We start from the raw sequence: 57,671 nt of genomic DNA, 5'->3' as shown, positions 1-57,671 counted from the left end.
GGCGGCAAAGGTTTCGGCGCCGTAGCCGGGTTCCAAGAACGTTTCGACCTGTTCTTGGATCTGGGATCGGATCAGATCCAGAATCATCGTCCGCGAGCTGTGGCCATCGAGCAGGTTTTGGCGATAGCGATAGACGCGTTTTCGTTGCTCGTCCATGACCTCGTCATAGTCCAGCAAACTCTTTCGCATTTCAAAGTTGCGTTCTTCGACTTTCTTTTGGGCGGCTGCGATGCGGCGGGTGACGAGTTTGGACTCCAGCGGTTCGTCCTCCCTCATGCCGATCCGTTCCATCATGTTCTTGACCCACTCGCCGGCGAAGATCCGCATCAAGTCGTCTTCGAGCGACAAGAAGAAACGGCTCGAACCGGGGTCGCCTTGGCGTCCGCAACGTCCGCGAAGCTGCAGGTCGATGCGTCGCGATTCGTGACGTTCGGTTCCCAGGACGTACAACCCGCCGAGTTCGCGGACGTGTTCGCCCTGCTCGCTCATGCCTTCGGCTTTGTCGATCGATTCGACCAACTCGTTCCATTCCTCGTCGGGAACGTCCAGTCGCGTCGCGTACTTGTGCTGCAGTTGTGCCCAGGCTTTGGTCTCGGGGTTGCCGCCGAGGATGATGTCGGTACCACGACCGGCCATGTTGGTCGCGATCGTGACGGCGTATTTTCGTCCCGCTTGCGAAACGATGTCCGCTTCCCGTTCGTGCTGTTTGGCGTTCAGGACTTCGTGTTTGACGCCGCGGCGTTCGAGCAACAGGCTCAGTTTTTCGCTCTTCTCGATGCTGACGGTACCGACCAGGACGGGGCGTCCGGCATATTCGATCGAGGTGATCTTTGCCTTGGGGATCGTGTCAGGGGTCTTTTCACCCTTGCCGATGAATTTGACTTGATCGCTCTGTTCTTCCTCGATCTTGCCCCACAATTCGGTTCCGTCCTTCAGTCCCAACACATCCCACTTGTTGGTCCGTTCGATCTCTTCGGCGAGCGCTTTGTATTTGAATTCTTCGGTCAGATAGATGACGTCGGGATGTTCGATCCGTTGCAAGACGCGGTTGGTCGGGATCGCAATCACGTCGAGTTTGTAGATCTTCCAAAACTCGTTGGCCTCGGTCATCGCGGTCCCGGTCATGCCGGACAGCTTCTTGTACATCTTGAAGATGTTTTGCAGCGAGGCGGTGGCAAAGGTTTGGGTTTCGGGTTTGATCGGAACATTTTCTTTGGCTTCGACCGCTTGGTGCAACCCGTCGCTCCATTGTCGGCCGTCCATCAAGCGACCGGTGAACTCGTCGACGATCACGATCTGGCGATCTTTGACGACGTAATTGACGTCCAGCTTGTACAGGTAGTGGGCCTTGAGCGCGTTGTCGATCAGGTGCGGCCATTCCATGTTGCCGGCGGTGTAGAAACTTTCGACGCCGGCCAGCCGTTCGGCTTCACGCACACCCTCGTCGGTCAGCGTGACGTTGTGCTGTTTTTCGTCGACGGTGAAGTGTTCTTCTTTTCGCAGCGCCCGTGCGACGCGGTCGGCATCGGCGTATCGCCCCAGATCCATCTCGCTGGGGCCGCTGATGATCAACGGCGTTCTCGCCTCGTCGATCAGAATGTTGTCCACTTCGTCGATGATCGCGTAGTTCAGCGGGCCTTGGCATTGCTGGGCTTCGGGCGGAAAACGGTCGTCGCCTTGGGCGGCCGGCCGCATGTTGTCGCGCAAGTAATCGAAGCCGAATTCGTTGTTCGTTCCGTAGGTGATGTCACAGCGATAGGCGGCCTGTTTTTCGCCGGTCGACATCCCCGATTGGATCGCGTTGACCGTCAGACCCAGGTTCATGTACAGCGGCGCCATCCATTCCATGTCACGGCGGGCCAGGTAATCGTTGACCGTGATGACGTGAACGCCTTTGCCCTCGAGCGCGTTGAGATAGGCCGGCAGCGTCGCAACCAGCGTCTTTCCTTCACCGGTGACCATTTCGGCGATGTTGCCCTGGTGCAGCACCATGCCGCCGATCAGCTGGACGTCGTAGTGACGCATGCTGAGGAAGCGTTTCCCGCCCTCGCGACAGACGGCAAAGGCTTCGGGCAAGATGTCGTCCAAGCTTTCGCCGTCACGGATCCGTTGCCGGAACAGCTGCGTCTGTTCACGCAACTCCTCGTCGGTCATCGCCTCGTATTTCGGCTCAAGCGCGGTGATCTCCTCCGCTTTGGCCTGGAGTGCGGTGACTTGACGCGCGTTGGCCGATCCGAACACGGACGTGATCGCACGTTCAAAGGAGCTGAGGGCACCGCCGAAGACTGCGCCGGTGACATCTGCCAGGGTTTCAAAAAACGACATCGCTGAATCGCTTAGTAAGTTTCTATGTATGTTTCGCCGCGAGCATACAGATTCGCCCGCAAGAGAGTCAGATTGGCAGCGCGACGGCCCCCGCGTCTAGAGCAGCCAATTTGGGGCCAATCCGACGAAAGTCCGGTTTTACGCCCCGTTCTGACCACCGCTCGGATCGGAAAGGAGAAGCTAAATGCTTTGGGGGGCTTAGGTTAGGTTTTTTGGTGGATCAGGTCAACGGTGATCGTTGCGGCACCGCGGACAAATGGCCGGCGACGTGTTTTCGCGGCTAACGAATTTTCAACTTGCCAGCTAAACTGTCCGCCCTGACTAGCCTTTTGTTCCTCCCGCCCATTGATTCATGATCGATCAGAACCCATCCGACGACCGGTTACGCGTCGCCATCGGCGGCGACCACGCCGGTTACCCGCTCAAACAGGTGGTTGCTGAACAGCTTGCTGCCGTTTCATACGCGACATTGGTCGGCAACGTCATCGACTGTGGCACCGACAGCACGGCGCGGTGCGACTACCCCGATTTTGCGATCGCGGTTTCACGCGAGATCATTTTGGGCAACGCGGACCGTGGCATCGTGGTCTGTGGCAGCGGGGTGGGCGTGAGTGTCGCGGCGAACAAAATTCCCGGGATTCGGGCGGCGATCTGTCACGATACCTATTCGGCCCACCAGGGGGTCGAACACGATGACATGAACGTGTTGTGCATCGGCGGCCGGATCATCGGCAGCGAGTTGGCCCTGGAAATTGTCCGCGCGTTTCTGGGGGCCCGCTACACGCCGGGCGAGCGGCACCAGCGCCGTTTGGACAAAGTCATGGAAATCGAAGCCCAGGGGCGCGACGCGTTGGGGCTCTAGAGGAATGGTTGTGGGATAGGCTTCCAGGCGGTCAATCGACAGGCTGGAAGCCTATCCCACTTGATGCTCTTGACAGGCTGGAAGCCTATCCCACTTGATGCTCCCGATAGGAACAATCATGGAAATTCTTGGTGGACCTTACTTTGGTGTCGCGGGCGCGGGTGAATCCCACGGCCCGGCGGTGACGACCATCGTGTTCGGTTGTCCGGCCGGGCTGATGATCCGTCGCGAGCAGGTCCAAGCGTTTTTGGATCGGCGCCGACCCGGGGGCAACAAGTATGGCACGCCCCGCAACGAAAAAGACAAGGTCGTCTTTCTCTCCGGCCTGTACCAGACCGATCACGAGGCGCTGCTGGGAGACGCCGGCCGCGGTGAATCAAAACTCAGCGTCGAGGTCGAGGGGGCGCGGTTTGAATCCCAAGGCTATGAGGCGGGCTACACCACCGGCGAACCGATCGCGGCGATGGTCCTGTCGACCAGCAAGAAGTCGGGCGATTACACGCAATTCATCGGCCCCAAGGGTCAGGTCCGCCCGGGCCACACGGATCTGGTGAAGTATCACAAGTCGCGTGGGTTCGTCGATGTCCGCGGCGGCGGTCGCAGCAGTTACCGTGTCACGATCAGCGATGTCGTCGGCGGCAGTCTCGCGCGATTGTTTTTGCAACAAACCTTCGGTACCGTCTTGCTGTCCTCGATCGATCAAGTCGGACCGCTGCGGGCGAACGTTTCGTTGGCCGATCGGTGCCAGGCACTGTTGGCCGAGCAGGATTCGGTCACGATCGATGCCGACACGATCGCGGCGATGCAGCGCGACATCGACGCTTCGGTCATCCCTTCGATCGACAGCGGTTTTGCCTCCGAAGCCGCGGAACTGATCAAGGAGACGCGCAAGTCCGGCGACTCGCTCGGGGCCGGGGTCGAGGTGGTGGCGCTCAATGTGCCGCCGCTGCTGGGAGACCCGCTGTATCAGAGTTTAAAGGTGCGGATCATGGGTGCACTCGGCGGGCTCAACGCGGTCCAGTCCTGCGAGGTCGGCGCGGGGGCGGCGGTGATCGAGCGGGTCGGCAGCGAGAACAACGATCCGATCCGCAGCGGCGGGTACGTTTCCAACACCCACGGCGGCCTGATCGGCGGGATGACCACCGGCATGCCGCTGGTGTTTCGCGTCGGATTCAAACCCACTTCGACGATCAACAAACCACAACAGTCGGTCACCAAAGACCTCAGCGAGATCGATTTCCAGCTCGAAAAAGGGCGCCATGACCCCTGCGTCGGTGTGCGAGCCGGAGTGACGTTGGAGTCGCGGATCGCGATCGAGTTGATGAACGCGGCGCTCAGCCACAAGGCGCAGAGTGTCGGGGAAGGGCTGCCCGGATTGTTCCGGTAGGGCTCGGCGAGCACCCCGTGGCGTAAGCTTCCCGCTTGCGACTGAGGGCACTGGCAAACTGGAAGCTTACCAGCACGATCCGCCGCGAGTCGCAAGCTGGAAGCTTACGCCACTTCTCTGCGGCCGAGCGGCAAATTGTGACAGACAAATGGCGCGGAGTTGCTAAGATGGGCACCGCTGATCGCCACCGTTTCCCCTGCCAAGAACGTTTCGTCATCCATGAAGATCAAGTGCCCCGGCTGCGCGTCTCTGCTTCAAATCCCCGACACGGCGGCCGGCAAGGTGGTCAAATGCAAGTGTGGGAAACAGCTTCGGGCACCCGGGGGGCCTGCTGCGGCGCCGGCACAGGCGAAGCCACCAGCGCAAGCCAGTCCGGGGGCGTCTGCTGCCAGGCGGGCACCCGCCCAGTCTCGACCGCTCGCCGCGCCCTCTCCCGCGGCGGCAGCCGGGTTGTTTGACGAGTTGACCGAAACCGATTTGGCGCCGATCAAAGCGGTTCAGATTCCGGGAGCCAAGGTGGCGGTCAAGGCGCCCGGTGCCAGCGCAGCGAAAATGCTCAACGAGGCGATTTCGGGCAGCGATCGGCGCGGGGAAGCGTTGGTGATGAAAGGGGAGGCGATGCGGCCACCTTTCTTGATCTTTATCGGCATCATCAACGGACTCTCGGCGATCTTCTACGGCGGTTTGATGCTGTTGTTTCTCGGCTTTGTCGATGCCGAGATGTTGGAGGACATGGACGATGCCATGGCCGACGTGGTCGGGTTCGTCTATTACCTCATTGCCGGGATGCTCGGGCTGATGGCCCTCTTGTCGTTGGCGACCAGCATCTGCTGCTTCTTTCGCGGCAGAGTCTGCTGGTACGTCGTCTTGCTCAGCTATGGCTGGGCGCTGGCGTTTCGCATTTTCGAAGTGGCGCAAGAGGCGATGGCAGATGACGTGGAATTCAGCATCATCAAGGGTGTGGGAGGGATACTGATCGGCGCCGGCATTTGGGCGTGGCTGCACGGCGAAAGCGTTCGCGCGTATTACCAAACCGAAGGCGAACCGATTTGGCGGATCGCGGTGATCGACGCGACCGGATTCCTGGTCGCCGGAGGGCTCGGCGCGGCGGTACTGTTGATGGGGTAATCAAAAAGTGGGATAGGCTTCCAGCCTGTCATGGCGAAAACGACAGGCTGGAAGCCTATCCCACTACGTCACCAAACAATCTTGTCGGCGTCAAAGATCGGGCCTTCGACGCAGGTGCGTTTGTAATCCCACTCGCCGTCGTCTTGTTTGACTTTGGCGACGCAGGAAAAGCAGATGCCGATGCCGCACGCCATCGGAGTTTCCATCGAGACCTGACAGTCGACGCCACGCTTGCGACAAGCATCGGCGACCTTCTCCATCATGATCTCCGGTCCGCACGTGACGACGCGGACGGCGGAGGCGTCATCGAGTTCATCGAGCCGAGCGGCCAAGACATCCGGCACCAGTGCTTGGCGGCCGGTGGATCCGTCATCGGTGCACAGCTGGACGTCGAATCCGGCCTGACGAAAATCCGGGACGCCGGCGAGTAATGATTCGCGCCGCGCCCCGTAGATCAGTTCCACCTGATTCGCCCAGCCGTTTGGCCGACCAAACGATTGGCTGCCGATCGCTTCGCGCCCGAGCAGCAACATCGGTGTTTGCCCGATCCCGCCGACGGCCATGATCAAGCGGTCACACGGTCGTGCGGAGAAACCGTTGCCCAGCGGCCCCCACAAGCTGACTTTGGTTCCCAGTGGGCTTTCGGCACAGGCCGTCGTGAAGCTGCCTTTTTTCAGGTAGATCAGATCGATGTATTTCGGTTTGCCGTCCTCGCCCGGCAGCACGTCCCAGATCGCCAACGCGCGACCGATCAGCGGTGCATCGACACCCGCCAAGCGGATCATCACGAATTGGCCGGGTACGGCGATCGACGCGAGCGCCGGAGCCGAGACACGCAGCCGATACGTCGCTTCGGCAATGCACTCGTTCTGCTCCAGCACCGTTTCGTGCTGGACCAACTGGTCGGCGTAATAATCGGCATGCAGTGCGGACATGGTCGAAGGTCCAGGGGGACGGTGACAGGATTCGATTGTCTCGCCCCTAGCCTAGGAGATCTGTCACTTTTGGCCAATGTGTCGTGCGTGAAGGAAACGAGTCGCCGGAATCATGCGGCCACCCCATCGTTCTGCCATCCCATCATTCTGCCATCCCCGTCTCGCCAAGGCCGCCGGCGGGTTTGCTAATCTATAGCACCGCGTTCCCCCCTCTCCAGCCACGCACATTCCGAGTCCCACCGCCATGCCGCGTTTTATCGCTTGGACTTTCGTCATCGTTTCGTTCCTTTCCGCCGGGACGACGTCTCAGGCCCAGGCGGGAAAATTAAAAACACTCAACGACCACTTTCCGTTCACGGTGCCGGATTCCGTCGACCGCTGGAACGACCGCGCCGATGCGCTGCGTCGTCGCGTCTTGGTCGCCACGGGGCTTTGGCCGATGCCGGACCGCACGCCGTTGCAGCCGGTGCTACACGGCAAGATCCGGCGTGACGGGTTCACGGTGGAAAAGGTGTACTTTCAATCGCTGCCGGGGCACTTCGTCACCGGGATGCTGTTCCGTCCTGCGGCGGACAATTCGTTCGGGCTGGTCGATGGCAAACGTCCGGCCGTGCTTTCGCCGCACGGACACGGGGGCCGAACGATGCGGCTGAGCGACGGCGAGCTGGCCAAACAGATCCAATCCGGCGGCGAGGTGTTTGAGAATTCAGGTCGTTATCCCAAGCTGGCTCGTTGCGCGCACCTGGCGCGGATGGGCTGCGTCACGTTGATCTTTGACATGCTCGGTTACGCCGATTCTATGCAGATCGAATTCGAAACCGCGCACCGTCATGCCCAGGCCAGACCCGAAGAGTCCGATCGCGAGCAGCCCTGTCTATACAGCATCGACGCCGATTTGAATTTGCAATCGGTGATGGGCCTGCAGACTTGGAATGCCATCCGCGCGTTGGATTTTCTGGCCGAGTTGCCCGACGTGGATCCCGATCGATTGGGTGTGACCGGCGGCAGCGGTGGTGGCACGCAAACGATTCTGTTGGGGGCGATCGATCCGCGAATCAAAGTCGGGTTTCCCAACGGCATGGTGTCGACGTCGATGCAGGGCGGTTGCTATTGCGAAAACTGCAACTACCTGCGGATCGGGACCGGCAATGTCGAGCTGGCCGCGTTGTTTGCGCCGAAGCCGCAAGGCATGACGGCGGCCAACGACTGGACGAAAGCCATGCTCCGTGACGGCTATCCCGAGCTGCAAAAACTGTACGCCATGTTGGGAGCCGACGGAAACGTGATGTGTGGCGACGTGCTCCGGTTCCCGCACAATTACAACTACGTGACCCGTGCGATGATGTACCCGTGGATGGCCAAGCATCTGGGGCTGTCCGGCGACGTGCCGCTGGTGGAAGGCGATTTCGAGCCGTTATCCGAAGCGGACATGAAGGTCTGGGACGACGATCATCCGGCGCCGACCGAGGTGGGAATCCCGCACGAACGCAAGGTGCTGGCGTGGTGGAAACAGCAGAGTGATCGAAAGTTAAACGCCTTGATTCCCGATCCGACGGCAGGCATCGACGCAGCAGCCAAGCAGTTGGCCGAGTATCGCCGAGTCGTCGGCGGGGCCTGGCGCGTGATCTTTGATCGGTCGATGCCCGTGGCGCAAGACTTGGTCGTCACAAAGCGGAACGAAGGGGCAGCCGGCGACCGCGTTGTCCGTTATCGCCTGGAGCATCGCGACTGGAAAACGGTCGTGGAATTCGATGTCGTCGCGGGAGACAACACCGGCGCGGTGGGGCACGTCGTTGTGCCAAAGACGGTGGGCCGTGACGCGGCACAGCGGGATGCGATCGTGAAGTCGGTTGCCGCCCAGGGCGACGGCGCAAAAACTGTGGTCGCCTACCTTGCTCCTGCGATCGGGGCAGCAAGGGATGCGATGGAAAGTGAGCACCAGCAGCCCTTGATCGACGACAAGCGAAGTTATTCCGGGCTGACGTTCGGCTACAACCGGCCGCTCGCCGTCAAGCGGTTTGAGCAACTGTTGTGCGTGTTGGCGTACCTCGATCACTCGACGCCCGATGGACCGTTGACGTTGGTCGCGGATTCCTCCAGTTGCATCAGCAGCGCTGCTGCCGCGGTGGTCGCCGGCGATGTGGTCGACGAGTTTCGTCTCAACAGTGGAGGCTTTCGCTTGAGCAGTGTGACCGATTACAGCGACGAGCACTTTGTCCCGGGGGCGGCGAAATACTTTGATTTGCCGGGGCTATTGTCGCTGCGTGCGCCCAACGCGTTGTCGATCCAGGGCGAGGCCGAAGGGGCGATGGGATTGGTGCAAAAGGTTTACGCAGCTGCCGGAGCGGCGGACAATCTGACGGTGGAGTAGGGCATGCTGTGCATGCCGATTGTCTGATCGAACAAACGATCTCCGGTATCACCGCAACGGAGAACACCCACGGATGGCAAGGCGTACCCACGGATCCCTGGCTGCTTTTCATCCGTGGGTACGCTCTGCCATCCGTGGGGTCATTTTAATGGGGCACTGGAGGGCTTGGGCTGGCGCTTCCAGCGTCGCACCGCAACCCACCCGCTTGAGTCCGCGATCCAATCAGACGGATCAGCGGCGGATGACATTGATCGTTCGGCGGAGGAGTACCGATTGACCGTCATGCACTGCATGAGCTACCGCTCGGTCACCGTTCGCCCGGTGTGTTTGATGCGAGCGATTTGAATGTCGATCGACGGGCTGGCAAACTGTTCGGCCAAAGCGTTCGCGGCTGATTCGTCTTCGCACCAGGCGAACACTCCCGGACCCCAACTGCTTTGCCCCACGCCGATCGCGCCGGCGTTTCGAAGCGACGCGATCAGCTCGGTGACCCAGCGGCCGTTGTAGGGGCCGCCTTGGGCTTCGGCGAACAGCGTGCCGCTGGTGTGGTTGTACGTTTCGATCGCATGGGCGAAGTCGGTGAAGTGACCGGCCCGGGCGGCCGGCAGGATCTCATCGACGATGTGCCGCTGTAGCTCGTCGCCAATGCGGTTTACGGCCGATCGGTGAGGCTTGGATTGCAGTCTGGCAAAGTGATCGGATTCGTGTTGACCCGATACCGTTTCGGCAATCGTCGCGGGGCTGAGCGTCAACAAACGCCATCGGTCGGGCAATTCGAGTCGTTGTCGAATCGGGTTTAGCGTTTGGCGATCTTCATCGCCGGTTTCGAAGATCATGCCGCCGTTGAAAAAACCATGGACGCCGACCGCCGAACGTTTGCCCCGATCGGCGATTTCGGCGGCGAGCGTTTCATCGGAAATATCCTGCCCGGTGAACTGCCGCAACCCTTCGGCGATGGCGAGTGAGAGTTGTGTGCCGCTGCCGAACCCGCGGTGCGGAGGAGCGGCGCTGACGACGTCGATCGCCACGGCGGGCAACGACGTCTGGCCGATTGCTTGACACAAGCGTTTAGCGATCGGGCAGGCGCGTTTTTGAAACGCACTCGCCACGGTCCATTGATCGGCCGCGGAGAGTTCGACGATGGTTGCCGGCCGGTCGATCATCACGCCGAGACCACCGAATGGCGGCGATGTGTCGAGCAACCCGAAGTGCAACCGCGCGCCGGTTTCGATTCGAATCCGTTTCGCCGCACGCATCATCGGATTCCGGTCGGGGCGTGTGGCTCGATCCGCCGGGTGATCACCGCAACCAACGTCTCAAACGCGTCCCGTTCGGCGCTGCCGGCGGTCTTGTCGACCAAGGGTTTCAATGCATCCAATTGTGACCGGACGTCCGCGGCCGGGATCAGATGAGTCCGAGTTGCCAGGATGGCTGCTTCGATCACGGCATGCTTGGCTCGATTGAAACCGAAGAACGGCGCGATGATCCCGGAGTCGACCACGCGGCAGGGCATCTCGTAGCGCGGCGGCGTTTCGGCCACAGAGGTCACTTCGACGGCAAACCAACGATGGCAGTGGTTCAGGATCGCCCATCCTCCGCAATCCGAGCGCCGCAGCGATGCGGATTGATCGTCGAGCTGGCTGACCGCGGCGCGGGCGAAGAGGGCCGCGTTATCGGTCACGTGAATCGTCGCGCGTCGCGTCGCACCTAAATTGGCGAACGTGCGCGAGCCCTCGAACGGTCGCAGGATGAAGCCCGGATCGGCGGATCCGCTGGACGTCATCGCATCGGGATTGGACACCACCGGCCCCATCGGCGCAAGATTGACGCGGCCGTCTGCGCCGATCGTCGTCACGATTGATTCCAGGATCACGTTGCGTTTTGGGTCAGGGAGGCGAAGTTTTGGACGATGGTTTGGCCGCTGTCCGACAGAATGGATTCGGGATGAAACTGGACTCCAAAGACCGGGCGCGAGCGGTGGCGCAGTCCCATCACGCAGGCGTCGTCGGTGCTGGTGGCGGTCACCCGCAAGCAGCTGGGCAGGCGCTGTGGCGAGACGACCAGGGAATGATAACGCGCCACGTTCATCGGGCTGGGGCAGTTGCGAAACAGGTCGACTCCATCGTGGGTGATCGGGCTGGCCAGGCCATGGCGGGGCTCGCTGCGGATGATTTGTCCACCGAATGCAGCCCCGATCGCTTGGTGTCCCAGACACACGCCCAGGATCGGCAGGTGCTCGGGAGCCTGGCGGATCAGGTCGACACAGCAACCCGCATCGGCCGGTCCGTGGGGGCCCGGGGACAGTACGATCGCCTGGGGGGCCAGGTCAATGGCCTGACGGGCGGTGATCTGGTTGCTCCGGATCACCCGCGTCTCCGCCCCGGTAAGGCGAAAATAGCGCGCCAAGTTGTGAACAAAGGAGTCCTGATTGTCCAACAGCAGAATCATGATCCCCCGCCCTTGCGGTCAGGGGTCACGCAGCGATAATTCCCGGCAAAAGACTGACCTCCGACTCTCATTTTACCCCAAGGTAGCTGATCATGGCATTGGTTCCACTTCGCGTTGTGCTCGACCACGCCGCAGAAAACGATTACGGCGTTGCGGCATTCAACGTCAACAATATGGAACAGATCCAGGCGATCATGGAAGCCGCCGAAGAAACCGATTCGCCGGTGATTATCCAGGCATCACGCGGTGCACGGGCCTATTCGCAGGACGCTTACCTGCGACATCTGATGATCGCGGCGACCGAATTGTACCCGCACATTCCGATCGTCATGCACCAAGACCATGGCAACAGCCCCGAGACCTGTAAATCGGCGATCGAAAACGGCTTCACCAGCGTGATGATGGACGGTTCGCTGGAAGAAGACGGAAAAACGCCCGCCGACTACGAATACAACGCCAAGGTCACCAAGGCCGTCGTTGAAATGGCTCACGCCAAAAATGTCTCCGTCGAAGGTGAACTCGGCTGCCTGGGATCGCTCGAAAGCGGCGAAGGGGAGCAGGAAGACGGCCACGGTGCGGTCGGCGAATTGACCCACGACCAATTGCTGACCGATCCCGACGAAGCCCAGCGATTTGTCGAAGAAACCGGCGTCGACGCACTGGCCGTCGCCATCGGGACCAGCCACGGTGCGTACAAGTTCACCAAGAAACCGACCGGCGAAGTGTTGGCGATGACGCGGATCGAAGAAATCCACGCCAAGCTGCCCAACACCCACCTGGTGATGCACGGCAGCAGCAGTGTTCCGCAAGAACTGCAGGACATCATCAACCAGTACGGCGGCCAAATGAAGCAAACCTACGGCGTGCCGGTCGAAGAAATCCAACGCGGGATCAAGAGCGGCGTTCGCAAGATCAACGTCGATACCGATTGCCGCATGGCGATCACCGGCGCGATCCGCAAGGTGTTCGCCGAAGACCCCTCGGCGTTCGACCCGCGTGCTTATCTGAAGCCCGCCCGCACGGCGATGAAAGACGTTTGCGTCGCACGCATGACGTCGTTCGGACAAGCCGGCAACGGAGCCAAGCTCCGGGCGACGCTGTAACGCAAGCCTGCTGGTAACTCGTTCCAAGGCTCTGCCTTGGAACGTCGGTTCAATCGCCGCCGATGATCGAGCCGCCGCCGTCGGACTTCTTCGGTTTGAATGAAAACTTCGTCGTCGCCGGTTTTCGGCTCGTCCGCCGCGCGGTGACGTCGTTGCGGCTTTCGGCGTAACGTCGTTTCCCGGCCGATTTCTTTTTTGCGGACCGTTTCTTGGTCCCCTTGCCAGCCGGTCGGCGTCGCGGCGTTTCGTCGGCGACTTCGTCGCGGCTATGTTCGATCGCTTTTCTCAGCCGGCTGACTTCATCGCGCGACAGCACGCGGTGGGCACCGACCGGCATGTCGCCGATTCGCAGCGGTCCGATCGCAATCCGGCGCAAGGTCTGGACCTTGTGCCCCAGCCGCGCCAGGATTCGGCGGATCTCGCGATTCTTGCCTTCGCGGAGCGTGATCTCCATTTCGGTCGCGCGGGCCCGCGACTTGACGATCTTGGCCCCTTCGACGCGAACGAATCCGTCCGAAATATAGATGCCCTTGCGCATGCTCCGCATCGTTTCGCCATCGATCTTGCCGGCCACGGTGACGCGATAGACTTTTCGGACGCCGTATTTGGGGTGCGACAATTGCTGGGCCAAATCACCGTCGTTGGTCAACAGCATCAGCCCCTGGCTGCTCTGATCCAGTCGTCCGACGGGGAAAACGCGTTCGCTGTTGGGGACCAGATCGATGACGCGTTGGCGTCCGCGCGGGTCGGCGTTGGTGCTCAAAAAGCCGGTCGGTTTGTTGACGGCGTAATAAACGAGTTTCTGTTGTCTCAGCGGCACGCCGTCGACGAGCACCTTACTGCTCTTGGGGTCGACCACGGTCCCCAGTTCCGCGGCGATCTCGCCATCGACTTCGACGCGTCCTTCTTCGATCAGCGATTCGCATTGGCGTCGGCTTCCGAATCCCGCGGCCGCCAGCAGTCGTTGCAGCCGTTGCGGTTGATCCCGCGTGCTGGTCGTCGCGGCGGCGGGGGCTCGCCTGGTGCGTTTGCCGGCCGTGCGTTTGGTGGTGCGTTTGCCGGCCGTGTCTTTGCTGGCGGGGCGTTTCTTGGGTGCCGCCGACTGCGATTTCGGCTCGCTTTCGGAGGTTTTGGCCTTCGGCTTGCGTGCCCCACGTTTCGGCTTGCCCCCCGTCCGCTTGGCGGCGGAAGGCTTTTTGCCGGGTGAATTCTTATACGAGCGACGGGGCATGGATCAATCTGCGGTCGGGTGAATGGTTTTTGCGAACCCACCAGATTACCAGAGTCATGCGATTTCGATAGCCACGTTATCCAAGAAGGCTAGAGCAAATGCTTGGCCTTGATCTCCAGGTATTGGTTGACCAGCGGCGCGGTCAATTCGTCCGGAAACGTGTCGACCATCAGCACGCCGCGGTGCTCCAGGTCTTTGAGGACTTGGTCGCGCCAGACGAGGATGTCGGCGGCCGCGGCGGCGCGATACAGGTTCGATTCGTCGCCCTCGGGGTGGTCGGCCGCCTCGAACAGGGTGCGGTCCCTCAGGATCACTCCCATCGGCAGGTGCTGGCCGTTGATGTTGCCCAGGTAGTCCGTGACGGCCGCCGCGTTGACTTCATCGATGATGTTGGTCGCCAGGACGACCAGCGATCGGCGTTTGCAATGGTTGCGGAGGTACAGAAACGCCTGGTCGTATCGTGATTCGACCATCCGGGGGAACTGGTCAAAGCAGGCATGAATCAGGCGATTCATTTGGCTCTTTCCTCCGTGGGGCGGGATGTAGGCATGCACGGAATCGGAAAAGCACAGCATTCCCACCGCGTCGCCCTGGTGCAGCGCGACGTAGGCCATCATCAGCGCGGAATTCATGGCGTGATCGAGCAACGTGTAGCCGTCGCGGGTGTTGGTCATCATGCGGCCGCAGTCGAGCAGGAAGATCACCCGTTGGCTTTGGTCGCTTTGGAATTGCCGAACGGTCAGCTTGTTTCGGCGGGCGGTGCTGCGCCAATCGATGTGGCGAAAATTGTCGTCTCGGCTGTAGTCGCGCAGACGTTCAAAATCGCTGTCTTGGCCGATCCGTCGGGTGCGGCGGACGCCGATCAGGCTCAATCGATTCGTGCGGGCGAGCAACGCATAGTCGCTCAACTGTTTCATGTCCGGGTAAACGTTCAGCTCGCTTTCCAGCGGAATCTGGATGTAGCGATGCCACAGCCGAAGCGGGCTGAGGAAGCGGAGCGAAACGTGCTCGAGTCGGAACGCCCCGCGGCGGCCGGGCGTCAATTTGCGGCGAAAGCTGACGCGTCCACGGGGCGGCAATCGCAATCGGTGCTGGTCGGGGGAGGATTCGAAATCGTCCGGCAGGTCGTCCCGCGCGTGGCCGACCAGGGTGATGCCGGAAAGGTTTTCGACCGTCAGATGGCTTTCAACCGGAACACCCAGCGAGCAGGAGCGGGCGATTTCGCGACTGGCGTGGATCCCGTGATTGGTCGACAAGTAGATCGACAGAAAATCGACCGTCGCCACGATCAAGAGTAGCCAGTCGAGCGCCGCGACCCAGATGAAACTGTCGGGGGAAAAGACCGTGAAGACGCTTCCGGCCAGGGTGATCGTCAGGACGGCGATCCACAGCTTTGTCGGATAGGTGCGGAAACGCCACGCCCCCACGGCCAGCGGCACGGCGAACACCACCAACATCAGCCACGGCAGCTTGCTGTAGGTTTGGAATTGGCCTTCGGTGATTTGACGGAGCGCATCGTTCATGCGCCCCATCGTACCGGCAAACGCCTAGCGTCGGTCACCCATCAAACGGAAAATGAAGTAGGCGAGCGTCATGATCGCTTGCAGCGTTCCGGCCACGTAGGTCAACGCCGCGGCGTTGAGCACCTTGGCGACGAAGTGTTCCTCGTTGGCCGCGATCAAATTGGCGGACACCAAGTGGCGTCGCGCCCGGGCGCTGGCGTCAAACTCCACCGGCAGGTTGACGACTTGAAAGAACACCACGCCGGCGAACAAGACGATTCCCGCCAGCAGCAACAGGTTGCCCACCGAAGGGATTTGGTAACTGAGAAACAGCCCGATGGTGGCCAGGGTGACCCCGATGTTGCTGCCGAAATTCGCCGCCGGGACGGCCATGTTGCGAATGATCAGCGGTGCGTAGCCCTTGGCGTCTTGAAACGCGTGGCCCGCCTCGTGACAGGCAACCCCGAGCGCGGCCATCGATCGCCCGCCGTAAACTTCGGGACTCAACCGCAGCACCTTGGCGCGGGGGTCGTAGTGGTCGCTCAGGTGGCCGGGGACTTGTTCGACCCCGACCTGGTGCAGGCCTGCCGAATCGAGCATTTGTCGCGCCGCTTGGGCGCCGCTCATCCGTGCTTGGACCTGGGACATGGACGCGAACGTGCTTTTGACCCGCCACTGGGCGAACAGCCCTAGCAGCAGCGGGGGGGCGATGAAAAGCAGGTAGATCGGATCAAAAAGGAGCATCTAAGAACCCGTATTGGCTTATTTGGAACGCTGAAAAGCAGTTTTGGCAGGGGAACTGGCCAGACAAAACCTTGATGCAACCGCCGGGCCAATTGGCACGGCCGAGCTGCAACTTGTCGATGGAATGGACCGCGGGGAGTTTAGCGGCAAAGCAATCTTCGTTGGTTTGTTCATCCGTTCGTTCATCCGTGGGCGACCTTGTCGAATGAGATTGGGAGTTTTGAAGGTCACCCTCCCAGAGGGAGGGTGACTTCAAGCCTTGCGACTTGTGGGAATACACGCCTGCCAATTTGTCGTTTCTGGCCGGCCCGCGTGCGTTGGCCAAATGCCATCTACTTTGGCTCTCACGGTGTTAGCGGAACGGCGCGAGCCGGCTGTCGATGGAGTCGGGATCTGCTGAGTCAATGGTGAGCCGCTGGCCGTCAGGCCTCGGGCAGCGTCGCCGTGCCCGGCCGCTTACGCGTCGCGGCTCACAAAATCGACAGCCCGCTCGCGCCCTACTGCTAAGAGAAAGCACCGCGCGTGGCGTCAAAGTGGATGGCATTATTCGCCGGGCCGCGGGCTGTCGACGGGCCAATCGCCGTGCCGCTGATGGTTGCGACCCTCGATTCTGCGGTGTCGCTGGCGAAAAACCGGCCAGCTCTGGAAGATTCCGCTCGGGGCAGATGATTTGGCCCCTGTTGCAGAAACCGGAAATGCACCAAGATACGCGTCCGCGATCAGCGACCTTCAGGAAACTTTCTGCAACGACATTTTCAGGCTCTTTGGGGGCTTGGTGCGGTTGGAGGAGTGTGATGTCCCGGCCGCGGTCAGGATCTGGCACACCGTTTGCTGCTCGGCGTGCCAGTCAGAAAAACTGTCAACTTGGCGCGGCCGTCAGGCCCCCAAACGACAGTCGCTCGCCAGTGGACTCCGTATAGTCGACTTCGCGCGGTGGACTGCCAAGTGGTCGTTTCGGCCGCCGTCGTGTTGATCGCGACTGGCTGAATACGGCTGGCTGATTACGACTGAGCAGGCCAATTGCCGCTGGCGGCAGCCGACAAGACATTCTCCATTCAATTTCCCGCACTACAGAAAAGGTATCCGCAACTATGGCGACTGCCACCAAGAAAAAGGCTTCCGTTCGTCTGCAACCGATCGGCGAGCGAATCGTGGTCCAGCGTGAAGAAGTCGAAGAAACGACCGCTGGCGGGATCGTTCTTCCCGATTCGGCACGAGAAAAACCGGCCCGGGGCACCGTCGTGGCAATCGGCACGGGCAAGCTGCTCGATGACGGCACCCGTGGACAAAGCCAGCTTTCCGAAGGCGACCACGTGCTGTTCAGCAGTTACGCCGGCGAGTCGGTCGAGATCGATGGCGAAGAATATTTGCTGATGCGTGAAGACGACGTTCTGGCGGTGATCGGCTAGGCCGCTGCCTCTAGGCCGCTGCCTCTAGGCCGCTGCCGAGCAATTTCCGTTCGCATCCCACCCGATCAAAAACCTCTAACAACACACCTAAATAGAATTCCATGGCAAAGATCATTGCATTTGAGCAGGAAGCCCGTGAGGCGATTCGCCGAGGCGTTTCCAAACTGGCTCGCACCGTCAAGGTCACCCTCGGTCCCAAGGGCCGCAACGTGATCTTGCAGAAGAGTTTCGGCAGCCCGACCGTCACCAAAGACGGTGTCACCGTGGCGAAGGAAATCGAGCTGGAAGACGTCTATGAGAACATGGGCGCCCGGATGGTTCGCGAAGTCGCCAGCAAGACCAGCGACGTCGCCGGTGACGGAACCACGACCGCGACCGTGATGGCCGAAGCGATCTTCAACGAAGGCTTGAAGGCCGTCGTCGCCGGTGTCAACCCGATCAAGATGAAGCAGGGCATCGAAAAAGCCGTCGCCGATCTGACCGAAAAACTGCATTCGATGGCCACCAAGGTCAAGGATCAGTCGGCGATGGCAGACGTCGCGACGATCGCCAGCAACAACGACCGCGAAATCGGCGAACTGTTGGCCGACGCGATGAGCAAGGTCGGCAAGGACGGCGTCATCACCGTCGACGAAGGCAAGAGCCTGCAAACCGAGCAGGAGTGGGTCGAAGGGATGCAGTTTGATCGCGGCTACCTGTCGCCGTACTTCGTCACCGACAGCGCCAGCATGGAAGCCGTCCTCGAAGACGCCTACATCCTGGTCTTCGAAAAGAAAATCAGCAGCATCAAGGACATGGTCCCGATGTTGGAAAAGGTCGTCCAACAGGGCAAGCCGCTGTTGATCATCGCCGAAGACGTCGACGGCGAAGCACTGGCCACGTTGGTCATCAACCGTCTGCGAGGCACGTTCAACGTCTGTGCCGTCAAGGCTCCCGGTTACGGCGACCGACGCAAGGCCATGATGGAAGACATCGCCATCCTGACCGGTGGTCAAGCCATCTTCGAAGCACTGGGCATCAAGCTGGAAAGCGTCGACCTGCCGCAACTCGGTCGTGCCAAGAAGATCATCATCGACAAGGACAACACCACCATCATCGAAGGTGCCGGCAAGAGCAGCGACATCAAGGCTCGCATCGACCAAATCCGTCGTGAAATCGAAAACAGCACCAGCGATTACGATCGCGAAAAGCTGGAAGAGCGATTGGCCAAACTGGCCGGTGGTGTCGCCAAGGTCAACGTCGGTGCCGCAACCGAAAGCGAGATGAAGGAAAAGAAGGCTCGCGTCGAAGATGCACTGCACGCAACCCGTGCCGCCGTCGAAGAAGGAATCCTGCCCGGTGGTGGCGTCGCCCTGCTGCGTGCCAGCAGCACCGTCAAGCCCGGCGATGACCTGAGCGACGACGAGCGAGTCGGTTACAACATCGTCCTGCGTTCCTGCCGCGCCCCGCTGAACATGATCGCCCAAAACGCCGGCCAAGACGGCGGAATCGTTTGCGAGAAAGTTGCTGCGATGAAGGGCAACGGTGGCTACAACGCGCTGACCGATACCTACGAAGACCTGGTCAAGGCCGGCGTCATCGACCCCACCAAGGTCACGCGTACCGCACTCGGTAACGCCGCAAGCGTCGCAACCCTGTTGCTGACCAGCGACGCCCTGGTTGCCGAAAAACCCAAGGCCGGTGCCAAAGGCCACGGCGGCGACCACGACATGTATTGATCCGCTACCCCCGAATCAATCAACAATACGAAAACGCCCGAGCCATTTGGTTCGGGCGTTTTTTTGTGGGATAGGCTTCCAGGCTCGTCAAAAGCAGCGAGTGGGATAGGCTTCCAGGCTCGTCGATGCTGGAATGACAGGTTGGAAGCCTATCCCACTTGCCGGCCGATCAGGTTTTGATTCTGAACCGTCCGGCTTCGGCGCTGGTGAAAAACGCGACCGCGGCGCCGCCGATGAGACCGCAGAGATGGCCATCCCAGGAAACTTCCGCACCGCCGCCCGGCAGGATCCCCGACAGCAGCGTGCCGCCGAACAGGATGCCGACCACGATCGCGACGCCCACCGGGACCAGTCTGCGATTCAAGAAGCCGCTGACGATCATCAATCCGATCAGCCCGAACACCAGACCGCTGGCGCCGACATGATTCGCATCTCGGCCGACCAGCCAGAGCAGCGACGCGCCGGCGACGGAGGTCAGCGCGGCGAGCAACCAGGGGGCTTTCTGCGAGCCGACCAGCAAGCCCAACAGGATTCCCAATGACATCGTGTTGCTAAACAGATGGCCAAAGCTGCCATGCAGAAATGGCATGGTGATGATCCCCGGCAGCCCACTCCATTGACGTGGTTGCAGCCCGAGGTTCGTCAACGCATAGGGAATCGTCGCATCGACGATCCGCACCAGCCACAGGATCAGCAACAAAACGCCGATCCGGTAAAACTCCTTCTGCATGTCCGATCAGGCCGTTACGAAGTGGATGCGAATCGAAATTTTGAGAGGAGCAAATTCTTCCCTCGTTCCCAGGCTCCGGCCTGGGAACGCAATGTGTCGGAGGCTCCGCCTCTTTGCATTCTGGTGACCGGAAGGCCGGGGGGGCAATTGTCTAAGTGGCGGAGTTGATCGTAGCGGAAGTCGTCAACACATTCGCAAGCCGTCGGCCCTCTCTGGCGTTTGCTTGCTGCGCAAACGCCGTCTCTCCCAGAGGGAGAGAGTCTAAATCCGTTGCCAAATCCTGCAGTAATCCAATCGACGTCCCGAGCCTCCCGTACCGTGTGTCCCCAGACAGAGCCTGGGGACAAGGCGTTGCAAGACGTTGCCGCTAGGCGCGTGCTGTGATGCGGTCCCCAGCCGCTCTCAACATCTCGATCGCTTTGGCCATCGTCGCCGTGTCGATTTCATGCACATCGATGCTCTGGCCGACGCCCTCGAGCATCGTGATCGTCAAGCGACCGCCGAGGTGTTGACGGAACTCTTCCAGCCCGTCGAGCAAGCGATCCAGCGGCGACAACGCTTCGTGCCAGAGTGGCAAACCGAGCGCGTGCAAGCACTCGCACACGCGATGCACGTCTTCGATGCGGAAGCCGAGTTTGAGATGCGAGTAGAAACAGTCGATCGCGACTCCGATCGCGACGGCTTCACCGTGGCGAATTTCAAAGTCCGTGATCGGTTCCAGTTTGTGCGCCGACCAGTGCCCGAAATCCAGCGGCCGGGCTTCTAACATTTCAAACGGATCACCGCCTTCGGTGATATGCCGTAGGTGTAATTTGCAACTCGTCGCAATCGCCGCCGAAGCGACGGTCATGTCGCGTGCGCGTATCCGATCGGCGTGTTCACACAGCCAATCAAACTCCGTCCGGCTCTTCAGCAACGACACCTTCACCGACTCACTGAATCCGCTGAAAAAATCTCGGTCGGGCAACGATTCCAATAACGACGCATCGTTGATGACGGCCCATGGAACGCTGAACGTGCCGACCCAGTTCTTCTTGCCGAAGTAGTTGATCGCGTTCTTGACTCCCACACCGCTGTCGCCTTGGGCCAGCGTTGTCGTCGGCAGACGAATCAGGCGAATACCGCGGTGCGCGATCGCCGCGGCATACCCGACCGCGTCCAGCATCGCGCCGCCGCCGATCGCGATCACGTAGCTGCGGCGGTCCAGGTCATGGGCATTGATGGTCGCGAGGATTTGTTCGACGCAGACGGAATCATTTTTGACCGCCTCGCCGCCTTCCACCAAGACCACCTCGCTGACCAGATTGACGCCGGCGGATTCGGCCAACCGAGCGGCGAGTTTCGTGACGTGGCCGGCCGATTCGGCGACCGGGCGTTCGGCAACCAGCAGCACCTTGGCGTCGCCAAAGCTGTCTTGTTTCAAAAGCTCCAACAACGTCGGGAAGTCGGTGCCCGCGATCTGCTCGGTCGTCCGCAAGCGATGCACAAAGGGAACCGCAAATGGAACGTCCAAACAGGCATCGGCTGCGGTGCCACCATCGGTCGCCGTGGGGGGGGATGGAGATCTGGAAATGATCGAGTCCGCGACGGAGGCTGGGAGTGGGGGCGAATGACTCTTGGGGTTCGAAGGGCGAAGCATTACGGCGTCAACTCCTTCCATCCCCGCCACAACCAACGCAGCGAGTCGGGGAAAATCGCGCCGCCATGGTTACCGTTGTGGGCTCCGGTGCCAAACACAAACTTGTAATCGTAACCGGCGAATTCAAGGGACTTGGCCATCTGCTGGTTCGCCAGCGGCCAGTTGCCGTGCTGGTTGTCCAAATCGTTCGCACCGTCCTGGAGCAACACACGCAGCGGCTTGGTCTCCGTTTTACGAATCATCGCAGCGTAATGGTGGCCGCCGCGGATGTTGACAAAACTGCCGATGTGGCTGAGCACCTTGCGAAACTGGTCCGGCCGATGCCAGGCGACACCAAAGGCGCAAATGCCTCCGGAGCTGTTGCCGCAGATCGCTCGCAGTTCGGGATTGGAAGTGATCCGATAGTCCTGTTCGACGGCCGGCAGGATTTCCGTGAGCAAAAACTCCGCGTAGTCGCCGCTGACGGTGTCGTATTCGACGCTGCGGTTTTCCGGCCGCGGTCGCCAACCCCGTTTCTCCGGCAGTTCACTGGTGTAGCCCGGGTCGATCATCACCGCGAGGGTCACGGGCATGTCGCCTTTTGCAATCAAATTGTCAAAAACGACGGGCACTCGGTAGTCGCCCGTGGTGCCTTGGAAGGTATGCCCGTCTTGAAACACCATCAGTGCGGCGGGCGTTTGGGGATCGTACTGTGCCGGAAGGTAGATGCTGTAGCGGCGTTTGGTCCCCGGGAAAACTTTGCTGTCGAGCCAAACGTGTTGGGTGACCGTTCCGTGTGGAACCGCGTCGTTGGGTTGGGAGTCGGGACCGTGTTCGTATTTGGCGGGCTCTTGAGCGGTCGACTCCGTGACCGGGTGGACAGCGATCAAGCCGGCGAGGAAGACGGCGGCGGTGACGTTTCGGGTGGCGAAAATCGGCGGAGGGGTGGGTGCAGGCATCGAAGGTGGGGCGGGCGTCGGTGAGGTGGGAGGTCACCTCTATGATAACAGCCACGGCATTCTTTGCAGGCGTGTTTCTGGGGAACGACGCTACGTAGTGGATCACGGCAACGAAACAAACCCACGGATAGCAGCGCGTACCCACGGATTCCCCGGCTGATTGACATCCGTGGGTACGCGTTGCTATCGGTGGGCACAATCGAATCCGGTTCTGAAGGCTGTCCTCGCCTTCCATCGGCGTCTGTCGCCGCAGTCTCCCGTCGCATGCCGTTCCGCAGAAGCGGACTTTTCACGTCGGGGGCGAATTTGTTATGCCGTAGTTCCCACTGGAGGACCAGTCGGTTTTTTCACCAACGGATTGAGACCCATGAAAGCGTTTGGCGTAAGACTCGCCGCAGGTGCTGTGACGATTTTGTTGGGAGCCATCATGGCCGCCCAAGCACAAAAAGACCAAGAAGCCAGCACCGAATCGGCTTGGACCGAAGAGCAAATTCCACCCGGCAAGGCGGTTTCACCCATCGCCGCGGCGGCGGGGTTGCAATCGGCCGACCCCGACGATGTCGAATTGCTCAAACCGGTCGGTGAGCCCGGTTCCACGGAAGCATCGGCGTCGCCGTCGGTGCGTCTGGTCCAGCACACCGAGTCGAGCGATTCGATGGTGTTGCCGGAACTTCCGGCCGATTCCGGCAACGCGCCGCAGCCCGAAAACTCTGTCGGCGGACGTTCGGTGATGAAGATGCGGCTACCGAGTTTCGACGACGCGCCGCCGTTGGATGCCGATGCGGACGCCGCGATCGACGCGCCAGCCGGCGCCGGTGGGCCTTCGTTTTCAATGGGATTGCCGGTCGCCGATGCCCCCGCGGCATCGCTTCCCGACCATCCGCAAATGTCCGAGATCACGTTCGCCGAGACGCCCAGCGACAACGGTTCGCAAGACGTCCAAGTCGGCAATGGTCTGGCCGGCGGCGACTTGGCCGGCAACGAACTGGCCGGCCAACCGCCCGCCAACGATCTGCCCGCCAACGATCTGCGCGGCGGCACGTTTGCCGATTCCCAAACGCTCGATCCGAATGCCGGATTGTCTGCGGCCGCCGCACCCCGAGGATTCGATCGCGGAGCCTCATTGACCGATACGGTCGACCCGAACGCTGGGATGCCGTCGGCCATGTTGACGCCGGTCGTCGAGGATGCGGCCGGGCCGTCGCAACCGCGATTTGCCGATGCCCCGGGGTCGACGATGCGGATCCATCGCGAACCGGCGATGACGTTGGAGATCGGCGCCACCCAGTTTCCGATGCAAGACGAAACGGAGCAGCCCGCACCGGCTGCGTCTTCGCCGGCGATGTCCCCGGCCACCCTGGGCATCACCTCGCAGCCTCAAATCGTCGGCAACGGACAGGTCGCGGATTCGACACCGTCGCCGTCCCACCAGCCCGCAGCCGCGACGACGGGACAAGGCTACATGCAGCCGTCCGGCGGTTTCGCTGCCCCCGACAGCTACCCGATGGCCGCGGCGCCCCAGTTGCCCGCGCCATCACTCGGTGCCCCGATGCCCCGCGGCGGTAACATGCAGCCGCAAGGGATGCAGCCTCAGTCCGGCACAAATCCCGGAGCGGCCTATCCAGCCACAGCGCAAGCTTATCCAGCGGCAGCGCAAGCTTATCCAGCCGCAGCGCAAGCTTATCCAGCCGCAGCGCAAACGCCGGGCAACTCGGTTTATCAGGGTGTTGGTTACCAGCAAACCGCTGCCGAAGGTCAACAGCCCGCCGGACCAACCTTGGCGTCACCCGGTGAACGCTACTTGGACGGTCCGCAGTCGCCGTCGGTTGTGATTCACAAGCGGGCGCCTGCGGAAGTGACGGTGGGCAAGCCGGCTTCGTTTGTCATCACCGTCAAAAACGTTGGCGGTTCCAAGGCGTTGAATGTTCAAGTCCACGACCGCGTTCCCAACGGCATGACGCTGACCGATGCGACGCCGCGACCGAACCCGAAATACCAACCCCAGTTGTATTGGGAACTGGGTGATTTGGAACCCAATCAAGAGCGCACGATCACGTTGCAATTGACGCCCGAGCAAGAAGGTGAGTTGGGCAGTGTCGCCCGCGTCACGTTCCAAGCCGCTGCATCGGTCCGAACGATCAGCACGCGACCGGAACTGCGTGTCGTCCAACGGGCACCCGAAAAGGTGCTGATCGGTCAGCAGCTGGAGATCGAACTGGAAGTCAGCAACCCAGGCACCGGCGAAGCGACCGGCGTGATTCTGCAAGAAGACGTGCCGGTCGGACTGGAGCATCCCCAGGGAACGCAGCTGGACAACTTGATCGGCACGCTCGGTCCGGGGGAAATCCGGCGACAGGTCTTGCGGATGCGGGCGGTCCAAGCCGGTGTCGTGCAAAACCAGATTCGCGTCAAAGGCGATGATGGGTTGGAGACCACACACTCGATTGCCGTCGAGGTCGTCGCTCCGGAGTTGAAGGCGACCCTGACCGGACCCTCACGTCGATTCTTGGAACGCCAGGCCACGTACACGGTAGAAATTGCAAACGTGGGGACGGCCGAAGCACAAAATGTTGAGATGAGTGTCCAGCTGGATCGCGGATTCACGTTCGTGAAAACCGACTACGAAGGGCAATACGACGCGTCTCGACACGCCGTGTTCTGGTCCTTGGACGCGTTGCCGGTCGGACAATCCGGGAAAGTGCCGTTGACGCTGTTGCCGGTCGAAGAAGGCAACCGTGTGTTGCAAACGGTGGCGACGGCGGACTTGGGCATCAAAACCATGACGGAGAGTCAGGTCGAAGTGGCCTCGCTGGCCGAGTTGACGTTCTCGATCAACGACACCGCCGACCCGATCGAAATCGGTGGCGACACCATTTACGAGATCCGAATCAGCAACACCGGTTCGCGTGACGACACCAACGTCAAGGTTGCGTTGCAGCTTCCCCAGGGGTTGCAGTTGGTCGAACAAGGTGACTTCACGCCGCAGGGGCAAGGCATCATCGCCTTCTCGCCGCGAGCCTTGTTGAAGGCCAACGATGAAATGGTCTACCGGGTCAAAGCCAGGGGTGTCGCCGAGGGGCGGCATCTGGTCAAGGCGATCGTCACCAGCGACCAGTCCAACGTGCCGGTGACGAAGGAAGAGAGCATCATGGTGTACGCCGACCGTTAGCGCTGCAAGGAAATCGAGAACGGCGCCCGCCAACTCGGTGACAGGCTGGCGTCGTCGATGTTGACGCCCGCTTCGCTGGTCCCGCGGTGGTTGAAGAAGGGGTGGTCGGGCATCGAATCGAGCGAATCGGCGGGGATGAATCGAATGCTGCCGTCTTCGTACAGCACGTTGATTCCCTGGCCGCTGTGGCTGAATCGCATCTTCGCCGGCTGGTCCGCCGTCATCGCGTGCTCCAGTGGAGCATCGGCCATCACCGCGAACGACGCGCGGGCCTCGAAACGCGGCGATGAAAATCCTTGATCCCCGATCACACCCAGGGTGTAGGCGTAATGGCCGCCGGCATGTTGTTGGACTTGCTTCAGATCGTTGTACGGAATTTTGTGCAGGGATTCCACCGATGGCAGCGTCGAAAGCGAGACCAACGGGGAGGTCTCCGAGGGCTCTGAACCGACCGGATCATTCAACATCGGCAGGTCGGCCGAGGGGCACCAACGTTGATCGGCGTCGTCCAGCAATCCCGCGTCGGCCAGTCGGATGGCGAACATCCCGGCAAAGGCTTCCCGTCCCGACTCGGCCACCTCGGGCAGTCGCCCGTGCTCACTGCGATAAACGTATTGCATCAGCGCGGTCCAATTGCGGCGCAGACGGTCTTCGCAGGCCACTTTTCGGGCTTCGAACCGGCCGGCGGCAATCGTCGGCAACAGCAACGCCAGCAACGTGGCGACCGAAAGCAGGCCGCCGATCGAATCCATGATGTTCCAGCGGTTGCCGCCCGCCCCGGCTTCGCCCGACAGGTCGACATCGGTCAGCGTCACCGGCGGATCGGCCGGCGTGTCTTCCACCGGCGTGTCTTCTATCGGCGGGATGCCGTCGGGGATCGCGGCCAGGGTTCGGGCCAACAGATCATCGCTGGGCGCTTCCACCGCTTCGAAGCTGTCTTCCAGCGGTTTCAGGCTCCGCTCGATTTCTGCGAGCTGTTCCCGGCCCTCGGGATGGTCGCGTAGCCAGTCGGAAATGCGTTGCATTTCGTCTGGCTCAAGAGCTCCGAGAAGGTATCCAAGCAGATCTTCGTGCATCGGCAGGAACTGCGGCGGGCGAATGAAAGTCTGACTCTGCTGCGGTCGCAGCGATGGGCGAGTGTTGCTGAATCCTACGCACGGTCGACTCAACCGGTTCGTGTCGAGCGGATCGTGGCGACTGGACCGTGGGGGGGCGGGCAGCGCGTCCCGGTGGCGCCGACGCTCGCTGATTCTATCAGTCGTCCGAGGGGGCGTGGGAATCTTCCCACATCACGCCCAATCGCTGGACGGCGGCGTGCAGGCGGCTTTTGACGGTTCCCACGGGGATTCCCAGGATTTCCGCCGCCTCGCGGTACTTCAGTCCTTGGTAGTAGACCAGCTGAATCACCTGCTGCATCGGTTGGCCGAGGGATGAAATCGATTCTTTCATCCAGTCGCCGTTTTCTTGCGAGGCCGCGGCGGCCAGGGGGTCGGGGGTTCCACCGACGAGTTTTTCGGCCCAGCTGGCGTTGCGTTGTTCGGTATCGTTGGGCGTGCGGTCCAGACTGACCATCCGGTGCCGCTTGTTGCGGCGTTGGACGTCGATCGCCTGATTGGTCGCGATGGCGTACAACCAGGGGCGGAAACGCCGCGAGCTGTCAAACTGTTGGCACTTCAGATGGACCTGCAAAAAGGTGCCCTGAAACGCGTCTTCGGCCATCTCGGTGCTGCCGATGTAGCGGCGCAGGTAGCTGTAGATTTCACGCTGGTAGCGACCCATCAACTGATTGAACAGCGTTCGATCCCCGCTGTTTCGATAGGCGGCCAGCAATGCCTCGTCGCTCAATTCATCGCTTTCGGTGGCCGAAGCGGATTGGACAGAAGCGGTGGTGGAAGACATGGGCCGAGGTTCCGATGAGCGGATAAGTGTTTAAGGGAAACAAGCGGTCCACAGCACGCGTCAAAGGTGCGTCAAAACCGCCGCTGTGCACCGAGAATCCCCGTGCACCCTAGAGACTGATTATCTCGCCAATTGCCCCATTCGTCAAAGCGCTTTTTGGGTGAATTGTCGGCCGAGCGTGTGGAAACGGCTAGTTGCAGGCTGATTTCACCGATAAAACGCCTGGAGCGAGGCGGAGACCGCAGCAAAACGTTTTCTTACGGATTTCCATTGAACGCATCGAATCAAACGGGTCAACACGCCCATCGCTACCAGTGGTTGATGCCCGGTGATGTGAATGCATTCTTTGGGTTGATGCTGGATAATCTGACCGGTTTGTTTCTGGTCGTCATCCTGCTGAGCGGGTTCGGGTTCCCCACCGAGTTCGCGATTTCGGCCTTGGTACCCGGCACCGCCCTGGGGGTTCTGGTCGGCGATTTGGCCTTCGTCTATTTCGCCTTCCGGTTGGCGCGGAAAAAAAATTCCAGCGACGTGACGGCGATGCCGCTGGGTTTGGATACGCCCAGCGTGTTCGGCGTCTGTCTGTTGATCCTGGGGCCCTCGTTTCGCCAAGGGGTCGATTCGCTGGGGCTGTCGGAGATCGATGCCGCCTACCGCACTTGGCACATCGGGATTTGGTGCATCGTCATGAGTGGTGTCTTGAAACTCGTGATGGCGCCGGCGTCCAATTGGGTGCGGCGCGTGGTGCCCCGCGCCGGATTGCTGGGATCCCTGGCGGCGATCGCGCTGGCGTTGATCAGCTTTTTGCCGCTGTCGGAGATTCTCGCTCGGCCGCTTCCGGGGCTCGTCGCGTTGGCCATCGTGTTGACGACGTTGATCGCGCGGGTGCCGCTGCCCGGACGGGTTCCCGGCACCCTGGGGGCGCTGTTGGTCGCCGGGCTGATCTACTACCTGATGTGTGGGTTGGGCGTGGACGGCTATCACTTTCCCAGCTTGAGCACGATCGAGTGGTTCCCGACGCGGTGGATGGAATGTTGGAACGGCAGCTGGATTTCCGCGTGGCCCGATGCGGTGCCGTATCTTCCCATCGCCCTGCCCTTTGCGATCGCCACGGTCGTCGGGGGAATCGATTGCACCGAGAGTGCCGCGGCGGCGGGTGATGCCTATCACACCCCGACGGTGATCGGTGTGGAAGCGGTCGCGACGCTGCTGGCCGGGCTGTCCGGCGGAGTGATTCAGACGACGCCTTACATCGGTCACCCGGCCTACAAAGCGATGGGGGGCCGCGCGGGATACACGCTGGGGACCGCGCTGGTGATCGGATCGGCGGGGCTGATCGGGTACTTCACGTTCCTCAACGACATCATCCCCAAGCCCGCCGTGCTGCCGATCTTGGTGTTTATCGGTTTAGAAATCACCGCGCAAAGTTTTTCGGCGACGCCCAAGCGGCATTACGCGGCGGTGGCGATCGCGTGTTTGCCCGCGCTGGCCGCGTTGGTGTTGAATTTCAGCGGACAGATTTTGAGCGACCAGGCCTTGCGTGACGCTGGCGTCTCGGTGTCCGATCTGAGTCCCGTGTTTCAAGAAAGCTTTGCCACGATTTCGATGTTGGGCAGCGGGTTTATCTTGACCAGCTTGTTGTGGGCGTGGGGGTTGGCCGCGTCGATCGATCGCAATCTGCGGACGGCGGGCATCGTGTTTTTGGTCTGTGGCGTGTTCACGCTGTTCGGCCTGATGCATTCGCCACTGGAAGGCAATCGGCTGTTTTTGCCGCTGGGGCCGGAGCACTGGGATACGATCGTGCTGGGGCCGGAAAGTCGGTCCAAGGTGTTCGAGTTTGCCGCGGGCTACGCGGTCGTCGGCGCGCTGCTGTTGGCGTGGCGGCGTTGGCTTCCCGCCGGTGATGCTGCTCGGGCGCCGCTGGAATCAGAACCTGAACCGAAACTGGACACCGATGCCTCGTCGTGAAAGATCGTCCGAAACGAAGTCGCCGCCGAGTGACCGCCGCCTGATGGCGCTGGTGCTGGCGATCACGATGTTGATCGCGTCGCTGTTGGCGTGGTGGTTTGGGTCCGGCAGCACCGCGGAGTTTACGGCGGCGGCGTGCGGACGCATCGGGTTGGTGATGGGGGCGTTGTGGTTGGCCTGGCCTTCATTGAAGCGACCGGCCAAATGGTTGCCGGCAAGCGCACCGGTGATCGGCGTGATCGCGCTCGTGGTGCTCGCCGCCCAGCCCAAGTTGATCATTCCGGCGATTCCGATCGTCGGAGGGTTGATCACGGTTTCGGCGTTGGCCAGGGCGTTTCGCCGGAAGTAGACAGGCTCGGTCGGCTAATGCTTCACAGCGTTGCCGGCCCGGGGGAACGCCTCAAACCGGTTCGCCGCCTTCGATCAGGGCCAGGTCGGCTCCGTCGAGGAAGCTGGCCAACGATCGGGCGCGATAGGGTTGTTGCAGCTTGCGAACCGCCTTGCTTTCGATTTGGCGGACGCGTTCGCGGGTGACTTGAAAGATCCGTCCGACTTCTTCCAGCGTGTAGGTGTAACCGTCGGCCAGGCCGTATCGCAGTCGCAAGATTTCTCGTTCGCGGTAGTTGAGCGTTTCCATCGCCAGATCAATTTGAGCCTTCAGGGCTTGACGATTGGTTTCCAACAACGGGTCGTCGTCGCGATGATCTTGCAGGAACTCGCCGAAGACGCTGTCCTCGTGGTCGCCGACGGGTTGATCCAGCGACAACGGCTGGCGGCTCATTTTCAAGATCACTCGGGTGTCGTCCAAGCTCAGGCCGCTGCGGGCACAGACTTCTTCGGCCGTCGGTTCGCGGCCGTTTTCTTGCACCAGGTCCCGGGTGATTTGGCGGATCTTGTTCATCGTGTCGATCATGTGAACCGGCACGCGAATCGTTCGGCTTTGGTCGGCGATGGCACGGGTGATCGCTTGTCGAATCCACCACGTCGCGTAGGTGCTGAATTTGTAGCCGCGGGCGTGTTCGAATTTGTCGACCGCTCGCATCAGCCCGGTGTTGCCCTCCTGGATCAGATCCAAGAACGACAGTCCGCGGTTGCGATACTTTTTGGCGATCGACACGACCAGTCGCAAGTTGCCGGCCGACAGGACTCGCTTGGCCGCTTCGTAATCTTCGCGGAGGGATTCGCAAGACAACACGCGGCGATCGAGCGTTTTGGGCGACTCGTACGTCATCCGCATCAGATAGCTCAGTTCGCTGCGAAGCTCTTTTTCCGAGGGCATGCCGGGCAGGTCCGAGGAAGAACCTTCGCGAAGTTGTTTGCGGATCTCGTTCATCCGCCGCGAGGATTTTTCCAGCTTCTGGAAAATCGGCTGCAGTTTGCCGGTGCGAAGATTCATCTCTTCGACCAAGCGGACCGCCTTGTTTCGACGGACGACCAGGTTTTTCCAAGCCGCACGTCGTTGACGCATCGGCAATCGTTTGTTGATCGCGGTGAAATAGTCGACCTTGTTTTGGTTCAGCAGGTGTTCCAGCGTGCGGACGTTGGGCACGATCCGTTTCATGATCGCCTTCTTTTCGACAGCGTTGGTCACGCTGACTTCGATCGTCCGATCCAATCGCAATTGCTTGTCGCGGACTTGTTGCAACAGTTTCAGGGAGCCCTGCAGCATGAAGTCGGTCGCCAGCATGCAGTGGCGGTAGCGGTCGCGGGTTCGCTCGATTTGCTTGGCCGCGGAGACTTCCTGGTCGCGTGTCAGCAAGGGGATTTGACCCATCTGCATCAAGTACATTCGCACCGGGTCTTCGGTCGGGTCGGTCTCGCCGTCCATTTCTTCGGCGACGCCACGAGAATCCGCGGGGGCCTCTTCCAGGTGGTGGTCGGCGAAATCTTCTCCCATCACTCGGGAGCGGCGGTCCACCGATTCTTCTGCGGCGAAGGAATCGTCTTGCAAGCTACGTCCGCTAATCCTGGTTCCCATCAACTTCTCCTCTGATCCCGGCTTGGAATATTCGTTCTGGTCCGGGAGGGGTACAGCATCCAAGATGCCGGTCCCCGTCGATGAGATCGTGTGTAGCATTGCAAGTCGTTTGTGGGGTGGGGTTTACGTCAATGGCGCCGGCAGGGGGCGGGCGTGGGGTGTTGCGAAATGTCCACGATGGGGCGTCGCAAAAACTCAACCAGCGTGGCAACATTGGGCTTTCTGGCGCCAGCAGCGATGAAGCCAGGGTGCGGCGGGACCGAACGGTTGACGGAACCTGACGGTCGCATTTGCCCCCTGGCGGAGCCGGTGTCTGTCAAAGGTAGGTCATCGGACACGGACTTAACGGAAAACCCTCAGGAATTTAGACTAGGGCATGCCACGGAGAGTTCCCTCGCTTTTTTGTGACGCCGACGGGTTCTGTTGAATCGTTGTGCAGCTTGGTGTTGTGCAGCCTGGTGTCGTGCAATCGCGGGGGGGAACCGCCGTGGCGTGGCGGTAGGCGCTTCCTTCTTGATTCCGATTCCTCGCACAGGACGATTCCTCCGTGAAGCCGCCCACGCCGTCTTCGACCAACCGAGCTGCGGACCCCGCCGGCTCCGACGACTCCGCCTTCGACTGGATCGACACCGGTCGGGTGAACCATTGGGCAACGACGCGCCAACATTTGGTGTCGATCTGGAACTGTGGTGCACCGCCGGATCTTCTCGATACCTTGCGTGCTCGTCTGCAGCGTCACTTCGACGACCTGGACGATCTGGACGCGACGATCAAGAACTTGGATCGTTTCATCGCGGCCAGTCGATCGCCGACGTCCCTGTTGTCGTTGTTTGAACGCGACGAGGCGGCGTTGTCGGCATTGCTGCAGATCTTTGCCACCAGCCAAACGCTGGCCAATCGTTTGATTGCCGATCCGGAAAGTTTTGATTTGATGCGGGCCAGTGACGGCCAGCCGGCCGAGCGAAAGTTCCTGGTGGACGAATTGGTCGCGGAACTCGAAATGCTCGAAAGCCCCAATCGAGCTGCGTTGGCGATCCGTAAATTCACCAGCCGCGAAATCGTTCGCATCGCCTACGGCGAATTCGTCCGTGATCTGAGTCCGGATCACGTCGGCCAGCAATTGGCGTTTGTGGCCGATGCGGTTTTGGAGGCGGCGTTGAAATTCGTGCTGCGGCGTCAAGCCGAACGTGTCGGGTTGCCGCGGCGCATCGATGGCCAGACCGTCCGCTTGGCCGTGATCGGTTTGGGACACTTGGGCGGAACGGAGATGGGGTACGGCAGCCCCTTGGAGCTGCTGTTCTTGTACGACGCGATCGAAGAAAAGAATGAATCGCATCGCGAATTCGTTCGGCAGGTGGTCGCCGATGTGATTGCGTTGGTCAGTTCCGAAGACGCCGCGGCGCTAAACATCGCGATCGACACGTCATTCCGGCCGCTCGGGTCGGAGGTTGTCATCGGCGGCAGTTCCCTGACCGCGCGACGGTTGGAGTCCGAAGGGCGGACGTGGCAGCGGATCAAACTGACCAAGGCTCGGGTGGTCGCGGGGGATCATGCGTTGGGCAGCGGTTTCCTGGGCCGATTGGAACCCTGGATCTATCGGCGGTTTATGAGTCGACAAGACTTTGCCGAAGTGCGTTCGCTGCGCCGAAAACTGCAGCGTCGCTTTGATTCCCAGCAGACCGACGGCGACGACGTCTTGATGGCGCCCGGCGGTCGGCGCGACATCGAATTGATGATCCAGTTCCTGCAGCTGTTGCACGGCGGCGACATCAAGTCCGTCCGTGTCGGCAGCACGGCCGAAGCGATCAACGCGTTGGAGCGTGAAGGTTGTCTGACGCATCAAGAAGGCAGCCTGTTGTCCAAGGGCTACGCCAGACTCTGTCGACTGCAGCACCAGTTGTCGGTGATGTTCGGGCGTTCGACCAGCTGTTTGCCGAACGATGATTTGATGCGGCGACGCGTCGCCTGGCATCTCGGGATTCGCGACGAGCAAGGGAAATCCGGCGATCTGGAACGGTTCCAGTCCCAATTGCGCGAGACATTCCAGCTGAACCGGAAAGTGCTCAATCACCTGATGGTCGACGCACCGTCGGATGAGGATTCGGATTCGCCACAGGATTTCGCGATCGAAACCGAACTGGTGCTCGATCCGTCACCGGATCCCGAATCAGTTCGTCAAACCCTGTCGCGCTATGCGCTGCGTGATCCCGATCGCGCGATGTTGCATCTCGATTCACTGGCGACCGAATCCATCCAGTTTCTTTCGGGCCGACGGTGCCGTCATTTTTTTGCCTCGCTGGCGCCCCACTTGTTGGCGGAAATCGCGACCACGCCCGACCCCGACCGGACGTTGGTGACGCTGGCCGAAGTGGCCGAATCGATCGGCGGCAAATCCAGTCTTTGGGAATTGTTCGGAACCAATCGTGCAACGATGCAACTGATGATTCGGATGTGCGCCGCGACGCCATATCTGAGCAGCATCTTGATCGAGATGCCCGGCATGATCGACGAGTTGATCGATTCGTTGCTGATGAATCGTCTGCCATCGGCCCAGCGATTGGACGCGCGTTCGATCGATCTGTGTCGACGTGCCACCGACATCGACGTGGTCTTGCACGGTTTCAAAAACAGCGCGCACCTGATGATCGGCGTGCGAGACATCCTCGGCAAAGAGTCCGTTCAGGCGACCCACCGGTCGCTGGCCGACACCGCTGAAGCCTGCGTGCGGCGGGTCGCCGAGTACGAGCAGGAACAGCTGGCGATGCGTTTCGGCGATCCGATCGGTCCGGACGGTCAGCCGGCGGAGTTGATCGCCGTGGCACTCGGTAAATTCGGCGGACGCGAGCCGAATTACCACAGCGATCTAGACGTCGTTTTCTTGTACACCGGCGACGGCCAAACCCGGCGACGTGTCGGCGGGCCGCGAAGGACGATCACCAATGCCCAGTTCTTCAACCAGTTGACCTCGGCGATCATGGCGCGGGTCAACCGGCCCGGCGAATACGGTCGCTTGTACGAGCTGGATGGACGGCTACGACCGACCGGCGAAGAAGGCGTGTTGGCGGTTTCGCTGGACCAGTTCACGAACCGATTTCAACGTGGCATGGCTCCGTTGTGGCAGCGTTTGGCACTCTGCAAGGCGCGGGTGATCTCTGGATCGCGCCATGTCCGCAAGCATGCCGGCGACACCTTGCTGGGGATTCTGCGCGGCACCGAGTGGCGACCCGCCATGGCCCAGGAAATCCGCGAGTTGCGCTTGCGGATGCAGCAAACGGCAAGCGAAGAGAACTTGAAACGCGGCGTCGGCGGAACCGTTGACGTCGAGTTCGTCGCCCAAATGTTGACGCTTCAACACATCCGAATGCATCCCGACATCCACGCCACCGGTACCATCGATGCGCTCCAAAAGCTGGCCGATGCGGGACTGTTGCCCGCCGACACGTCGCTGCGGCTGATCAACAACTATCGCACGCTGCGCCGCGTCGAAGCCAATCTGCGGTTGATGAATGTTTCGGCACGACACGAATTGCCCGATCGGGTATCGAAGATGCGCGATCTGGCCTTCTTGATGAATGAATCCGATCCGAAGATGATCGAAGCGCTCGTCCAACAAGCCCGAACCAGCAACCGCGAACTGTTTGACGGTCTGTTTGAGGACTAGCCCCTGTTTGAGGACTAGCCCTGCTCTCCCCTTCCCCACCCTTCCCCAGCCAGTGTCTCGCGCCATGACCCAGCCTTCGTCCCAAGACCCGACGCAACTTCGTTCCTATCGCTGGTTCGGACCCGATGACATGCGTTCCTTCGGGCATCGCTCGCGAATCAAGGGCATGGGGGTCGACGACATTGATTATCAAAACCGTCCGGTCGTCGCGATTCTAAACACTTGGAGTGAACTCAATACCTGTCATTCGCACTTTCGTGATCGGGCCGACGAAGTCCGCCGGGGGATCTTGCAGTCGGGCGGCTTTCCCGTCGAAGTTCCCGTGATGTCACTCGGCGAGATGTTGATGAAGCCGACGACGATGCTGTATCGCAATTTGCTTGCGATGGAGGTTGAAGAGGTCTTGCGCTGTCATCCCATCGATGCGGCGGTGTTGATGGGCGGTTGCGACAAAACGGTTCCGGCGATGTTGATGGGCGCCATCAGTGCCGACATCCCGTCGATCTTTTTGCCCGCCGGCCCGATGCTCAAAGGCCGTTGGAAGAACGAAACGCTGGGCAGCGGCAGCGACGTTTGGAAGTACTGGGATGAACGCGTTGCCGGCAATTTGTGTGACCAGGATTGGAAGGGGATCGAAAATTGTATCGCCCGTTCCGCCGGTACCTGCATGACGATGGGCACGGCCAGCACCATGGCCGCGGTGACCGAGGCGATGGGCATGTCGCTCGGCGGGGCCGCCTGCGTGCCGGCGGTGTTTGCCGACCACCACCGACTGGCCACCCGCACCGGCCGTCGCGCCGTGGATTTGGCGTGGGAGAACCTGAAGCCGTCGGACATTCTCACCCGCGAGTCCATCGAAAACGGACTGATGGCGTCGCTGGCCATCGGCGGCAGCACCAACGCGATCGTCCATCTGATCGCGATCGCCGGCCGGCTGGGGATTGAGCTGACGCTGGAGCATTTCGACGAGCTGTCGCGGACCACCCCGGTGCTGGGCGACATCCGTCCCGGCGGCCGATTCTTGATGGAAGATTTTTATAACGCCGGCGGTCTGCCCGCGCTGCTGGCTCGCCTGAGTGATCTGCTGCACACCGAATGTCGTACCGTGGGCGGCGTCACGCTGGGAGAACAGATCGCGGGTGCCGAATCGATCGACGACGACGTCATCCGTACCCGCGACAATCCCGTCTCGCCGGCCGGAGGGACGTGTTTGTTAAAAGGGAATCTGGCGCCCAATGGCTGCGTGATCAAGTCGATCGCCGCGGACCCGAAACTGTTGACCCACCGCGGTCCGGCACTGGTCTTCGACAACTATCCGGAAATGAAAGCCCAGTTGCATGACCCCGATCTAGACGTGACCGCGGACAGCGTCTTGATTCTCCGCAATGCCGGCCCGCTCGGCGCCCCGGGATTCCCGGAATGGGGCATGTTGCCGATCCCCAAGAAACTGTTGCAGGCAGGTGTTCGCGACATGGTCCGGCTGAGCGACGCGCGGATGAGCGGGACCAGCTATGGCACCTGCGTGCTGCACATCGCCCCGGAGAGTGCCGCCGGCGGTCCGCTGGCGCTCGTCGAGACCGGAGACCCGATCGAAATCGATGTGCCCAACCGAAGGATTCACTGGGATGTCAGCGACGAAGAAATCGATCGTCGACGCCAGTCCAAACAGCTGGGCACGTTGCTTCCCGAACGCGGCTACGGACACCTGTATGCCAAGCATGTCACGCAAGCCGATCGGGGCTGTGATTTCGATTTTCTCGAAGGCCGGTCGCCGGGCCAAGAACCCGGCATTCACTGACGGCTCGTGGGATAGGCTTCCAGCCTGTCATTCCAGCCACTGATTGAGTGCCTTTGGCGGCTACGCTTTGGCGGTCGCGCGGCGTTTGTTCCAGCCGCCTTTGCCGAATCGTTTCTTGGGGCGGCGGTTTCCGTTGGCCGACGACGATCCGTTGTTTCGGGATCCGTTGCGGCCACCGAAGTTTGACGACTTGGCGGGTTTGCTGGCCGTGTCGTTCAGCTTCGCGCCCGGGTTTTGGATGCGCAAGGGTTGATCGATCAGCTTTTCGATTTCGCGAAGCTTGTCCCGTTCGTCGACGGTGCAAAATGAAATCGCAATGCCGTTGGCACCGGCGCGGCCGGTTCGGCCGACGCGGTGAACATAGCTTTCCGGTTCCATCGGCATGTCAAAGTTGACGACATGGGTGACGTCGTCGATGTCGATTCCCCGGGCGGCCACGTCGGTCGCGACGAGCACGGAGATGCGATTGTCTCGGAACGCGCTGAGCGCTCGCTGGCGGGCCGCTTGGCTCTTGTTGCCGTGAATCGCGGTGGCCGTGATGCCTTGTTTTTCCAGTTTTCGCGTCAACGCGTTGGCGCCATGCTTGGTGCGTGTGAAGACGATCGAGCGAAGCACGTCGTCGCCACGGAGCACCTTGACGAGTTGATCGACCTTTTCGCAGCGGTCCATCATGCGGACACTTTGATCGATCTGTTCGACGCTCTTGGTTTTCGGCGTCACGTTGACCTGGAACGGGTTGAACAGCAGCTGGTCGGCCAGTTCGCGAATCTTGGGAGGCAGCGTGGCGGAAAAGAACAGCGACTGCCGATCTTGGGGCAGCTTGGCGATGATCTTTTTGATCGCCGGCATGAATCCCATGTCCAGCATTCGATCGGCTTCATCGAGCACCAGGATTTCGATGTCCGACAATCGCACGTGGCCTTGCTCCATCAGGTCGATCAATCGGCCCGGTGTGGCGATCAGGACGTGCGCCCCCTTGTTCAGGGAACGGACTTGTTCGTTTTGGCCCACACCGCCGTAGACCAGCGTTTGGCGAAACCGAACGTGTTTCCCATAGGTGTGAAAGCTTTGGCCGATCTGAATGGCCAATTCACGCGTCGGTGCCAGGACCAGTGCCAGCGGGCGTCCCGAGGCGGCGCGGGGCGCTTCGTGCCCCAGGAAGTCGAGGATCGGCAGGGCAAACGCAGCGGTCTTGCCGGTGCCGGTTTGGGCGCAACCGAGAATGTCTTTGCCTTCAATGGCGGCGGGAATCGTTTGGGCTTGGATCGGGGTCGGGGTCGTGTACTCCAATTCGGCCAGTCGCTTTTCCAACGGCTCGAACAATTCCAATTCTTGAAATGATTTCAACGTACGTCTCTTCAATCGTTTGTGTGGGCGTCTCGCGGAAACGTGTTGCCGCAGGAATCCCGATGTGTTGGGGTGGCCGTGTCTCGATAGACCGACTCGCGTTTTCGAAACATGTCCGGCAGCTGATGTCGTGATGACACGACGCATCTTCAGCATGGAAAGAAATGCTCGATACTCCCGGACAAACAAGAAAGTCCCGGGGAGGGTTGCATCGATCGATGCAATCAGCTTTCAAAGAGCGGCCAACGTGGCCGAATGAAGGCAGCAAGGAGTCGCGACTTCGTTCATTTCGAAAATCGCTGTCGCAGGCCCGTTGAGCATCCAACTCAACGATTCGGCTCGCGTGGGCCAGCAAACGTCCATGACGTTTCTCGTTTTGATCTGGCCGATCTATCCGTCCAGCGAGCGCCTTGTCCGTCTCACTGATGTAGGGAGACTACACGCGCCGCAAGGATTGGCCAACACGAATCCGGCAGAATCCCACTGAATGTCGCGAATTGTCCCCTTGAGTCGCAAATAGCCCGAAAGCAACGTTGTTGGGGCGATCCAAGCGTCACACCGTGGCGGCCAGGGGGGCTTCTGGGCAGCTGCTTTCGTTGATGATCGACGCGATGCGTTCGCCACCGATCACCAGCGGACAGACCACCTCATCGGCCCCGACCTTGAGCATTCGGTTGGCCAATTCGGGGTTCTCGGCCACGCTGATGACTTTCAGTTCGGTGCCGAGTCCTTTGCCGCTAATCACGATCAACAGATTGTCGAAGTCGGATTCGGTGGCGGCGACCAGGTGGGCTGCCTCAAGGATATTGGCGTCGATCAATGCCATTTCGGATTTCGGATCCGCCTCGATCAACGGAATGTCCGGAAAAAAACGCTGTGTCATCGCCACTTCGCCAGGCTCTTTGACGATCGCGGCGATCTGATTGCCTTGCACCTTCAATTGGTGAATCAGGGTGCGGGCGGTTGCTCCACCGCCACAAACGACGACGTGGTTGTTCATTTGGTTGATCTTCTTTTTGGTCCTTAGACGGTAGAACTGTCCACTCAGCTGACCGTTCACCAAGAAACTGGTGATCCCGGCGGTCCAGCAAGCCATCAACACGATCGAGGCCAAGATCAACGACGAGGTGAAGACGCGACCGTGAGACGTCAGTTCGTTGGTTTCGCCAAAGCCAACCGTCGACATGGTGATGATCGTCATGTACAGCGAATCGGCAAACGTCCAGCCCTCGATCGCCACGAACCCGATCGATCCGGTGACGATCAGGCAACTCACCAAGACGGTCAGCGTTCTTTGAAGGCGGTACGTTTCCACAGCACTCTCTATGAAAGACAGATGTTGCGGATCGCTTCAAACTGCTCGCGACACTCGGCCGCCAAGTCAGGGTCTTGGAAATCACAAAGTTCACTCTCCAATTCAGAATCTTCGCTGAAAGCGTCCTCGCAAAATCCCAGTTGCCATTTTTTCGCCAGATAGGCGGCACAAATGAGTGTTCGGGAAAGCGGGTCAGCGGCTTCTTTGAGTGACAGATGGTGATTTGCGATGGTGATGCACATTTGGGTCGGCAAAGACCATGCGACGCCGCATTGACGACCGAGAGTCGCATGTGAGATCCCGTAGGATTCGATTTCAGGCGCCAACGATTTTTCGTGTGGAGACTCATCGAGCATGCCTGCGTATTCTTCACCGGCATGTTGAAAGAGGATCAGTTTGCCGATGTCATGGACGACGCCACACAAAAATGCTTCGTCAGGATTGGTGACCTTGGTCCGTTTAGCAATGAACCGGGCCGTCGTGGCGACGCCCAGCGACTGGATGTAGGTGTCCAGGCGATGTGCTTGGCAAGCTGCGTCTTTCGCCTTGAAAAGCGCCCCCGAGGCCGACGCGATCGCCTGTTGGGCGACGCAGCGAAAACCGAGCACCACGATCGCGTGTCCGATCGTGGTGATCGCACGACTTGCACCGTAAATCGGGCTGTTGGCGAGTCTCAGAACTTGAGAGCTAATCGTCGGCTCGCATTCAATCAGTTGAACGACCGCGGGAACATTCGCGTCGCTTTGGTTCAGTGTGTCGACGAGTTGGGATGCGGTTGCGGAAAATTGAGGGATTTCGAACTGAAAATTGGCAGTCTCGTTACGATCGATGGTCGGTTCGCACGGGGGGCAGCTTGTCATGGGTGCGAAACGTGGCGGAGGTTGGGGGCGGGAGAATGCGTTCAGACCGGGTGACTCGTCGATCGCCTAGAAAGTGTAGGTCGCTATGGTTTGATGCGATGCAATCTTGCCAAGGGATCACCGACATCCGATGCGATCGCTTGATCGCGTTTCACGAACACCGTGACAGACCGGAGGGCTTGCGGGCTGCCGCTAACCATGCTTGACAGCGTTTCGCGGTGGGGCGACCGTGTAGAGGCGTTCCAGTTTTTCGGGATGTTCAATCCGCTGATTGAGCATCTGCTGACACAGTGAATCGGCATCCGCTTCGGGTTTGACGCAGTTCAGCAAGCCGTCTTCGGCCGCCAGCTGGTAGGGAAACATCCCGTGTCGGCTGGCCAATTCTGCCGCTCGCTGGAATGCCTCGATCGCCTGTTCCCGTTCGTCGCTCTGGCGTTGATGGATTCCGCTGATCAGTGCGGCCAGCATCCGTCCGTAGTCGGAGGTTTGGTTGTCCAGTCGATCGATGCAGCCTTCAACGACCGCGGGGTCGGTCAGCGGGTCAGCAGATGACCGGCCGCGCAGGTGTAGCGAAACCAACGCCGTGAAGTAATCCAAGGAAACTTGGACCAGCAAGATCCGTCGGATCAACGACTTGTCGATGGACCGTCGCATCTCGATCACCTGGCGCGACGCGACGTCGAAATCGCCGAGGTAGAGCGACTGCTGGACGGATTGCATCCACTGGAAAAAATCGATCAGCTCGACGGTTCCGGTGTCCGTCATGATGCGAAGGTTGTCTCGGCAAAGCTGTTGACACTCGGCGACGCTGTCGGACATGAGAAACGCATTTCCACCGTAGCCGATCGTGGCGACCAGCTGTTGGTAGGAATCGTTGCGGCGTTTGGCATCGTCGACCATTTCATGGGCCATCGACCGCATTTCACTCCAGCGTCCGAGGTGCCAGTCGGCCCACAGACGTAACCATCGCGTGTGTGCGATTTCGAATCGCAAGGGGATGGACTCGGCGGTGAAGTCGAGCACGCAGGAGTCGACGGCATCGGGGACGACGCTCCATCGCATCGCCAGGGACTCGGTGAATGCGATCCCGGAACGGATCTCCGCGGTGATCTTGCTCGCCGGTTGATCGCTCAGACTCGCCAGCAGAGAGTCAAGCGACGCACGGCTTTGAACTTGAACGTGGCTCTGGTCGGCGGAAACCAGCGAGGTCCAGATATGTGCCATCGCGGCGAAATGAATTCGCTCGGTTGTTGTTCCATGTTCCAGGGCCCGGTTGGCACCGTGGAGCACCAATTGCAAGGTGCCTCGAAAGTCCAGCATCGCCATCGAACGACTGATTTCGCTACAGAAATGTAGTTCGCACGCTGCGACGCAATCGTGATGCGGTGGGACGTCACCGGGGGCTTCTCGTTCGTCCGAAGACGGCGTTTTCGGAGGGTTCAAATCGAGGTCACTGACGTCGCTCAGTTGGCCGGCCAATCGGGCAAGTTGCGAGCGGACCTCGGCGAGCGAGTACTCCCCGACGTCCGGGGCGAACCCGATGGAAAACTTCCCCGCCAAGTCGGCCAACAGGGGTCGGGCGCGATCCATCTGTCCACTTCGCAGCAGCAGTTGCAGCGCCAGGGTTTGAAACCGCAGGCGTTCGAGCGTGTCGGTCGCCCCTTCGGAGAGCTCGAGATAGTAGTGGGCCGCCCGCTCCGGCAAATCGGCTTCGTGGAAACACCGGGCGGCATCACGCAAGTGTTTCTCGCGGGCATCCCCGGTGACCTGGTGGAGCACTTTTTCGTGCCATTCGCCCGCCTCCGACTTGGCAAAGGCGCGGTCGGCGTTCTCGGCGGCCATGATCGCAAATGGCAACGCCCGGCCGTCCTGGTCGGCGGCATAATAATGCCCGGCAATGCGGGCGGCAAAATCACGCGGTCGATTGAGTTTGGATAACAGGTCCGCCCAGGCGAGGTGGGCTTGATGCAGTTCCGTGGTGTCCAGGTTTTCGATCAGACCATCGGCGATTTTGTCATGCACCACGGTGATGCATTCTTTGCCCGTGGCGTCGTCATTGACCAGGCGTTGGTTGACCAATTCAAACACGGACACATCGACCTGTTCGCCTTGTCCGCTCAATTCGGCCAACTGGCTGATCGAAACCGGGGCCGCCGCGGTCACGATGAACGCCAGGATCTTTTTGGCATCGTCGCTCAAGCGGTCAAACCGGGCACGCCAAAATCGATCGACATCACCCAGGTTTGAGATCGAGGCGTCATTGGATTCTTCAACCTGATGCAGCATCCCTTCGGGACGAAACTCTTCGGCGAGTTCTTGCAACCGAAAGGCGTTGCAGCGTGAGATGTCGACCAGTTCCTGCAGGCCTGCGGGGTTGATGTTGGCTTCCCATCGCGTCGCCGCGGTTTGCAAGAACGACAACGCCGCATCGGGCGGCAGTGGGCCGATGTGAACGCACTGGTCGGCCGCCTGGCGTTGATTGGTTTCCGGTTTTCGCGAGGACGTGATGATTCCCAGTGAGCCATCGGTGTCCTTTTGCAACTCGTCCCAGACGGTGTCGCTGTCGTGGTCGGACCACTGGGCGTCATCGATGATGATAATCAACGGGCCGACTTTGCGCAGTTCACGGCTCAGCCGCGCCGCCGCCGAGAGTGCATCCAGTCGTTCCGGGGCCGCCGAGAACAAGCCGGGCGTTTCGGCCAGGTCTGTGAAAATGACGTGACGCAACTGGGGAAAGGAATGGATCAGAAGCGAAGCGCTGACCGGATCGAGTCTCAAGGCGTCGCGATCGGAACGGGAGTAACGCTGGGCGATTTGATCGGCGATTTGGTCCAACACCTGCAGCGTCTGATTTTCACGTGACCGGCATTTGACCCGGAACACCTGCCCCCAATTGTTCTGTCGAAGTTGACGCTCGATTTCATCCAGCAAACGGGTCTTGCCCGCACCCGCTTCGCCGTGGATGTGCAGCCGCCCGGTGCGGCCACGATAGATCTCGCGGATCCATTGTTCACACTGTTCCAGCTCCCGTTCGCGGCCGAACAGATGGTGCGTGGTCACCAGACGGATCGGGTTGTCGTCGGTTTTCGTCATCGTGACGATTTCAAGTGACGACGGGCGTTTGGTGCGGTCCGCAGTCAGCATGCCGGCGACGGCCATGCGAAGCAGCGGTGGGACGTCTTCGTCCATGCCCGAGACGGCATCGGCAATCGTCTGCTCGTCTTCGTCACGCACCCAGTCCGCGAAATCACCCTGACGCAACCAGCGGTCGCTTCCGGAAATCTCGTTCAGGCAATCCAGCATCACCAAGCCCAGGCTGAACACATCGCCCGCCGGCGTGTAACTTTGTTCCCACAATGCTTCGGGGGAAAAATAACGCGGCGTGCCCGCGATGTAGGGACGCAGCCCATACGGGTCCGTTTCCGGATCGCAATTGGCCACCAAGCCGTAGTCGACGATCACGCCGTGCCCATTGTTGCGGACCATCAGGTTCGTCGGTTTTAAATCGCGATGCACCAAGCCGCCGAAGTGCATGATCGCCAATCCGACGGCATAGTCATGCAGCAGCGAATGAAGGCGTCGATAGGCCTCCGGCGGAGGCAGTTCTTTCAACCGCAGCGCGGCCGAATACAAGGTCTCGCCCTCGATCTCTTCCATCGACAAGACGGTGTACTTCTCGATGATCTCGATCCGGTCCGTGCGGAGCAGGCAGGGGTGCCGAAACGGAGACATCCGACGGAAGCCCAGCTTGTTGCGATACAGATCGTGGGACGACATGCGGCACAACAACTTCAGTGCACAACGCCGCTTGGCCAATAAGTCGTCGGCCGAATAGACAAATCCGGCCTTGCCGCGACCGATCAGCTCGCGAATGCGGAAATCGCCAAAGCGTTGGCCCGCCGTCAGCGGCGAACTCATACTCGATTCAAGCGAGTTGGATAAACGCGTTTCGTCGTTGCGCGACGGGCGGCCGTGTGTTTCGTCAGACGGATTTGCGGGAGGGTTCTCTGGAGGTGCATCCATCGCGATGACGCTAGCAGTATGCTCGGATATTTGCTCGGCAAAAATCGCTCATTCGCCTCTCGGCAGCCCTCTTGGCCCAGATTTTCTGCCTCGGTTCTCATTGGTGGCAAAGCCCCGCCAAATTTCAGCCGCAGTATAAACGACTCGGTCGAAACACTGGAGGCAAAATCCAGTTGTGCGCCAGAAGAAGTTGAGTCGTGGCGTTTGCGCACATCGCGTCCCCGCAATGCGTCGTCCTGGGCGTGCTGACTTCCCTTTGCCGCCTCGGCGTGTGGGCAAGTCGCTTTTGGCCCCAAGGGCATGCAGCTCCATCGCCCGGGGCAAGCAAACCGAGCCTTTGCGATGGTTGCGCCGCCCCAGGAACCTCTGACATGCAAGAGACGTGCAGGTTCCGATGCCCAGGGGGAGCGCTGTGAAGCATCTCTTTTCTGTGTTTTACGTGGAGTTAGCGGCAGGGCGCCAGCCCTCCGGTTCCTCATCGCTGCCAACCTACCGGAGGGCTCGCGGGCTGTCGTTTTTGTGAGCCGCGCGCCGCGTCAGCGGCCGGGCACTGCGACGCTGCCCGAGGCCTTACGGCCAGCGGCTCACCATTGACTCAGCAGATCCCGACTCAATCGACAGCCCGCTCGCGTCCTACCGCTAAAACATGCTTCGCACCGATGCCCAGGGGAGAGCGCGACGAAACCCCTTGGTCGTCGCTCAGGTCCGTCGCCCGCCGCGATCGCCCGCCTGCGATCAGATCGCAAAGACCACATAGAGCGAAACGGCCAGCAGGATCAGCCCGCCGCCGACGTAGGGAGCGGCTTTCCAGGGAGTCAGGTCGACCGCCCCCACGTCTTGTTGGACGTAGGGTGTGCTGCGACGGAACCCCACCGCGCCGAGGACCAACTGCAACACGACCAGCCCCAAGAAGACGACGCCCATGAAGTGATACCCCGAGCCAAACGTTCCGATCACCCAGCCCGTTTCCGTTTCGCTCTGGCCACTCAAGAACGTGCCGATCGACATCGCCGTCAAGCCGACGATCAGCGTGATCATCGCGGACATCCCGTCGACGGTGCGGTTGGTCAGGCCGACCAACATGATCGCCAGGATCGGGATGAAGTAGATTCCGTTGAGTTTTTGAAAGAACCCAAACACCCCTTCACGGCCGTGGAAAAACGTGGGGGCGGCGATCACGGCAAACACGGCGACGACAAAGCTGCAGAGCTGGCCGGAGAGCACGACCCGGTGTGTCGAGGCCTGGGGACGAATGAATTTTTTGTAAATGTCCAGCGAAAACAAGGTCGCGCTGCTGTTGAGCACGGAATTGAACGTCGACAAGATCGAACCGACGACCACGGCGGCAAAAAATCCCACCAACGACTCGGGCAAGACCGAGACCACCAACGTGCCGTAGGCCCGATTGGCCGCCCCGTCGCTCGTCGCGTCAACGCGTTCGGCGAACTCGGGATTCGTCGCGACCAAGTACGCCGCCGCGATCCCCGGCAACACCAAGATCAGCGGTGCCAGGATTTTGAAGAACGCCGCCAACAGGACGCCCTTTTGGCCCTCGGCCAGGTTTTTGGCGCCGAACGTCCGCTGGATGATCTGTTGGTTGGTCGACCAATAGAAAAAGTTCAGCAGCAAGACGCCCGTAAAAAGTGTCGGCCAGGAAACGTCTTCGTCGGCCGTTCCCAGCGATCGGAAGGCGTCCGGGTCACGGTCGGCGATCAGCGAAAACGCCGACAGCAAACTGCCGTCCTCCCCGGCGATTCTGGCGAGTGTGAAATAGGTGATCATCAATCCGCCGATCAGCAACCCCGCCCCGTTGAACGTGTCCGAGACCGCGACCGCTTTCAAGCCGCCCCAAATCGCATAGGCACCGCCGACCGCCGCGATGAAGATGATCACCATCCAAATCGTTTGGAGCTGCGTCAGGTTCAAACGCGATTCCAATTCCAACATCCCCGACAATCCGTTCGCGCCCAGGTAGAGCACGAAGGGCAACAGGATCAGCATGTAGGCGATGACGAACAGGAAGGTCGTCAACGTTCGCACGCCACCGCCGTAGCGCGCTTCGAAGAACTGTGGGATCGTTGCGATTCCGGATTTCAAATAGCGGGGCAGAAACACGAGCGCCAGGGCGACCAGTGAGATCCCCGCCACCACCTCCCAGGCCATCACGGAGAGTCCCTCGGTGAAGGCGGCCGCGTTGAGCCCGATCAGCTGTTCGGTCGATAGATTCGTCAGCAACAGCGAACCGGCGATGAAAACACCGGTCAGCGATCGGCCAGCCAAAAAGTAACTTTCGTCGGTCGATTCGCCACCGCCGCGGGTGACCCACCAGGTCGCCACCGCGACCAGTGCGGTAAAAAACAGAAAGGTTGCAATCGTCATGGAGAGGGCGTCTTGCGGGTCAGCTGGGCTCGCGGAGCGGGATCCGTTGTCCGCCCATCGAATCGCTCCGCCGACACGCGTCGAGAATCCGTTGGGTTTGCACCGCGCGGTCAGCCAGGCCGCGATCGAGCGTGCCGGAAATGGCGATCTGATTGAACGTCCGCATCATCTCGACTTCTTGCGCGTTGGATTCACCGCTGTGGTATTCATCGCACTGAAACGTTTCGCTGCGGCGACGGAAATTCCATTGGCAGTTGTCGATCTGCAATTCGTGTCGATGGATCTGGTACTCGGTCTTGGAGTCGTAGAGCGGCAACACGAAGTCGTCGATCGTCAGGTATCCGGAATCACCCGAGAGGGTCGCGAGTTGCTGGTTGGCGGTGCAGAACGAGCAAAAGAAACCCGCCGTCAGTCCGCCGTCGAAAACCAGTTCGCCGGCAAATTCGCCCGGCACCCAATCGTCGGATCCGTCGCGTGAGAGCGGGGTCAGGGTGCGTCCGGAGACTTCCAGGGGATCGCGAAAGCCGCTCGCCCAGAGGATGAACCGAATGCAGTACCAGCCCAGGTCTCCCAGACACCCGTGAGGTTCCAGGACGCTGTCGGTGCGAATGTTGGCGGATTGGAATTCCGAATCGCCGGTGAAGGAAAAGTGGGTTTGAATGCGTCGGAGTTGGCCCAACGCCGCCGATCGAACTCGTTCGCTGACGGCGTGGATCCGTTTGCCGTGGTCGAACATCACCCCGTCCATCAATTGAACGCCGTTGGCGTCACAGGCGTCGCGCATCGCTTCAGCGTCGGCGGCGTTGACGGCGACCGGTTTTTCGATCAGCACGTGTTTCTTGGCTTCCGCGGCCGCGATCACCCATTCCTTTCGGCTGCCGGTCGGCATGGGGACGTAGACGGCGTCGATGTCGGCACAGGCCAACAAAGCCTCGTGGCCATCAAACGCCTCGGGGACGACCTCGAAGGGGGCTTCACGCTGACAATCGTCGATGAATTGACGGGCCCTGTCGGCCGATCGGCTGGAAACGCCGCGGACGATTCCGTTGCCGCTCAATCCGATCGCTTTCCAGTTCTTCCTCGCGATATTCGCCGAGCTGAGGATTCCCCAACGACACTGCGCACTTGTCATCGCTGCTGATGTTCTCTAAACGTGTCCACTGCTGTGATTCCATCCGCTGTGATTCTACGCGGGCGAGAATGCAACAGCTTGGAACGAAGTCCAAGAGAATAACATGGAACACGACGGGCGCGCCGCCGACACGCCTGAATTGGGAACAGATCTCACGGAATCGATAACCGATCTCACGGGGCCGTCCCGCTTCAGGCAACGCCTTGCGCGCAGACAATGCCGCTTCCGGACCGTCATCCGGAGAACCCTTCTTTCCCGGGTACGACGGCCCTTCCGGGCCGTCGTCGGTAGGGCTCGCCTTTCCCGGGTACGATGGCCCTTCCGGGCCGTCTTCGGTAGGGTTCACCTTTCCCGGGTACGATGGCCCTTCCGGGCCGTCTTCGGTAGGGTTCACCTTTCCCGGGTACGACGGCCCTTCCGGGCCGTCGTCGGTAGGGCTCGCCCCGACGACCTGGAAAGGACGTCGTCCAACGACCGCTGACCGCATCACACCCAATCGACGCGATCGTTGGTCGTTCGTCGCGTTTGGTGTCGTTTCTATGCGGGACGGTCCCTCAGGCGGAGTGCCGCACCTGCGGTCAGGCGTAGTCGGCGAATTCGACCTGGATGCGAACGATATCGGCCGCGCCGGCGAAAAACGCGTCCAGCACGTCGGAATCGAAGTGGGTTCCGCGGCCTTCCTCAAGAATCGAGAAGCATTTTTCACGCGGCATCGCTTTCTTGTAGGGCCGTTCGGAAGACAGGGCGTCAAAGACGTCTGCCACCGCGGTGATCCGGCCTTCGATCGGGATGTCATCACCGGCCAGTCCGATCGGGTAACCCGTTCCGTCCACCTTCTCGTGATGGGTTTGTGCGATGCTGGCCGCCAAACGCATCAGCGAGGTCCCATCGGAGAGGATTTCGGAGCCGGTTTGCACGTGGCTGCGCATCGTCGCGGCGTCGTGGGCGGCGAAGGGCTTGATGATCTGACGCCCGTGTTTGACGTGCCCTTTGATGATTTCGTACTCCTCCGGTTCCAGTTTGCCGGGCTTGAGCAAGATGGCGTCGGGGATCGCGATTTTGCCGACGTCATGAAGTTGGGCGGCCAGTTCGAGGTCGTCGACGAAGCGTTCCGGCAGACCCAGGTTTCGGGCGATCACGCCGGCGTAGCGACCCACGCGGATGACGTGGTTGCCGGTGTCGTTGTCGCGCAGTTCCGCGGCACGGGCCAGAGAGTAGATCACTTCACGACGCGATTTTTCCAGTTCCTTCGTGCGTCGCAACACGATCTTTTCCAGTTCTGCGGCGTGGTAAAACAGCTGGTCATGGTACATCTTGCTTTGCAGCGCGTTGCGAACCCGCGGTGCAAGTTCCATCGGGTCGATCGGCTTGATCAAAAAGTCCGTCGCGCCGAGTTCCAGGCAGCGCAATTTGACTTCACTGTGAGTGTTCGCGGTCAAGATCAACACGGGCAGGCGTTTGAATTTTTCGACACTGCGGATCTGCGACAAGATCGAAATCCCGTCGACGTGCGGCATGTTGATGTCCAGCAAGACGACATCGGGCTCGCGCGTGTGAATCAAATTCATCGCGACCGTCGAGTCGGTGGTGGTTTCGAAATCGCTGTGCCCGGCCTGGGACAGGATTTTCTTGGCGATCATCACGTTGGCGATCTCGTCATCCACGATCATGATCTTGCCCGGAGGGACATCCTGGCGGCGTTCGACGCGAACTTGCGAGTCGAGGACCAAGGGGGCGTTGACCGCCGGGATCGGGATCCCCGGGCGGGACGATGGATGATTGATCGAGGAAACGTTGGAACTCATGGCACTCCGCCTGACGAAAGAATGAATCTGCGGAACTCTTGGTTTGCTAGCCGTGGCCAGCGAATCCTATCAATCGCTTCGTCGGGGTTTGGCCGTTTTCATCAATCCGATCGCAAGGGCTGCGACGGTTCTGACCCATTGATGGCATTTGCCGGCGCGGTCGACGCGAAGGCCGATCATCCACAATCGGTGTCCGAAACGTCCTGCCGCGTCCCGGGGCAGGCATCGACACCAAGTTGGCGGTGGTGTCCAGCGGTGCCTATTGTGTGGTAGGTTCATCGCTCACGCGAAAGCACCAAATAGGAGACCATCAGGATGCAAAAACGCCCACTTGGAAACACCGGATTGGAATTGTCCGTCCTGGGATTCGGAGCCTCGTCCATCGGAGCCGAGTTCCGCCCGATCGACGTGTCCGAGGCGCTGCGATGTGTGAACGTTGCGCTGGATCGTGGCATGAACTACATCGACACCGCGGCCTATTATGGACGCGGGATGAGCGAAATCATGCTCGGACGTGTGCTGCCGCAACTGCCCCGCGATTCGTTTTATCTCAGCACCAAACTGGGCCGCTTCGCTCCCAAACACTTTGACTTTTCGGCCCGCCGTGTCGCCGAAAGTATCGACATTTCGCTCGAGCGGATGCAGCTGGACCATCTCGACATGGTGTTCTGTCACGACATCGAATTCGTGGACCTGGACCAGATCGTCAACGAGACCATCCCTGCGCTGATCAAACAGAGAGAAAAGGGCAAGGTTCGATTCGTCGGCGTCAGCGGATACCCGATGAAGATTTTTCATGAGATGATCCGGCGTAGCGAGATGGACGTCATTTTGAGCTACAACCACTACACGCTGCAGAACGACATGGCACTCAGCTTGGTGGAGCCCTGTCGCGAGGCCGGCGTCGGGCTGATCAACGCGGCCCCGTTCTCGGCGCGGCTGCTGACCGACGCCCCCTTGCCGTCGTGGCACAAAGCGACCGACCAGGTCCGCGAGGTCGCCAAGGCTGCCGCCGCCCACTGCCGCGAGCGGGGATCGGACATCGCCAAGTTGGCGCTGCAGTATTCAGCGGCCAATGAATCGTTCGCCAGCTGCGTCGTCGGATCGGCCAATCCCGATCGCGTCGCCGGCTGGTGCGATTGGCTCGACGAACCCCTCGATGAAACCCTGGTCGCCGAAGTCAAAGAGATCCTCAAGCCGATTCACAATTGGGTCTACGTCGAGGGCCGCCCCGAAAACAACGACAAGTGAGGTTTCAAGTTTCAAGTTTCAAGTTCCAAGTTTCAAGTCCTGAGTCCGCTCTCAGTCTCCTTGTCTCCTTGTCTCCTTGTCTCTCCCAATTCCCCTACCCCCCCTATCACATGAAATCCTGCATCACCATCTCACTCGTCGAAGAAGCTCGCGGTGGTCCGTTCGTCCTCTGGGACGGCCTCGAAAAATCGATCGCGTTTGCCGGTGAACTCGGTTACGACGCGGTCGAGATCTTTGCCCCGTCGGTGGAATCGCTGAACTTGGATTCGCTCGGCAATCTGCTCGACGGTGCGGGCGTTCGACTGGCCGCACTCGGTACCGGTGCCGGTTGGGTCAAACATCGGCTGCAGCTTGCCGATGCCGATGCGAAAAAACGGTCCGACGCCCGCGCCTTCGTTCGCACGATCATCGATGCGGCCGGCGGATTCGGGGCGATGGCGATCATCGGTTCGATGCAGGGCCGCAGCGACGCCGAAGTCGATTCGAAAACCGCTCTGGGTTACCTGGCCGAGGCGCTCGAAGACGGCGGGCAGCATGCCAGCCAGTACAACGTGCCGCTGATCTATGAGCCGCTGAATCGTTACGAGACCAATCAGTGCTGCACCGTCGCCCAGGGCGTGGAACTGCTGCAATCGCTGTCGACGTCCAACGTGCGATTGCTGTGCGACCTGTTTCACATGGGCATCGAAGAAACCGACATCGCCGACGCCTTGACCCACGGCGGTGACCTGGTCGGCCACATTCATTTCGTCGACAGCAATCGCCGCCCGGTCGGTTGTGGTCACATGCAGTACGGACGCATCATCGAAGCGCTGCGGGCGATCGACTACCAAGGCTACTTGTGCGCCGAAGCGTTCCCGTGGCCGGATCCCCACGAAGCGGCCCGCCAGACGATGCGGGCGTTTCGTTATTGGACCCAAACGGATTGACGCTAGGCCGAGGCGAGTGTTGCCGTCGGATCGACATAGTCGTGGTGCGAACCGACGCATTCCGATTCGCTTTCATCGGTCGCCGGCGAAACCGTTCCGAAGTACAGCAGACAGGTCACTGCGATTCCCATGCTGATCAGCGTCCAAAACGGTTGATACGTTGGGCCCAGTTCGGTCTGCGTCAGAAAGACCGACGCGCCCGACCAGCCGCTGTCGGTGATCCGCCCAAGTGAAACCGACAACGCATTGTTGGTAAAGTGAATCAGGATGCAGGGCAGGATGCTTCCGGTTCGCAGCGTGATCCAGCCGAGCGCGACGCCCATCACGGATGCGGCGATCGATTGTTGCAGAACGCCGTGTGAGATTCCGAACATGACGGCGGTCAACACGACCGCGCGGAGTTTGCCTTTTTCGCGAACCAGTCCGCCGAAGATGAATCCTCGAAACGCGAGTTCTTCGCAAACCGCCGGCACCAACGCCATCAGCAGCACGACGGCCGCCCAGGGAGCCGATGCGATCTGTTCGGCGAAGGGTTTCATCGCCGCGGCCGCCTGTTCGCTGACCGGATAGACGTGGTTGATCATCTTGGACAGCATCACATAGCTCGGGTGCAATGTGACCCCGAACAAGACCGCCAGCGGCAGCGTGGTCCAGTGCGGCATGCGTAGTCGCAAACTCTGGCGGACCGAGGTCGTCAGCATCGTCGCCATGATCAACGCCGGGAACACGATCAGAACCTGTGGCATCATCACCAGTTTCGCGATGCCGGCAAAGTCCTGCGGCATTTCCGAAATCGTCAGCCGGGCAAAGAACAGGGTGACCAGCACGATCGCCCCACAGGCATAGGCTTGCGCGGGTGTGGCCGCGATTTGTCGATCTCGCCACAAGTGACGCACCCACATCCCGAGTTCCCATTGCTCGCCGCCGCCGAACAGCACCGCTTCGTCTTCGAATTGGCGTCGGGCCCAGCGGGCGGCCAGCCACAGACAGCTACCGGTGACCGTCGCCACCATCGGAACATAAAACAATGCGGTCCCATATTGGCCTTCGACCAAGGCGCGGACCAACAAGAACATTCCGGAAACGGGAATCAGACTGGTGCCGATATTCAGCGTCGTGCCGGGCAGCATCGGCAGCATCACCAACGGTAGCGTCACCATCATCAACGGCATCAAGTAGTACTGGCCTTCTTTGCTGCTCTGCGCCATCGCCGCGACCGCCAGCGCCAAGGCGCTGAACAGGCAGGACAGCGGCACCAGCGCGACGAACAACCAGAGCATCGGCACCAGGGGCGGCGCGCCCAACGCGGTGCCGGCACCGCCGATACCCATGTTTTGGAAGACCAGCGAGCTGGTCAACAGCATGCTGCCGGCGTTGAGCAGGGCCGTCAACATGCTGAACGAAGCGACCGCGCCCAGTTTCCCCCAGACGATCTCGCTCCGCAGCGCGGGGCTGCAGAGCAGCGTCTCGAGTGTTCCCCGTTCCTTCTCTCCGGCGACCAGGTCGACGGCGGGATAAAACGCTCCGGTCATCGCCCAGACGAGCATGATGAACGGCAGCAGCTTGCTCCAGAACGCCGCTTCACGCGTCCGTTCGGGCGCGATGTCGGTGTCGGACCACTCAAAGGGCAGTAACATTTCGGCATCGATGCCGACGCCCGACAAACGCTCTTTGATCCATTCGCCACGCCAGGCCGCCAGCACACCGGCGACGCGTTGTCTGGCGACGACGGACTGGTCGCTGCCCACGTTGAACAACAGTTCGATGTCCGATTCGTGCGTCTCCTCTTGCGAGGTCGACTTCGTTTCTGCCCCGACCAAGTCGCCCATCAGTTCGTTGTCTTTGAAGGCGGGCGGGATCAACACGACCAAATCAAATGCGCCGGTCTTGACCCACTCGTCGGCTTTTTCACGGACCGGCCGATCGGCCGAGAGTTCGTCCCAGCGATAGGTCAGCAGTTCCAGCGAATCGGGTTGCTCGATCAAGTTCGGGGCAAACGTTTCGCCCTCGAACAGGGGCGGTGCGCCTTCGATGTTCTCTGTGCCGACGACGCAGACCGAGGTCGGGTTTTGACGCGTGAATTGGGCGATCTGCAACAGCAGCATGCCGACCAGCGGGTACAGCATGATGGGCAGCACCGCGATGGTGAACAGCGTCCGGCGGTCACGCAATTGGTCCCGCATCTCGCGCATGTAGATCAGCCAGACCGCGGCCGCGCGCGGTTTGCCTGCCCGTTCCGCTTGTCGCCGAATCGCTCGAGACGAATCGCTCATACCAGTTGTTCTCCCACCGCTTGGTTGGCCGCCGACGCAGGATTGATTCGTCCGCCGACGCGCATCTCTTGTTCGTGTTGGCTGAGCAACCCAAAGAAAAGCTCTTCAAAGTCATCTTCGCGATGGCGGTCTCGAAGTTCTTCGAGGGTGCCGCTGTCGAGAATTTTGCCGCAATACATGATCGCAATCCGATCGCACAACCGCTCCACTTCGCTCATGATGTGGGTCGAGAAAATCAGGCACTTGCCGGCTTCTCGCAGCGACCGAATCACGCCGAGCAAATTGCGGGCGACCAGCACATCCAGGCCCAACGTCGCTTCGTCGAACACCAGGACGGGCGGATCGTGAATCATCGCGCGTGCGATCGAAACCTTTTGCTTCATCCCCGTGGACATCTTGCCGCCGGGGACGTCACGAAAGTCGTTCATTCGCAATTGATCAAACAGGTCGTCCAAACGCCCTTTTAATCGCGCGGCCTTCATCCCATGAAGTCGTCCAAAATACTCCACCATTTCCCAGGCGGTCATGCGGTCGTAAATGGCGGTGTTGTTGCTGACGAACCCGATGTGCCGACGGACTTCGGACGAGTCGCGAACCACGTCATAACCGGCCACGGTGGCGATGCCTTCGGTGGGTTCGAGCACCGTGCTCAGGATCCGCAGCACCGTGGTTTTGCCCGCCCCGTTGGGGCCCAGCAATCCAAAAATCTCGCCCTTCTGTACCGAAAACGAGATGCCGTCGACGGCCACGAAGCGGCCACGCTGGAGATCCTCATACGTCTTGGTCAGATGTTGAACATGGATCATGCGAAAAAGCGGGCCCCAGGAGCGGTCTGTCGGAAATAGCTTCTCGAAGCTAGCTCATTGAACCGCCCGTGTGTTTCAAATCCTCCGGCACCGCCGTGGGATCGGCTCCTCCTCCGCGGCACAACCGACAGAAACGGCAACGCTTATGGGGGGGATCGCGAAACCGACACGCAATTTTCTCCTGACGCGCCGACGGATTACACTCGTCCTTGACGCGTTGCTATTTAATACTGGGGAACCTGAGCTTCTTTCTGTCGTCGCCGGCGGTGCCATTCCATGTCGAAATCACCGAAGATACGATCCAATCTCAAGGCCGCCGATCGCCGCCGTCGCCGCCGCAATCTGGCCGGTCGCGGCGGCGACCCGCAGACCGCCCCGGGCGATGCGTGTCGCGGTCAGTCGGACGGTGTCGATGTCCCCCAACTGCTGATCGAAGCCGTGCTCGGCGTCGCCGGCCGCGAGGCCGCACTCAACGACTCTGCCGTGATCGGGGCGTTGCGGGCAGTCCAAAACGGATCCACCTCGCGCTCCGCGTTCACGCAAACCGTTTGTGGGGAGATGATCCATCGGCTGGATGCCGCCGGAGTCAGCGAAACGCAGCGGCGGAAGGCGGCGGGCGAATTGTTGACGATCGCGCTGGACAACACGGATTCTCAATCACCGCACCAGTTGATTCGCTACCTGGCGTTGATCGCGTCGTGATCGCCGGTTCTTCACGCGTCCTTCATGCGATCTTCACGGTCGGGCGGGTGACTGAGAAGCTGCAACGATTCGCGGGAATGGGAGGGCGGATCGAGCCAAGGCGTATCGATGTTAACGGTCTTGCGATTTAATTGGCAAAGAACGATCGAACGCGTCGTCGGACGGGACGGGGCGCATCCGTGCCAAAACTTTGTACACCGACGAATCGTTTCATGCGGCGCACGACGATGGCTGGACTGGGAGCGGGGACCCGTTCCCATCAACTTGGGGCGAGTGGCTAATCACGTACTGATGGATCGGTACATCACACTCGTCGCTACTGTTCACGGATGACAACGAAGCGATGAAAAAAACTCATGGTGCGCGCCCGCGGCGGTTTTCGCTCGCGCTGGCGCTGGCGACGTGCTTCGGCACGGCGGCGGTCAACGCCGACGACACGTTCTTTGGCATGCCGACCGACAACACAGCGCCGGTCTATCAGACCGCTCGCTTGAACCCGGTTGATGATCCCGGCCTGATTGATTCGGGGGTCGAGTCCTCTGCGTCCGATGCGGTCGTTGCTGGCGAAACGGTTCCCTTGAAGGACTACGAGAAACTGCTCGGTCGCGTCGGCGATCTGGAGTCTTCATGGGAAAAGTACCAGGACAAGCTGAAGAGCGACGCCGACGCCAAAAAGAAGAAACCGGCCTACAAGCTCAACGGACGGGTTCACCTGGACAACTGGAACTTTCTCGACAGCGATGCGGGGATCAACCAGTTGGAAACGGGGGACCCGACGGACGATCCGGAAGACCGCTGGGACTTCCGCCGGATTCGTCTGACGTGGACCGGGGATGTGCCCGGCAACATGTTGTACCGAATCCAGATCGACTTCAACAATCCGAGCTCCGCGGAGATGAAGGATGTCTATCTCGGATTCAAGGAGCTTCCGCACAACCAAACGATGTTGATCGGGAATCAAAAGCGACCGATCGGTTTGGACCACCTCAACAGTAGCCGTCACAACGTCTTTGCCGAACGGCCCCTGGCGGTTGAAACCTTCAACGAAGATGCCCGCCGGTTGGGCGTGTGCATGTACGGCCTGACCGATGACGAATCGATCCACTGGCGATACGGTGCGTTTCTGCTCGAAAACATCAGCCAAGACGGACGCTATCGCGGTGACTTTGACGAATGCGGTTTGTATGGCCGTCTGTCGGGCAGTCCCTGGTACGACGAAATCAGTGGCGGGCGTGGTTATTGGCACTGGGGGATCGCCGGTTCGGTCAACCAAACCGACGGCGACGGCCAATTGGACAATGACCAAAACGCCAACGAAGGTCGTTTCCGAACGCGACCGTTGGCGCGAAGCGATTCACGATGGTGGGACACCGGCCGGATCCTCGGTGCCGAGGGCTACCAACAACTCGCGTTTGAGTCGATGTTGAACATCGGCGCGCTGCAGATCACCGGCGAGTACTTCACCACCTGGATGCAGCGTGATGCGTTGGGCGGGTTCAACGGCAGCGATCTGACATTCCATGGCGGCTACCTGTTCGCACACTACTTCCTGACCGGAGAGCACATTCCGCTCAAGCGAAGCTCGGGAACGATCGATCGCGTCAAACCCTTCGAAAACTTCTTCGTCGTCGACCGCTGCACCGGCGGCACCGGCAGGGGCTGGGGAGCGTTGGGTTTGGGGCTGCGTGCGGACTACTTGGATTTGTCCGATTCCGATATTCGCGGCGGACAAGGGTATGCGTTGACGGCCGGTCTGAACTGGTACTGGACCGCGTACTCCAAGATCCAAGCCAACATGGTGATGGGTGAAATCGAAAATGCCGGGCAGGGACGTTCCGCCGTGCCGCTTGCCGCCGGGATCGATGGCGACTTCAGCATCCTCGGTTTCCGCTACATGATCGACTTC

The 57,671-nt window shown here is 60.5% G+C and carries 39 protein-coding genes (2 of these 39 cut by a window edge); 16 read left to right on the top strand and 23 right to left on the bottom strand.

Annotated features, from left to right (window positions below; all coding sequences use genetic code 11):
- On the bottom strand, window positions 1–2,325 hold the 5' portion of the coding sequence (locus Enr13x_RS39580) for a preprotein translocase subunit SecA (RefSeq protein ID WP_145390632.1). Its footprint begins 1,392 nt before the window's first position; only the first 2,325 of its 3,717 coding nucleotides appear in the window; its start codon is at window positions 2,323–2,325; its stop codon lies beyond the left edge, outside the window.
- 352 nt (window positions 2,326–2,677) lie between these two features.
- Here Enr13x_RS39580 and rpiB point away from each other — a divergent pair, with 352 nt between their 5' ends.
- The 3 genes from rpiB to Enr13x_RS30315 all read left to right on the top strand — a co-directional run bounded on the left by rpiB (window position 2,678) and on the right by Enr13x_RS30315 (window position 5,702).
- Window positions 2,678–3,187 (top strand): ribose 5-phosphate isomerase B, encoded by a 510-nt coding sequence (rpiB, locus tag Enr13x_RS30330; RefSeq protein ID WP_145390630.1) that lies wholly within the window; start codon window positions 2,678–2,680, stop codon window positions 3,185–3,187.
- Between the two features lie 118 nt (window positions 3,188–3,305).
- A complete protein-coding gene (locus Enr13x_RS30325; RefSeq protein WP_145390628.1) occupies window positions 3,306–4,574 on the top strand; it encodes a chorismate synthase in 1,269 nt (422 codons plus the stop codon).
- Between the two features lie 219 nt (window positions 4,575–4,793).
- Window positions 4,794–5,702 carry a zinc ribbon domain-containing protein gene (locus Enr13x_RS30315; protein WP_197455459.1) on the top strand — a complete coding sequence of 303 codons (909 nt, stop codon included), beginning with the start codon at window positions 4,794–4,796 and terminating at the stop codon, window positions 5,700–5,702.
- 68 nt (window positions 5,703–5,770) lie between these two features.
- Here the strand turns inward: Enr13x_RS30315 and Enr13x_RS30310 are convergent, their stop codons facing one another.
- Complete coding sequence (locus Enr13x_RS30310; RefSeq protein ID WP_145390624.1) at window positions 5,771–6,637, bottom strand: dihydroorotate dehydrogenase electron transfer subunit; 867 nt, start codon at window positions 6,635–6,637, stop codon at window positions 5,771–5,773.
- Window positions 6,638–6,881: 244 nt separating this feature from the next.
- On the opposite strand from Enr13x_RS30310, the gene Enr13x_RS30305 reads away from it, so the two are divergent.
- A complete protein-coding gene (locus tag Enr13x_RS30305) occupies window positions 6,882–9,008 on the top strand; it encodes an alpha/beta hydrolase family protein (RefSeq protein WP_145390622.1) in 2,127 nt (708 codons plus the stop codon).
- Window positions 9,009–9,304: 296 nt separating this feature from the next.
- Here Enr13x_RS30305 and Enr13x_RS30300 read toward each other — a convergent pair whose 3' ends face one another.
- Genes Enr13x_RS30300 through Enr13x_RS30290 form a run of 3 tightly spaced genes read right to left on the bottom strand, consistent with a single transcriptional unit; the run spans window position 9,305 to window position 11,456 of the window.
- Complete coding sequence (locus Enr13x_RS30300; protein ID WP_145390621.1) at window positions 9,305–10,267, bottom strand: GHMP family kinase ATP-binding protein; 963 nt, start codon at window positions 10,265–10,267, stop codon at window positions 9,305–9,307.
- On the bottom strand, window positions 10,264–10,881 hold the full coding sequence (locus Enr13x_RS30295; protein WP_145390619.1) for a DUF447 domain-containing protein: 618 nt from the start codon (window positions 10,879–10,881) through the stop codon (window positions 10,264–10,266). The genes Enr13x_RS30300 and Enr13x_RS30295 overlap by 4 nt, the downstream gene beginning before the upstream one ends.
- On the bottom strand, window positions 10,878–11,456 hold the full coding sequence (locus tag Enr13x_RS30290) for an anthranilate synthase component II (RefSeq protein WP_145390617.1): 579 nt from the start codon (window positions 11,454–11,456) through the stop codon (window positions 10,878–10,880). Before Enr13x_RS30290 ends, Enr13x_RS30295 begins: the two co-directional genes overlap by 4 nt.
- A 92-nt stretch (window positions 11,457–11,548) precedes the next feature.
- Here Enr13x_RS30290 and fba point away from each other — a divergent pair, with 92 nt between their 5' ends.
- Window positions 11,549–12,559 carry a class II fructose-bisphosphate aldolase gene (gene fba / locus Enr13x_RS30285; protein WP_145390615.1) on the top strand — a complete coding sequence of 337 codons (1,011 nt, stop codon included), beginning with the start codon at window positions 11,549–11,551 and terminating at the stop codon, window positions 12,557–12,559.
- A gap of 49 nt (window positions 12,560–12,608) precedes the next feature.
- On the opposite strand, the gene Enr13x_RS30280 is transcribed toward fba, so the two are convergent.
- From Enr13x_RS30280 to Enr13x_RS30270, 3 genes are all read right to left on the bottom strand, one after another.
- Window positions 12,609–13,790 (bottom strand): pseudouridine synthase, encoded by a 1,182-nt coding sequence (locus tag Enr13x_RS30280; protein ID WP_197455458.1) that lies wholly within the window; start codon window positions 13,788–13,790, stop codon window positions 12,609–12,611.
- Between the two features lie 89 nt (window positions 13,791–13,879).
- A complete protein-coding gene (locus Enr13x_RS30275) occupies window positions 13,880–15,313 on the bottom strand; it encodes a DUF58 domain-containing protein (RefSeq protein ID WP_145390613.1) in 1,434 nt (477 codons plus the stop codon).
- Window positions 15,314–15,337: 24 nt separating this feature from the next.
- On the bottom strand, window positions 15,338–16,036 hold the full coding sequence (locus tag Enr13x_RS30270) for a zinc metallopeptidase (protein WP_145390611.1): 699 nt from the start codon (window positions 16,034–16,036) through the stop codon (window positions 15,338–15,340).
- Between the two features lie 1,091 nt (window positions 16,037–17,127).
- On the opposite strand from Enr13x_RS30270, the gene groES reads away from it, so the two are divergent.
- Together groES and groL are read left to right on the top strand one after the other, a co-directional pair.
- Window positions 17,128–17,445, top strand: coding sequence for a co-chaperone GroES (groES, locus tag Enr13x_RS30265; protein WP_145390609.1), 318 nt, complete (start codon window positions 17,128–17,130; stop codon window positions 17,443–17,445).
- Window positions 17,446–17,546: 101 nt separating this feature from the next.
- Entirely contained in the window at window positions 17,547–19,163 is a 1,617-nt protein-coding gene (gene groL, locus Enr13x_RS30260) for a chaperonin GroEL (RefSeq protein ID WP_145390607.1), read from the top strand.
- Between the two features lie 169 nt (window positions 19,164–19,332).
- Here the strand turns inward: groL and Enr13x_RS30255 are convergent, their stop codons facing one another.
- From Enr13x_RS30255 to Enr13x_RS30245, 3 genes are all read right to left on the bottom strand, one after another.
- Entirely contained in the window at window positions 19,333–19,893 is a 561-nt protein-coding gene (locus Enr13x_RS30255) for a rhomboid family intramembrane serine protease (RefSeq protein ID WP_145390605.1), read from the bottom strand.
- A gap of 367 nt (window positions 19,894–20,260) precedes the next feature.
- A complete protein-coding gene (locus tag Enr13x_RS30250) occupies window positions 20,261–21,406 on the bottom strand; it encodes a 3-dehydroquinate synthase (RefSeq protein WP_231743866.1) in 1,146 nt (381 codons plus the stop codon).
- A 125-nt stretch (window positions 21,407–21,531) separates the two neighbouring features.
- A complete protein-coding gene (locus tag Enr13x_RS30245) occupies window positions 21,532–22,470 on the bottom strand; it encodes an alpha/beta hydrolase (RefSeq protein WP_145390602.1) in 939 nt (312 codons plus the stop codon).
- A gap of 367 nt (window positions 22,471–22,837) precedes the next feature.
- Between Enr13x_RS30245 and Enr13x_RS30235 the strand changes: the two genes are divergently transcribed.
- Complete coding sequence (locus Enr13x_RS30235) at window positions 22,838–25,639, top strand: DUF11 domain-containing protein (RefSeq protein WP_197455457.1); 2,802 nt, start codon at window positions 22,838–22,840, stop codon at window positions 25,637–25,639.
- Here the strand turns inward: Enr13x_RS30235 and Enr13x_RS30230 are convergent.
- Both Enr13x_RS30230 and Enr13x_RS30225 read right to left on the bottom strand, forming a co-directional pair.
- The gene (locus tag Enr13x_RS30230) at window positions 25,636–26,664 is read right to left on the bottom strand and encodes a hypothetical protein (protein ID WP_145390597.1); all 1,029 of its coding nucleotides are present in this window, start codon (window positions 26,662–26,664) and stop codon (window positions 25,636–25,638) included. The two genes, Enr13x_RS30235 and Enr13x_RS30230, sit on opposite strands and share 4 nt — an antisense overlap.
- A 229-nt stretch (window positions 26,665–26,893) precedes the next feature.
- On the bottom strand, window positions 26,894–27,538 hold the full coding sequence (locus tag Enr13x_RS30225) for an RNA polymerase sigma factor (protein ID WP_145390595.1): 645 nt from the start codon (window positions 27,536–27,538) through the stop codon (window positions 26,894–26,896).
- Window positions 27,539–27,859: 321 nt separating this feature from the next.
- Between Enr13x_RS30225 and Enr13x_RS30220 the strand changes: the two genes are divergently transcribed.
- Together Enr13x_RS30220 and Enr13x_RS30215 are read left to right on the top strand one after the other, a co-directional pair.
- Complete coding sequence (locus Enr13x_RS30220; protein ID WP_231744459.1) at window positions 27,860–29,506, top strand: permease; 1,647 nt, start codon at window positions 27,860–27,862, stop codon at window positions 29,504–29,506.
- Window positions 29,493–29,855: a hypothetical protein gene (locus Enr13x_RS30215; RefSeq protein ID WP_231743865.1), complete on the top strand. Its 363-nt coding sequence runs from the start codon at window positions 29,493–29,495 to the stop codon at window positions 29,853–29,855. Before Enr13x_RS30220 ends, Enr13x_RS30215 begins: the two co-directional genes overlap by 14 nt.
- A 51-nt stretch (window positions 29,856–29,906) precedes the next feature.
- On the opposite strand, the gene Enr13x_RS30210 is transcribed toward Enr13x_RS30215, so the two are convergent.
- Complete coding sequence (locus Enr13x_RS30210; protein ID WP_197455456.1) at window positions 29,907–31,484, bottom strand: sigma-70 family RNA polymerase sigma factor; 1,578 nt, start codon at window positions 31,482–31,484, stop codon at window positions 29,907–29,909.
- Window positions 31,485–32,031: 547 nt separating this feature from the next.
- Between Enr13x_RS30210 and Enr13x_RS30205 the strand changes: the two genes are divergently transcribed.
- Window positions 32,032–35,145, top strand: coding sequence for a [protein-PII] uridylyltransferase family protein (locus Enr13x_RS30205; RefSeq protein WP_145390591.1), 3,114 nt, complete (start codon window positions 32,032–32,034; stop codon window positions 35,143–35,145).
- Between the two features lie 64 nt (window positions 35,146–35,209).
- On the top strand, window positions 35,210–36,943 hold the full coding sequence (gene araD / locus Enr13x_RS30200; protein WP_145390589.1) for an L-arabinonate dehydratase: 1,734 nt from the start codon (window positions 35,210–35,212) through the stop codon (window positions 36,941–36,943).
- Between the two features lie 60 nt (window positions 36,944–37,003).
- Here araD and Enr13x_RS30195 read toward each other — a convergent pair whose 3' ends face one another.
- The 7 genes from Enr13x_RS30195 to Enr13x_RS30165 all read right to left on the bottom strand — a co-directional run bounded on the left by Enr13x_RS30195 (window position 37,004) and on the right by Enr13x_RS30165 (window position 49,804).
- Complete coding sequence (locus Enr13x_RS30195) at window positions 37,004–38,290, bottom strand: DEAD/DEAH box helicase (RefSeq protein WP_145390587.1); 1,287 nt, start codon at window positions 38,288–38,290, stop codon at window positions 37,004–37,006.
- 553 nt (window positions 38,291–38,843) lie between these two features.
- The gene (locus Enr13x_RS30190; protein ID WP_145390585.1) at window positions 38,844–39,605 is read right to left on the bottom strand and encodes a potassium channel family protein; all 762 of its coding nucleotides are present in this window, start codon (window positions 39,603–39,605) and stop codon (window positions 38,844–38,846) included.
- Between the two features lie 8 nt (window positions 39,606–39,613).
- The gene (locus tag Enr13x_RS30185; protein WP_145390583.1) at window positions 39,614–40,465 is read right to left on the bottom strand and encodes an HDOD domain-containing protein; all 852 of its coding nucleotides are present in this window, start codon (window positions 40,463–40,465) and stop codon (window positions 39,614–39,616) included.
- Window positions 40,466–40,657: 192 nt separating this feature from the next.
- The gene (locus tag Enr13x_RS30180) at window positions 40,658–44,488 is read right to left on the bottom strand and encodes a protein kinase domain-containing protein (protein ID WP_145390581.1); all 3,831 of its coding nucleotides are present in this window, start codon (window positions 44,486–44,488) and stop codon (window positions 40,658–40,660) included.
- A 735-nt stretch (window positions 44,489–45,223) separates the two neighbouring features.
- Window positions 45,224–46,867, bottom strand: a complete 1,644-nt coding sequence (locus Enr13x_RS30175; protein WP_145390579.1) for a solute:sodium symporter family transporter — start codon at window positions 46,865–46,867, stop codon at window positions 45,224–45,226.
- A 19-nt stretch (window positions 46,868–46,886) separates the two neighbouring features.
- Window positions 46,887–47,999, bottom strand: coding sequence for a Gfo/Idh/MocA family protein (locus Enr13x_RS30170; RefSeq protein ID WP_145390577.1), 1,113 nt, complete (start codon window positions 47,997–47,999; stop codon window positions 46,887–46,889).
- A 578-nt stretch (window positions 48,000–48,577) separates the two neighbouring features.
- Complete coding sequence (locus tag Enr13x_RS30165) at window positions 48,578–49,804, bottom strand: HD-GYP domain-containing protein (protein ID WP_145390575.1); 1,227 nt, start codon at window positions 49,802–49,804, stop codon at window positions 48,578–48,580.
- Between the two features lie 315 nt (window positions 49,805–50,119).
- On the opposite strand from Enr13x_RS30165, the gene Enr13x_RS30160 reads away from it, so the two are divergent.
- Together Enr13x_RS30160 and Enr13x_RS30155 are read left to right on the top strand one after the other, a co-directional pair.
- Window positions 50,120–51,055 (top strand): aldo/keto reductase, encoded by a 936-nt coding sequence (locus Enr13x_RS30160; RefSeq protein ID WP_145390573.1) that lies wholly within the window; start codon window positions 50,120–50,122, stop codon window positions 51,053–51,055.
- Window positions 51,056–51,165: 110 nt separating this feature from the next.
- Window positions 51,166–51,984: a sugar phosphate isomerase/epimerase family protein gene (locus Enr13x_RS30155; RefSeq protein ID WP_145390572.1), complete on the top strand. Its 819-nt coding sequence runs from the start codon at window positions 51,166–51,168 to the stop codon at window positions 51,982–51,984.
- Window positions 51,985–51,986: 2 nt separating this feature from the next.
- Here Enr13x_RS30155 and Enr13x_RS30150 read toward each other — a convergent pair whose 3' ends face one another.
- Together Enr13x_RS30150 and Enr13x_RS30145 are read right to left on the bottom strand one after the other, a co-directional pair.
- Window positions 51,987–54,257 carry an ABC transporter permease subunit/CPBP intramembrane protease gene (locus Enr13x_RS30150; protein ID WP_145390570.1) on the bottom strand — a complete coding sequence of 757 codons (2,271 nt, stop codon included), beginning with the start codon at window positions 54,255–54,257 and terminating at the stop codon, window positions 51,987–51,989.
- Window positions 54,254–55,063 carry an ATP-binding cassette domain-containing protein gene (locus Enr13x_RS30145; protein WP_145390568.1) on the bottom strand — a complete coding sequence of 270 codons (810 nt, stop codon included), beginning with the start codon at window positions 55,061–55,063 and terminating at the stop codon, window positions 54,254–54,256. Before Enr13x_RS30145 ends, Enr13x_RS30150 begins: the two co-directional genes overlap by 4 nt.
- Before the next feature lie 276 nt (window positions 55,064–55,339).
- On the opposite strand from Enr13x_RS30145, the gene Enr13x_RS30140 reads away from it, so the two are divergent.
- A complete protein-coding gene (locus Enr13x_RS30140; protein WP_145390566.1) occupies window positions 55,340–55,765 on the top strand; it encodes a hypothetical protein in 426 nt (141 codons plus the stop codon).
- Between the two features lie 343 nt (window positions 55,766–56,108).
- A protein-coding gene (locus Enr13x_RS30135) for an OprO/OprP family phosphate-selective porin (RefSeq protein WP_145390564.1) crosses the window boundary here: on the top strand, window positions 56,109–57,671 show its 5' portion. It continues 3 nt past the right edge of the window; 1,563 of the gene's 1,566 nt are visible here — the first part of the coding sequence; its start codon is at window positions 56,109–56,111; its stop codon lies off the right edge, out of view.

The organism is Stieleria neptunia (genome assembly GCF_007754155.1).
GTDB lineage: Bacteria > Planctomycetota > Planctomycetia > Pirellulales > Pirellulaceae > Stieleria > Stieleria neptunia.
This window is presented reverse-complemented; position numbering and strand designations above follow the sequence as displayed.

Excerpts from the sequence above, each read along its gene's own strand:
- rpiB (WP_145390630.1), top strand. The coding sequence starts at position 2,678 with ATGATCGATCAGAACCCATCCGACGACCGGTTACGCGTCGCCATCGGC.
- Enr13x_RS30325 (WP_145390628.1), top strand. The coding sequence starts at position 3,306 with ATGGAAATTCTTGGTGGACCTTACTTTGGTGTCGCGGGCGCGGGTGAA.
- Enr13x_RS30315 (WP_197455459.1), top strand. The coding sequence starts at position 4,794 with ATGAAGATCAAGTGCCCCGGCTGCGCGTCTCTGCTTCAAATCCCCGAC.
- Enr13x_RS30310 (WP_145390624.1), bottom strand. The coding sequence starts at position 6,637 with ATGTCCGCACTGCATGCCGATTATTACGCCGACCAGTTGGTCCAGCAC.
- Enr13x_RS30305 (WP_145390622.1), top strand. The coding sequence starts at position 6,882 with ATGCCGCGTTTTATCGCTTGGACTTTCGTCATCGTTTCGTTCCTTTCC.
- Enr13x_RS30300 (WP_145390621.1), bottom strand. The coding sequence starts at position 10,267 with ATGATGCGTGCGGCGAAACGGATTCGAATCGAAACCGGCGCGCGGTTG.
- Enr13x_RS30290 (WP_145390617.1), bottom strand. The coding sequence starts at position 11,456 with ATGATTCTGCTGTTGGACAATCAGGACTCCTTTGTTCACAACTTGGCG.
- fba (WP_145390615.1), top strand. The coding sequence starts at position 11,549 with ATGGCATTGGTTCCACTTCGCGTTGTGCTCGACCACGCCGCAGAAAAC.
- Enr13x_RS30280 (WP_197455458.1), bottom strand. The coding sequence starts at position 13,790 with ATGCCCCGTCGCTCGTATAAGAATTCACCCGGCAAAAAGCCTTCCGCC.
- Enr13x_RS30275 (WP_145390613.1), bottom strand. The coding sequence starts at position 15,313 with ATGAACGATGCGCTCCGTCAAATCACCGAAGGCCAATTCCAAACCTAC.
- Enr13x_RS30270 (WP_145390611.1), bottom strand. The coding sequence starts at position 16,036 with ATGCTCCTTTTTGATCCGATCTACCTGCTTTTCATCGCCCCCCCGCTG.
- groES (WP_145390609.1), top strand. The coding sequence starts at position 17,128 with ATGGCGACTGCCACCAAGAAAAAGGCTTCCGTTCGTCTGCAACCGATC.
- groL (WP_145390607.1), top strand. The coding sequence starts at position 17,547 with ATGGCAAAGATCATTGCATTTGAGCAGGAAGCCCGTGAGGCGATTCGC.
- Enr13x_RS30255 (WP_145390605.1), bottom strand. The coding sequence starts at position 19,893 with ATGCAGAAGGAGTTTTACCGGATCGGCGTTTTGTTGCTGATCCTGTGG.
- Enr13x_RS30245 (WP_145390602.1), bottom strand. The coding sequence starts at position 22,470 with ATGCCTGCACCCACCCCTCCGCCGATTTTCGCCACCCGAAACGTCACC.
- Enr13x_RS30235 (WP_197455457.1), top strand. The coding sequence starts at position 22,838 with ATGAAAGCGTTTGGCGTAAGACTCGCCGCAGGTGCTGTGACGATTTTG.
- Enr13x_RS30230 (WP_145390597.1), bottom strand. The coding sequence starts at position 26,664 with ATGCAACGCATTTCCGACTGGCTACGCGACCATCCCGAGGGCCGGGAA.
- Enr13x_RS30225 (WP_145390595.1), bottom strand. The coding sequence starts at position 27,538 with ATGTCTTCCACCACCGCTTCTGTCCAATCCGCTTCGGCCACCGAAAGC.
- Enr13x_RS30220 (WP_231744459.1), top strand. The coding sequence starts at position 27,860 with ATGCCCGGTGATGTGAATGCATTCTTTGGGTTGATGCTGGATAATCTG.
- Enr13x_RS30215 (WP_231743865.1), top strand. The coding sequence starts at position 29,493 with ATGCCTCGTCGTGAAAGATCGTCCGAAACGAAGTCGCCGCCGAGTGAC.
- Enr13x_RS30210 (WP_197455456.1), bottom strand. The coding sequence starts at position 31,484 with ATGGGAACCAGGATTAGCGGACGTAGCTTGCAAGACGATTCCTTCGCC.
- araD (WP_145390589.1), top strand. The coding sequence starts at position 35,210 with ATGACCCAGCCTTCGTCCCAAGACCCGACGCAACTTCGTTCCTATCGC.
- Enr13x_RS30185 (WP_145390583.1), bottom strand. The coding sequence starts at position 40,465 with ATGACAAGCTGCCCCCCGTGCGAACCGACCATCGATCGTAACGAGACT.
- Enr13x_RS30180 (WP_145390581.1), bottom strand. The coding sequence starts at position 44,488 with ATGGATGCACCTCCAGAGAACCCTCCCGCAAATCCGTCTGACGAAACA.
- Enr13x_RS30175 (WP_145390579.1), bottom strand. The coding sequence starts at position 46,867 with ATGACGATTGCAACCTTTCTGTTTTTTACCGCACTGGTCGCGGTGGCG.
- Enr13x_RS30170 (WP_145390577.1), bottom strand. The coding sequence starts at position 47,999 with ATGACAAGTGCGCAGTGTCGTTGGGGAATCCTCAGCTCGGCGAATATC.
- Enr13x_RS30165 (WP_145390575.1), bottom strand. The coding sequence starts at position 49,804 with ATGAGTTCCAACGTTTCCTCGATCAATCATCCATCGTCCCGCCCGGGG.
- Enr13x_RS30160 (WP_145390573.1), top strand. The coding sequence starts at position 50,120 with ATGCAAAAACGCCCACTTGGAAACACCGGATTGGAATTGTCCGTCCTG.
- Enr13x_RS30155 (WP_145390572.1), top strand. The coding sequence starts at position 51,166 with ATGAAATCCTGCATCACCATCTCACTCGTCGAAGAAGCTCGCGGTGGT.
- Enr13x_RS30150 (WP_145390570.1), bottom strand. The coding sequence starts at position 54,257 with ATGAGCGATTCGTCTCGAGCGATTCGGCGACAAGCGGAACGGGCAGGC.
- Enr13x_RS30145 (WP_145390568.1), bottom strand. The coding sequence starts at position 55,063 with ATGATCCATGTTCAACATCTGACCAAGACGTATGAGGATCTCCAGCGT.
- Enr13x_RS30140 (WP_145390566.1), top strand. The coding sequence starts at position 55,340 with ATGTCGAAATCACCGAAGATACGATCCAATCTCAAGGCCGCCGATCGC.